The following is a 55,338-nucleotide window of genomic DNA, read 5'->3' on the forward strand; positions in this document are numbered from 1 at the left end:
ATGAGCGCGAATGTGTGTTCCGGCACCGTCTGCATCGCATAGTCGCGAATGTTGCTCACGCTGATGCCGCGCGCCGCACAGGCTTGCAGGTCGACGTTGTCCGTGCCGGTGGCGGCAACCGCGATCATGCGCAACCGCGGGGCCGCCGCGAGCGCCGCGGCCGTAATGGGCGTCTTGTTGGTAATGACGATCTCGGCATCGCCAATGCGTTGCGCGACTTCGGAGGGCGCCGTGCGTTCGAACGTCCGCAGGACATGATCGAACGGGAGGGGGCGTAGCTGCGTTTGCGGTGCAAGCGTGGCGCGGTCGAGGAAGACAATCCGGAGGGGGCGGCGGAGCGGGTCATGGGGAGGCGCGAGAAAAATGAGCGGATCGGAAAAACGCGAAACAAGCGGCGCGCATGGGAAACGGCACACGACGGACGCTGCATTGTGGGACGCGCCACGCCGGTGCGGCTTGCTCATTGCGACACGCCACTTTCCGATGAGGAAATTTGGTGCCTCCGTTTTCGCATCGTGCGTTCTGCGTCATGGCTTGGGGCCGCCCAGCCTTTCCATTTGATCAAGCCAGATTGAGCAACCGTCGATTATCAACGCGCAGGTTCCAGCTCATCATGATGCCCAGAGTCGAAACCACATTCTGGAGACAGCCATGTCACGTCCCCTTACCGGAATCCGCGTTCTGGAGCTCGGGCAGCTCATCGCGGGCCCGTTCGCCGGGAAAATGCTCGCCGAATTCGGTGCCAGCGTCATCAAGGTCGAGCCGCCGGGCAGCGGCGATCCGTTGCGCAAGTGGCGCCTGCTGCACGAAGGCACCTCGGTCTGGTGGGCCGCGCAATCGCGCAACAAGCAGTCGCTCACGCTCGATCTGCGCTCGCCCGAAGGGCAGGACGTGATCCGCCGTCTCGTATCGGAAACGGATGTGCTGATCGAGAATTTTCGTCCCGGCACGCTCGAAGGCTGGGGGCTCGGCTGGGAAGCGCTCAGCGCGATCAATCCGGGGCTCATCATGCTGCGCGTTTCGGGCTACGGACAGACCGGGCCGTATCGCGACCGGCCCGGCTTCGGCGTGGTGGCCGAGGCGATGGGCGGCCTGCGCCATTTGAGCGGCGAGCCAGGGCGTACGCCGGTGCGCGTCGGTATTTCGATCGGCGATTCGCTTTCGGCGCTGCACGGTGTGATCGGCATCCTGCTTGCGCTGCGTCATCGGGAGCAGCACGGCGGCAAGGGCCAGGTCGTGGACGTCGCGCTCTACGAGTCCGTCTTCAACATGATGGAGAGCCTGCTGCCCGAGTATTCAGTGTTCGGTGCGGTGCGTCAGCCGGCCGGCAGCAGCCTGCCCGGCATTGCGCCGAGCAATGCGTACCGCTGCAGCGACGGCAAGTACGCGCTGATCGCGGGCAACGGTGACAGCATCTTCCGCCGCCTGATGGAATTGATCGAGCGTCCGGACCTCGGCAGCGATCCGGCGCTCGCGCAGAACGACGGGCGCGTCGCGCAGGTCGAGCGCATCGACGTGGCGATTGGCGACTGGTGCGCGCGGCACACACTCGACCAGGTGCTCGCCGCGCTCAACGAAGCGCGCATTCCGGCAGGGCGCATCTACGATGTGGCGGACATTGCCGCCGATCCGCACTACCAGGCGCGCGAGATGATCGTCGCGGACACGCTGCCCGACGGCACGCCGGTGAGCGTGCCCGGCATCGTGCCGAAGCTGAACGCCACGCCGGGCGTTATCGAGCACAGCGCGCCCACGCTCGGCGAGCACACGGATGCCGTGCTCGAATCCATCGGCGTGGACGCCGCAACGCGCGACGCATGGCGTGCGCGCGGTGTGATCTGAACGGAGGCGAGTGCAATGACGAACGAGACGAAAAGACTCTACGTGAACGAAGTGGCCACGCGCGACGGTTTCCAGAACGAAGCCGCGTTCATCGATACCGACGACAAGATCGCGCTCATCGATCGACTGAGCGCGTGCGGCTACGCGAAGATCGAGGTGACCTCGTTCACCTCGCCGAAGGCGATACCGGCGCTGCGCGACGCCGAGGCGGTGATGCATGGCATCGCGCGTGCGCCGGGCGTGGTGTATACGGTGCTGGTGCCCAATGTGCGCGGCGCGGAGCGCGCGCTTTCGTGCCACGTGGACGAGGTGAACCTCGTGATGTCGGTGAGCGAAAGCCATAATCGCACGAACCTGCGCATGACCCGCGAGCAATCGTTCGCACAGCTATCCGATGTGATCGAAGCCGTGCGCGGCACTGGCGTGGCCATCAACGTGTCGCTGTCCACGGCGATGGGCTGTCCGATGGAGGGCGACGTGCCCACCGCCACGGTGCTCGAATGGATGCAGCGTTTCGCACAGCGGGGCGTGAACGGCTTTACGCTTTGCGACACGACCGGTATGGCGCATCCGGCTCAGGTGCGTGCGCTGTGCGCGCGTGCGCGCGAAGCGTTCGGCGCGCTGGAACTTACGCTGCATTTCCACAATACGCGCGGCATGGCGCTCGCGAATACGCTCGCGGCGCTCGATGCGGGCATCGTGCGCTTCGACGCCTCGCTCGGTGGCCTGGGCGGTTGCCCCTATGCGCCGGGCGCCACCGGCAATGTCTGTACCGAAGAGCTCGTCCACATGCTCGAACTCGACGGCTACGAAACGGGCGTCGATCTTGCGGCCGTGCTCGAGGCCGCCGCGCGTCTGCCGGTGCTGGTCGGGCACGACGTGCCGAGCCAGATTCTCAAAGCCGGGCGCCGCATGGACCTTCATCCGCTGCCCGCCGGCACGCAGGAACGGCCGGAGCAGCGCGCATTTCTTTAAGGAGCAGAACATGGCACTGATCGATCATCTCGACCATCTGGTGGTGACCTGCGTGGACCCCGAGGCCACGAAGCATTTCTACACCGAGGTGCTGCAGATGCAGTTGGAGACATTCGGCGCGGGGCGGGTCGCGTTTCGCTTCGGCAACCAGAAGATCAATCTGCACGTGCGCGGCGCCGAATTCGAACCGAAAGCCCATGTGCCGGTGCCGGGCGCACTCGATTTGTGCTTCATTGCAGCGGTGCCGCTCGACGACGTGATCGCGCATCTGGGCAAGTTCGGCTGGCCGATTGTCGAAGGGCCGGTCGAGCGCACGGGCGCGACGCAGAAGATCCGCTCGGTCTATGTGCGCGACCCGGATCTGAATCTCATTGAGATCTCGGAGCTGATCTGACGATCCGGCGCGCGGCGTTTCCGATCGGGGAATAACTTTTCCCGTTTTCCTTTCCGGTACGCCGCCGCACCGCGCGGGGCTTGCCGCTTTCGCCATCCGCACAAAGACGCGCCGCGTGCGCGTCTTTTTCATGCTTCGCAGGCCTGCGCTCATTGTGCTGCGCAGCGCAGCGCTCCGCTTCCGCACGCGGCCGGCTACTTTCGCGCGCGTCGCCGATGCCGCACAATGGCCCCTTCAAACTCCCGCCTATCCACCATGGTCAATCCGCTTCATTTCGATCTGCAGTCGCTGCGGGTCTTTCTGCTCGTTGCGGAGCATGGCAGCCTGACCAAAGCGGCCGAGCATGGCCAGCTCACGCTGTCGGCAGTCAGCAAACGCATCGCGGAGCTCGAAAGCGTCACGGACTGCGCGCTTTTCATCCGGCGCGCGCGTGGCGTGGAGCTGACCCCGGCCGGCCTCGCCTTGCTCGATCATGCGACCCGCGTCGTCGATCAGGTCAACCGCATGGCGAACGAAATGGGCGACTACGCCGCCGGCGTGCGCGGGCACGTTCGCATGTGGGCCAATACGTCGGCGATCGTGCAGTTCCTGCCCGTCGATCTCGCCGGCTTTCTCAACGGCCATCCGGGCATCAAGGTCAGTCTCGAAGAACGCCTGAGTCACGAGATTGTGGCCGCGCTCGGCTCGGGCAAGGCCGACATCGGCGTGTTCGCCGACAACGTGCCGGCGCCGGGCATCGAGCGGCGCCTCTACCGGCGCGACGAACTGGTGCTGCTCGTGCCGCAGGGGCATCGCTTCGCGCAGCAGGACGTCATCCGGTTCGCGGATACGCTCGACGAAGACTACGTGGGCCTGAGCGACGGCAGCTCGCTGCTCGCGCGCATGACCGATGCCGCGTTTTCCGTGGAGCGCTCGCTCAAGCTGCGCATCCAGGCGTCGAACTTCGACGGCGTGTGCCGCATGATCGAGGCGGGGCTCGGCATCGGCGTGCTGCCGAGCGATTCGGTCAGCGACGCGCGCGGCAAGATCGGTGTTTCCAAAGTGAAACTAAGCGATGCGTGGGCGACGCGCACGCTCTGGGTCGGCGTGAAGGCGGGCAGTGCGCCGAGCTCCGATATCTTGAGCCTGTTCGATTACATGTCGGAGCGCGGCTGAAATGCGCGAGGGCCGTGGCCGCGCAAGGCGCGGCGCCACGGCCCGTGAAGCATCATGGTGCGCGCATCAGACGGGGTTGATCTCGTCCTGGCTGCGCCGCGTGGTGAGCGGTCCGAGCGTGCGCAGCGTGACGGCGACAATGGCGAGGGCCACCGAGATCACGCCGAACATCGCGAGCGGGCCATGCTGGTTGAGCACGGGCAGCAGAATGAACGGCAGCGCACCGCTCACGAAACGCGAGAGCGAGTAGGTGCTGCCGATGGCCGTCGAGCGCACGCTGGCCGGAAAGATCTCCGCCTGGTAGACGTGGTAGGCGTTGCTGAACACGTTCGACGCGCAGGTGGTCAGGACCCCGAAGCAGATGATCAGGCCGATATGGTTCGAGTAGGCGAAGCCGAGGCCGAACAGCGCGATCGCGACCAGCGAGGCGATCACGAGCGTGCGCCGTTCGATCCAGTTGAGCAGCGGCACGGAGAGCAATGAGCCGATGGGGTAGCCGAGGAACGAGAGCGCGACGAAGAGCGTGCTGCCCGTCACGTCGAAGCCGCGGCTCTTCACCACGACGCCGGCGAGCGTGCCGAAGCCGTAATAGCCGAAGCCCTGGAACAGATGGAAGATCGTGAGCATCAGATAGCGCTTGCCGTACGGCGCGCGGCGCAGCAGCGCGATGCGCTCGCGCAGTTGCAGCGCGTGCTGGTGCTCGCCGGATTCCGCAAAGGCGGCAGGCATCGGCGCGCCCGCGCTTTCGGCGAAGCGGCGCAGCGTGTCGTGCGCTTCCTGCACACGCCCTTGTGCGAGCAGCCAGCGCGGGCTTTCGGGCAGCCGATGCTTGACGGCCAGCACGAAGACGGCGCCCAGGCCGCCGATCGCGAGGATCACGCGCCAGCCCGTGATCGCGCCCACGTGCAGCGGATTGAGCCAGACCGCGAGAAAGCCCACGAGCGGCACGGCCACATACGAAGTGGTATAGGCCCACGCGGCGAGGCGTCCGCGGCGATCCTTCGGCAGGATCTCGGAGAGGTAGCTGTCGGCGACCGGATAGATCGCACCCACGCCTACGCCCGTGAGAAAGCGGCAGGCCACGAGCATGATGGCATTGACCGAGAACGCGCCGACGAGCGAGAACGCGCTGTACCAGACGAGCGTGAGCAGGAACGCGCGGCGTCGCCCGATGCGGTCCGCGAGACTGCCGAGGCAGAGCGAGCCGAAGAACATGCCGATGAACGCCGAAGCGAGCAACAGCTTGAACGCGGTGCTATGGCCGTCGAGGCCATATTCGTTTTGCAGCGCCGAGCCGATCGAGCTGACGAGAAAAATCTCGTACATGTCGAAGAACAGCCCGATGCCCACGACCCACACCACGAAGCGATGCAGCGCGCCGACGGGCATATCGTCCATGAAGCGGCTGAGCGTCGTTGCCTGCTGCGGGCGGTTGAGCGCTTCGCGCCGGGCCGCGCCGGGCGCAGCGGGCGAACTGTCGTGGGCTGCGGACCCGCCCAGATCCAGGGGTTGGCTGTTCATCGTGTCTCCTGTCGGCCGCGCCTCGCGCTTCGGCGCTCGCCGCGGTCCCATGCAAGGCTTGTAGGAATGCCGTGGCTATGCCGACGGTCGATCTCGTCCCGAGCGCCGGGCCGGTGGGGCCGCTGCGCAGAGCGAGGCGCGCCGCATGGATCCGCGAGGATCGGGCGCTGAGGGCAAGTGTGGGAGATTTTCGCGAGCGCGAAAATTGCGGATGCCTCAAGCATGCTTTCCCGGTGAGAAAGGCTGCCTCAGGCGATCCATCAGTCAGCGCGGATTGGGCAATCAACGATTCCGGACACCCGCTATCGCAGACGGGATAAAATCCGCTCGTGTTTGGATTTGATCAGGTGTCTTGGGGCGACGCGCCGCACGGGTCGGTGCTCCGCAACCCCCATGGCGCCGGGTTTATAAGCGTAATAATAAGTTCCACATGTGAAAATCGCTATGGGCTCGGGCGGGTGCGGATGCCAGAATGCGGGCCGCTCCGCAAGGCACAAACTGTCGCCTTTGCGAGTCGCGCACGCACCTGGAGGTCCCCTCATGAAAAACCACGGCCTGTCACGGCGGGGTTTTCTCAAAGCCAGCATGCTGGCGGGCGTGGCGGTATATGTGGCGCCTTTCGGCAGCCGCGCATTCGCTGCCCTGTTCGAAGAAAAACTCCTCACGCCGGTCAAATGGGATGCCGCCAACGGCACGCCCAAATTCCGTATCGATGGCATCGCCAAAGTCACGGGCTCGAAAATCTTCGCGCGCGACGTGCGCGCGTCGGACATGCCCCACTGGCCGCAGCAGCAATCGCACGCGCTCATCCTGCGCGCGACCCAGGCTGATCGCCTTTACGAAGGCTTCGACCTGACGCTGCTCGGCGACGAGCTCAAGCCCGACCGCATCGTCACCGCCGACGACCTCGCTCGCGACGGTATCGCGTTCCCGGCCTTCTACGGTGACGACATGCTGCTGCCCGCAGGCAAGACGCCCGCCTACCTGGGCCACGCCGTCGCGATTCTCATCTATCACGATTTCGCGCGCTTTCGCTTCGCGAAGAATGCGCTCAAGTTCCGCGACGACGTGATCCGCTACGGCGCGGTGACCGGGCCGCTCGAACGCGATCCGTGGGGCACTTTCCGCTTCGTGCGCATGGGCGGCAAGACGCCCTATGACGACGACGTCTATTCGAGCCTCAAGGACGCGCCCATTTTCCCGAGCATGATGCGCAAGCATCAGCCGGTCTGGCCGGACGCCAACGCGCACGGCAAGGTCGACGAGCAGGGCATGGCCTACGCGGCCCAGATCGCCGACGAACTCGATCACCCGTCGGCCGACTGGCTCGTGTTCGACCGCGAGTACAACACGCAGTCCATCGACACCGCCGCGCTCGAACCCGACAACGCGAACGGCTGGTACGACGCCGCCACGCAGTCGCTGCACCTCGTGGTGCCGACGCAGTCGCCGCTCGAAGTCGCGCAATCGGTCGCGGAGATGGTCGCGAAGAGCCACTACCCGGTGAAGCAGCTCTTCCTGCACCCGTGCTACACGGTGGGCTACGGTTCGAAGGATCACTTCAACGTGCCGTATTACGGGCTCGTGGCCGCGATGTATGGCGACGGCCGCCCGGTGCGTTTCGCGAACGACCGCTACGAGCAATTCCAGACCTCGCTGAAACGGCATGCGTTCAAGATGCATTACCGCATCGCCGTCGACCGCAAGACGGGGCTCCTGCAATCGTTCAAGGGCGACTTCGAGGCGAACGGCGGCGGGCGCTGCAACTTCTCGCCTTCGGTGGCGATGGTGGGCGCAACGGCCGCGCAATCGATCTACTACTTCCCGAAGAACGACTTCGCCACGGTGGCGATCGCCTCGCGCGCGATCGACGCGGGCTCGGCGCGCGGCTACGGCACGCTGCAGAGCATGGCCGCGACCGAGATGGCCGTCGACGAAATCGCCGCGCAGCTCGGCGTCGATCCGATCGACTTCCGCCTGAAGAACGCGCTGCGCTCGGGCATGAAGAACACCCAGGGTGCGATTCCCGCGGGCGCGATCCGCGTGGACGACGTGCTCGAACGCGCGAAGGTTCATCCGCTCTGGACGCAGCGCGCGCAGCGCAAGGCCGAGTACGAGGCCGCCCATCCGGGCAAGCGCTACGGCGTGGGCTTCGCCTGCGTGCAGAAGGACTTTGGTACGGGGTCCGAAGCATCGCTCGCGCGGGTCGAGATCGACGAGAACGGCGCCATCACGCTCCATCACACCGGTGCCGAGATCGGCACGGGCATGTCGACCTCGCAGGCCGTGGCCGTGGCGAAGTGGCTCGGCAAGCCCTCGGCGGACATCCGCGTGGCCGTGACCGACTGGCCGGACCTGCCGATGGTCACGAGCGGCGACCCCTACATCATGAGCCAGGCCGATCAGGACAAGTTCAGCGTGAATCCGCGCTGGACGCCCAACATCGCCTCGCCGTCGAGCGCCACGAACTCCGCGTTCTACTTCACGCACAGCACGCGCGAAGCCGCGCGCGCCGTGTTCCGCTATGGCCTGTGGCCGGCGGCCATGTCGATCTGGTCGCAGGGCCCCGGCGGCGGCCAGGCCGCGCCGCTCGTCGTGCGCATCGAAGACGCGCGTTGGGTGGACGGCAAGCTGACCGCGGCGGGCCTCGAACCGCTGCCGCTCGAACGGCTCGCGAAACAGGCGCACGCGATGGGCCTCGCGACCGGCGCGGTCGTGCACGTGTTCAATCGCTGGCAATGGGCCGAAGCCGAATTCGATGTGGGCGGTGCGGTCGAACGGCTGCCCATCGACGGTCTTTCGCTGCGCTACGGCAATGCCAGCGCTAATGCAAATGCCAACGCCAATGCCGCGGACGCCGGCAAGCCCGCGGCTGTTTCGGGCGCGACGGCAGGCCAGAGCACGCCCGCTGCGATGGCGCCCACGACGCTGCCGCTCACCGCGAACGGCTATCGCGTGCTGGACCGCAAGCGCGTGTTCATCCCGCCGATGAGCCGCAACAACGCGGCCGTGACCTACTACAGCGCGGTCGGCACGCTCGTCGAGCTCGCCGTGCACGAGGCCACGGGCAAGGTCGAGCTGCTCACGCACCACTCGATCATGGAGTGCGGCAACCAGATTTCGCCGCAGCTCGTCTCGGGCCAGCTCCAGGGCGGCCTCGCGATGGGCATCGGCCACGCGCTGCACGAATATCTGCCGCTCTATGAAGACGGCCCCGGCAACGGCACCTGGAACTTCAACCGCTACCACGTGCCGCGCGCATCGGACGTCGCGGTCTGGACGCAGACCGGCGAAGTGCTGCCGGCGCTCTCGGAGACCGATCCGCCCAAGGGCATCGCCGAAGTGGTGATGATCCCCGTGGTGGGCGCGCTCGTGAACGGCGTCGCGCACGCCATCGGCCATCGCTTCACCGACTTGCCGGTGACCCCGCAAAAAATCCTGGAGGTGCTCGCATGACGCTCGCCCAATCCGCTGCATCCGCGGCCAGCGCCAGCGCTAGCGCTAGCGCCGCCGCGATGGCTTCGCAGGCCACTGCGCTGGCAGCCTCGCAGTCTGCTGCTGCGTCCGCCACCGATACTGCCTCGCAACCGGCGTCGCAAACGTCGGCGCAACCCGCCGCGCCGGCATCGGCACCCGTCGAGCGCCCGCTCGTGCAATACAGCCCGAAAGCGCTCACGCTCACCATCAACGGCAAGGAAGTCGGCCCGCTGAAGGTGCCCGAAGGCCTCATGATGATCGAGTTCCTGCACGAGTACGCAGGCCTGACCGGCTCGCGCCTCGGCTGCGGGCAGGGCGTCTGCCACGCGTGCGTGGTCATCCTCGACAAGCCGGACGGCACGAGCGAGGAAATGCGCACCTGCATCACCGGCGCGCACTTCTTCAATGGCCGCTCGATCCGCACGATCGAAGGCCACGCGAAGCGCAACGAGGCCGGCGAAGTGGTCGAGCTCTCGCCCATCCAGCAGAAGTTCCTCGATCACTTCAGCTTCCAGTGCGGCTACTGTACGCCGGGCTTCGTCAACGCGGCGACGGTGCTGCTCGAACGCCTCAAGCGCGAGCCCGTTGCGAAGTCTGACGTGGAAAGCACGATCATGGCCGCGCTCGACGGCCACATCTGCCGATGTACGGGCTACGTGCGCTACTACGAGGCCGTGAAGGACGTAGTGATGAGCACGCCTGGACTCGTGAAGGACGCGGCATGAAGCGCGCCCTCCTGACCCGCCTCGCGCACGGCGTGCTGCTGGCCGCCTGTGCGCTCACGCTCGCGGCCTGCGGCCGTGAGGAATCCTCCACATCGGGCGCGGCGTTCACGCCCACGCCCGAGCAGATCGCGCACGGCCGCTATCTGACGCGCGCCGCCGACTGCGCCGCGTGCCACACCGCGAAGGACGGCGCGCCGTTCGCGGGCGGCGCACCGCTCGCTTCGCCGTACGGCACCTTCTACGGTTCGAACATCACGCCCGACAAGGACCACGGCATCGGCAAGTGGAGCGCCGACGACTTCTACGCCGCGCTGCACGACGGCAACGCGCGCGGCAAGCGCCTGTATCCGTCGATGCCGTATACGTCGTACCGGCAGCTTTCGCGCGCCGACACCGACGCGATCTACGCCTACCTGATGACGGTGAAGCCGGTCGCGGTGGACGCCCCGGCGAACGAGCTGAAATTCCCGTACAGCCTGCGCTTTGGCATGGCGCTGTGGGACGTGCTGTTTCTCAAGGATGCGCTGCCCGATGCCTCGGCGGGGCAGTCCGCCGACTGGCAGCGCGGTCGCTATCTCGCGAACGCGCTCGGCCACTGCGCCGAATGCCATACGCCGCGCAATGTGTTCGGCCAGCTCGTCGACGCGAAGCCGCTCTCGGGCGCCGCGCTGGGCCGCGTGGTCGCGCCGGACATCACGCCGGCGGGCCTCGCGGGCCGCGGCTGGACCGCCGCGGACTTGCAGACGTTCTTCAGCGTCGGCATCGCGCCGCAGGGCTCGGCGTTCGGGGAGATGTATCCGGTCGTGCACCTGAGCACGCAGTACCTGAACAAGGACGATGTGCGCGCGCTGTCCGTCTATCTGCTCGGCGACACGCCGCCCGCGCCGCAACCGGTGAAGGCCGTGGCCGCCGACGCGGCGCAGCTCGCGGCGGGCCGCTCGGTGTATATCGCCGTGTGCGCGGGCTGTCACGGGCTGGCGGGCGAGGGCAAGCCGCACGTGGCGGTGCCGATGAACGGCAACTCGACGGTACGCGAGGCCGATCCGCACAATCTGCTCGTGGCGATGCTCGACGGCATCGATACGCAGAAGTTCGCGGGCCTGGAGGATATGCAGGCGATGCCGGCGTTCGCATCGACCCTCAGTGATGACGAGCTTTCGCAACTGGCTAACTACCTGCGTGCTACGTGGGGTGGTCAGAGCGCGAATGTTGCCGCGGCGGATGTCAAGGCGTTGCGCCACGTGGCGCATTGAGTGGTGCAGTAGTGCGTTATGTAGTGCGTTAAGCGCTGCACGCGGTTGTTAGCGAAATGCGGGCCTCGATTTTCGAGGCCCGCATTTTTTTTCCTGTACTCCTGAATAATAGTTTTTGAGGCGGATGGGACGCCGCTCCGTTTAACCTCGTGAGCCTGACTTTCATGGGGGCTATGTATCTCGCCTTCGCACGCCGATACGGGTCCAACTATGAGAAAAATCGCTATCGCAGTCGCCATAATCGCATTGGGCTATTTTTTCTTTACCCATCGAGCAGACTCCCAGGCCTATAGCTGCATTCACAGCACGTCACCGAATGGTCGTTATCTTGCTGAAGAATGCACCCTCGACTGGGATCACGGTGACAACCCCAAGTACGTTGGCCGGCTCTATGACGCCGCCTCGGGCAAGCTGCTCGCGCGACGGACATTGCATACGCCGGTTCCGGGCATCACCTGGGTTAATGATTCCCTGCTGTTTTCGAGCGGCGGCGATGACGAGGACATGGTGCCTTTGCCGCCATCGCTCTACGATCGATTCAACGCCGCTTATTGGCAATTGACACAGTGGTAGATCGAACGGGGCGCCAAAATTCAACCGACCCCACAAAGGAGTAATCTTCGATACGCTACGCGGCACGCGCACGCGTCTCCGCGCACGAAAGCACAACGGATCGCCGACGCAATGACCTGAGGAGCCAAGCCTATGGGAAGCCTTGACGGAAGCATCAATGCAGTCGTGGTGGCGGCAGTCGCCTTCGTGGGCAGTCACTTCATCTTGTCCCATCCGTTGCGCAAACCTCTAGTGAGCGCAATCGGAGAACGCGCGTTTCAGGGCGTCTATTCGCTGGTCTCGTTCGCGACGCTCGGCTGGATGGTCCTCGCCTACCGGCGGGCGCCGCTGACCGAGCCGCTCTGGGCGGTCGGAGACGGCCTCTGGGCGATCGTCACCGTGGTCATGCTGATCGCGTCGATCCTGCTGATGGGCTCCTTGATCCGCAATCCCGCGCTGCCCACGGGCGGGCGCCCCGGAGCGTTTCCGGAGACCGCGCTCGGCGTCTACGCGGTCACGCGTCACCCGATGATGTGGGCCTTCGCGCTCTGGGGCTTGTGTCACATCGCCGTGTATCCGGTCGAGAAGAACATCGTCGTTGCGGCGGCGATGGTCGTGCTCGCGCTCGTCGGCGCCGCCTTGCAGGACCACAAGAAGGAGCGGCTGCAGCCCGAGCAGTGGCCCGCGTGGGAGGCGAAGACGAGCTATCTGCCGTTCGCGGCCATCGCCGCGGGCCGGGCGCGACTGGGCGGCTTCGGCATGCATGCGCTCGCGGGCGGCTTCGTGGTTTGGCTCGTTGCCACCTGGGCGCACCGTCCGCTCACGGGGATGGTCGCCGGCATCTGGCGCTGGCTGTAGCCCGCCGTGGGCCGCGGCCGCGCGAGCGCGTCGCCGATGTTGCACGGAAATTGGTCGGTCACGGTGACAACATCGGCGTGACGGATCACGAAATCGAGTGCGTTCGCCCTGGCTGCTTCCTCAAACGACTTCGCTGAACAGGCGTCCCCAGCCCTTCACGCGGCGGGTGTCGTAGCCGGCGAGCTGCAACGACTTCCAGACCACCGTCGAGATCGTGTCGTAGACGGGAATGCCCGTCTCTTCCTCGAGCGCCGGCACGAGATGCGCGGCCCGGAGGTTGGTGCAGAAGGTCGTGATCGCACGCGGCCCGGCGGCGGCCACTTCGCGCACCATCTCGCGGATCTGCTCGGGCGTGACTTCGGAGAACGCGAAGTTCACCTTCAGGTTCAGGTGCCGCTCGGCGATGCAGTTCAGGCCTTCGCGGCGATAGTTGGCGACGATCTTTTCCTGAACGTCGTCGAGGTAGGGCGTGACGAGGCCGAACGCGTCGGCGCCGGTCTTCTTCAGGATCTCGTTGAGCGCGAGCACGGAGGTCGTGGCCGGGATGCCCGTGGCCTCGGTGATGCGGCGGCACAGACGCTCGTCGGCCTCGAAGCCGAGCCAGCCCGAGGACGTGCCGTTCCAGCCGATGACGTCGACCTTGGCGTCGGCCAGCAGCTCGGCGGCTTGCAGGATTTTCGAGTCGTCGAACTGGCCGAGCGCCTGATTCGAGAGCGAAATCTCCGTGACCGGGAAGCGGGCGAAGTGGGCGGAGACATCGGGCAGGCCCGCGACCATCGCGCTCGTGAGCGGTTCGAGCGCGGTGTTGGACGAAGGCGTGAGCATGCCGAGAAGGGTGCGTTCTTTCATGTCGATCGCTCTTTGAGGAAGGCGGTGTCGAGAGCGTAACGCGAAGTGCCGCGCAGTGCCGGATTGGGGCCCGATGTATGCGCCACTCCCGCCGCGCATCGCTTCCGTCCGCTCGCGGCAGTCCTTGCCTGTACCGCATGAAAATTCGCTGAAAATCAGGGCTTGCGGCCGAATGCTTCGCGCAGCTTCCCCTTAGCCTTTTCCAGCGTTTCCCGCTGCGATTTCGACAGATTCCGGCCCCCGCGATTGATGTAGAAGTTCAGCATCGACATGGCCGACTGAAGCGGCGTGCCCTTGCGCCGCCGACTGCGCAGCGCCGATTCCTTGAGCGATTGCGCAATGGCCGTGGGGCTTCCGTGCGCGAACACGCCCGGGTCCAGCTCCAGCACGTCGCTCGATTCGGTCACCTGCTTAGACCATCGCCGCTTGGTGCCGTTTGAGGATTTTGCGGCGCTTTTTGGGGCTGCCGTATGGGTATGACGCTGACGCGGCGGCCTGCCGCTCTTGCGCCGCGTGGAGGGATGACGGGCTGTATTCATGGCTTGCCTGTGGGTCGCTGACTCGTTTGCTCGATGACCTGATGTTCTTGAGTTCTTGAGCGAGCATGAAGCGGTCCTGCCCGGGGACATGGACGCTTCGAAATCTCATGACCGATGGCGCGCGGCAAACGCGCCGATGCCGCTGTTGCGCACGAGGCGCGCGCAATGGCGTGCGTCGTCAGCTTCGCTTCGAATGCCTCAGGCGCTTGATTACCAGCAGGCATAGCGCCGGCACATGAACGACGCCCATGCCGCACGCAATCACGGCCCATGGCGGCGCTGCCGGGCCGGTCAGCATGGCGCTCACCACACCGAACCCCAAGCCTACGAGCAGCAGCGCAGCATGGGCGATGATCCGTTTCGGCCCTGCGACCGTAAAGCGGGGAATGCTCGCATGGACAAACACGACGATCAATAGCGCGAGGGTGGCGACCAGAGGGGCCATGAGTTTCCTGTGTTTTCCGTGTTGGCGACGACGAGCCGGTGGTCCGGCCGTATGCGTGATTGTGCACGGATCGAGGGCGGGCGGTAATGGCCGGTGCCGCAACGAACGTGCCTCGGCGCGGATCACCTAAACTACAGAACCGGCGCCGACGGGCTTCTCCCGTGCCGCCACCCCGCCATGGCCCATCTCTTCTTCGCGGCTTCGATTCAGCGGCATGTTGCAACGCCCGAGCGCGAGGTCGACGCGCGCACGCTGGGCGAGGCGCTCGCGGCCGTGTTCGATGCGCAGCCGCGGCTGCGCGGCTACATTCTCGACGATCAAGGCGCGCTGCGGCGGCATCTGGCCGTGTTCATCGACGGTCATCCGGTGCGCGACCGGCAGCATCTGTCCGATGCGCTCGGCGAGGCCAGCCGCGTGTATGTCGTTCAGGCGCTATCGGGCGGATGAAGTCCGCACCGTGGAAGGAGAAACCCACATGAGCGATCGATTGCTTGTCGCAACGCGCAAGGGACTGTTCGTACTGCAACACGATGGCAAGGGCGGCTGGACGCCCGGCGCGCCGCATTTCGCGGGCGAGCCGGTCAGCATGGTGCTCTCCGATCCGCGCGACGGGACGCTCTATGCCGCGCTCAATCTCGGCCACTTCGGCGTGAAGCTGCACCGGCTGCGCGCGGGCATGACCGACTGGGAGGAGTGCGCGGTCCCCGTCTACCCTCCGCAGCCGCCCGACGAGACGCGCGCCGGTAACGGCGCGAGCGCGAGTGCAGCAAGTTCAGGTGAGGACGAAGGCGCGGAAACCGACGTGGGCACGGACAACGCGAACGCAGCCGCCCCCGGCCCGCCGTCCCCGCCCTGGACGCTGCAGCAGATCTGGTCGCTCGAAGCGGGCGGCGCGGACGAGCCCGGCGTCCTGTGGGCCGGCACGATCCCCGGCGGCCTGTTCCGCTCCGACGACAGCGCCAGCACCTGGGTGCTCAACCGCGCGCTCTGGGACCGCCCGGAGCGCCGCGAATGGTTCGGCGGCGGCTACGATGCGCCCGGTATTCATTCGGTGATGGTCGATCCGCGCGACAGCCGGCACGTGACGATAGGCATTTCGTGCGGCGGCGTCTGGCAGACCGTCGACGGCGGCGCGACCTGGCGCCTGAGCTCCGAGGGCATGGAAGCCGACTACATGCCGCCCGAGCGGCGCGGCGACGCCAACGTGCAGGACCCGCACCGCGTCGTGCAATGCGCGGCGAATCCCGATGCGCTATGGACGCAGCATCACTGCGCGATCTTCCGCTCGACCGACGGCGCGGCGCGCTGGCAACGCATCGAGGCGCAGCCGTCGAGCTTCGGCTTCGCGGTGGCCGTGCATCCGCGCGAACCCGATACGGCGTGGTTCGTGCCCGCCGTGAAAGACGCCTGCCGGATTCCGGTGGACGGCCAGCTCGTCGTCACGCGTACGCGCGACGGCGGCCGCACGTTCGAGCGTTTCTCGAACGGCTTGCCGCCTGCGCCGGCCTATGACCTCGTATATCGGCATGCGCTCGTCGTGGACGATACGGGCACGCGTCTCGCGATGGGCTCGACCACGGGCGCGCTATGGACTTCCAGCGACGGCGGCGAAAACTGGCGATTGATTTCCGCGCATTTGCCGCCGGTGTATTGCGTGCGGTTCGGATAACTTAGGATCTGGATTCCTGATTGAATCAAAATCCCTGCACGGTGCCGGTATTATGCGCGACCAGCATCACCACACCCAGAATGCAGGCGCCGATCAGCAGCGCGAGTCCCACCGCCACGAACGGCAGAACGCTGAAGTTCACATTGGCGAAGTCGGCGTCGTGCGATGCGCGCTTGCGCACGCCGAAGAAGCTCCACAACACAATGCGTATCATCCGTACGAGTTCCATCCTGTCCTCCGTGCTGTTCGATCGGGCTCGATCTCGTGAACCCATGTTCGGTCTTTCACGAGGCCACGAAAAGAAGCAGTTGCCAACGATTTGACGGATGCAGTCGGGACCTTGCCGCCACAAGCAGGCCGTAAACAAAAATGCCCCGGCACAGGCGTGCCGGGGCGAAGTGCTTGCCACGCTACAGGCAAAAAGAGCCGCAAGCTCTGCGGGTTTAGGTGATGATCCGGGCACTCGCGCAGTGATCCCCGCGCATCCCGGGAGAACGTCCCCGGATTCGATGCGCGCTGGCCCAAATGATCCGCTCCGGCGCAAGCGCCGTACAGAAGCAGTCGGCGAAAAATTGACCGCAGCAGAGCGCTTTTCAAGTCCGGCGAGACAGACGAAAATCGGGCGTTCTGCGGCACCGGCCTGGATGGGGAAGACCGGGAGCCGCGCCCTCATCAGAAGAGAACGCATGACACGCTACGAACGGCTCGCGCAGGGCATGGCCGCGGAGATTCGCTCGGGGAACCTCGCACCGGGCTCGCGCATGCCCTCGCTGCGGCAGATCATTGCCCAGCACGGCGTGAGCCAGTCCACCGCCGCGCGCGCCTACTATCTGCTCGAACAGTGGGGTCTCGACCTCGACGCACTCGGCGAGGCGCTGGAGAAGCATCCCATTCGCGCCTGCTGGTTCATGACGAACTTCCAGAATCCCACGGGCGTGACCTTGTCGGCGCAAAAGAAGCAGGCCCTTGTGGAACTGCTCGCGCGGCACGAGGTCCCGCTCATTGAAGACGATGTCTACGGCGAGCTGCACTACGCGCCCAACTATCCGCCGCCGGCCATGGCGTTCGACAAGCGCGGCCTTGTCATGCACTGCGGGTCGTTTTCGAAGACGCTCGCGCCGGGCTATCGCGTGGGCTGGGCGAGCGCGGGGCGCTTCGCCCAGCGCGTGCAGCGGCTCAAGCTCATGACCACGCTTTCGGCGAGCATTCCCGTGCAGGCCGGCATCGCCGATTATCTGGAGCACGGCGGCTACGAGCGGCACCTGAAGAAGATCCGCCTCGCGATGCAGGCCCAGCGCGAGGCGATGACGGAGGCAATCCGCTGCTGGCTGCCCGAGGGCACGCAGCTCACGCAACCCGAGGGCGGTTATTTTCTGTGGCTCACGTTCCGCGAGCGCATCGACGCGATGGCGCTCCATCGGCTGGCCATCGAGCGCGGCATCAGCGTGGCGCCGGGGCCGCTATTCTCCGCGTCCCATGCGTTCGAAAACTGCATCCGGCTCAATTACGGGCATCCGTGGTCACCGCGTATCGACGAGGCGATCCACACGCTCGGCGAACTGCTCGTGCATCCCGACGTGCGGGCGCGCGACTGAGCACAACGCAACGGAGCGGCAACTGCGCGCCGGACGCGCGCCGTGCGTGCAGTCGATCGTATCGAGGGGAGGTGCCCGGAGCGGCGCAGGGCGCGCCATGATCTCCGGTTTGCGGACTGATCGTCCGTCGCGTGAGGGACCGCCGCTGCGCTCGACGCGAGCCAGGCGTGCCCCTCAAAGGAATGACGCCGGCTTTACGCCTTGACGTTCCAGACCCAGCCCGCGGGGTCGGCGACCTTGCCGCGCTGGATGCCGGTGAGCAGCGTGCGCAGACGGCGCGTCACTTCGCCTTCGCCGCCGTCGCCGATCGAGAACTCGCCGCCCACATGGCGCACGGTGCCGATCGCCGTAACCACGGCCGCCGTGCCGCAGGCGAACGTTTCCTTGATGCGGCCCGAGGCGGCGTCGTCGCGCCACGTGTCGAACGCGACGGGCGATTCGTTGACCGTGAGGCCTTCCTTGCGCGCGAGCTCGATGATCGACGCGCGCGTGATGCCCGGCAGGATCGTGCCGGAGAGCGGCGGCGTGACGAGCGAGCCGTCGTCGAGCACGAAGAACACGTTCATGCCGCCGAGCTCTTCGATCCAGCGGTGCTGCGCCGCGTCGAGGAACACGACCTGGTCGCAGCCGTGCGCCGATGCCTCGGTCTGCGCGATCAGGCTGGCCGCATAATTGCCGCCGCACTTGGCCGCGCCCGTGCCGCCCGGCGCCGCGCGCGTGTACTGGTCCGAGACCCAGACCGTGACCGCCGACTTGCCCGACTTGAAGTAGGGACCGACCGGACAGGCGATCACGCAGAAGATGTACTCGTTCGCGGCCCGCACGCCGAGGAAGCTCTCGTTGGCGAACATGAAGGGGCGCAGGTAGAGGCTGCCGTCGCCGCCCGGCACCCAGGCGCGGTCGATGTCGACGAGCGCTTCCACGGCGCGCAGGAACAGCTCTTCGGGCAGGTCGGCCATCGACATGCGCGCGGCCGAGTTGCGGAAGCGCCTGGCGTTTTCCTGCGGGCGGAACAGCGAGATCTGGCCGTTTTCGCCGCGATAGGCCTTCATGCCCTCGAAAATTTCCTGCGCGTAGTGCAGGACGGCGCAGGCCGGGTCGATCTGGAACGGACGGCGCGCTTCCACCTTGGCGTCATGCCAGCCGGTGCCTTCCGTCCAGCGGATCGTGACCATGTGATCCGTGAAAACGCGCCCGAACACCGGATTGGTCAGCCGCGCGGCGATTTCGTCGGCGGGCGTGGGATTCGGGTGCCGTTCCACGGCGATTTCAAGGGGACGGGGGGTGTTCATGTGCGTCGTCTCTCGCGGTTATTGATCGAAAAAGCCCAGGCCGATGTTCTACCAGATATCGCGAGGTTCGGCGAATATTCGGCGGCCGGGCGGTTCCGTTTCCCCCAAAAAGTCGCGCAATGGCGGGGCCGGCCGCTGCCGCGCGCCGCGCAGCCAGGCCGTGGCCGCACCCGGCGTCGGGCGCGAGACGGGCGTCAGGCGGGCGCCTGCTCCTGCCGCGAGACGCTGGCGGCCACCTTCACGCGGCTCACGTAAGCCAGCGCGGACAAGCTGATCATCGCGGTCGCGATCAGCCAGTAGCTCGGCGCGCTCTTGTCGCCGGTGGCGCTCAGCATCCAGGTGACGATGGCCGGCGTGAAGCCGCCGAACACGGTCACGCCGATGTTGTAGCCGATCGACATGCCCGTCGCGCGCGTCGCGGCCGGAAAAATCTCGGCCATGAGCGCGGGCAGCGCGCCGAAATAGATCGACTTCAGGAGCGCGAGCCACGCGATCAAGACGAAGAGCGGCAGCGCGCTCGCATGGCTCGTCGCCCAGGCGAAGCCGGGATAGGCGCTCGCGAGAAACAGCAGCGCCACGCAGGTCATCTGCGTGCGCCGGCCGATGCGGTCGGACAGATGCCCCGCGAACGGCGTGACGACCGTGAGGATCACGCCGCCGGCCATCGTCGCCGCGAAGCCCGTTGCCGGGGGCAGATGAAGCTCGCGGATCGCGAAGGTCGGAATGTACTGGAGCAGATAGTTGACCGCCGTCGAGACGGTCAAGAGGCCGATGGCCGTGAGCACGAGGCGCTTTTGCTGGCCCAGCACCTCGCGCACGGGCGTTTCGGTGCGCGCGGCGCGCTTGAAGTCCTCGGCGTCCTCGATGAAACGGCGCAGATAGAGGCCCACCGGACCGATCAGCAATCCGAAGAAAAACGGCAGGCGCCAGCCCCAGGCCGCGAGATCGGCGGGCGCCATGAGGCGTGCGAGGCCGTAGCCGAACGAGGCCGCGAGCAGCGTCGCGAGCCCTTGCGTCGCGAACTGCCAGCTCGCGAGAAAGCCGCGCCGGTGCGGGGCGTGCTCGATCAGCATCGCCGTGGACGCGCCGAACTCGCCGCCCGCCGAAAAACCCTGAATGAGGCGCGCCGCGAACACCGCGAGCGGCGCGCTCAGGCCGATGGCCGCGTAGTCGGGAATCAGCGCGATGATCGCCGTGCCCACCATCATGAGGCTCACCGAGGCCATCAGCGCGGCCTTGCGTCCGCGCCGGTCGGCATAGGCGCCGAGCACCGCGCCGCCGATCGGCCGCACGAGATACGAGGCGCCGAAGGTGCCGAACGTGAGCAGCATCGAGACGGTTTCGTTGACGGCCGGAAAAAAGTGCTTGCCGATGTAGACCGCGAAGAACCCGTAAATGGCGATGTCGAACCATTCGAGCGCGTTGCCGGCGGAGGTGGCGATGACGAGCCTGACGAGGCTCACGGGTGGCTTGGCGGACATGGCGGCGGCCCTTATTGGATGACGGCGTCGGAGGCGCGCTGCGCCTGGGCTTGTGCGTGTGCCTGCGCGTGCGTGGCGGCGAGGCGCGCGGCGGCGTCGCCGAGGTCCCACCAGAGCCCGGCCATCACGGCAAGCGCCTCGCGCGCGACGGAGCCGAGCAGATGCTCGTTCGGCGCATGCTGCGCGCAGGCCGGATACGAGTGCGGGACCCAGAGCGTCGGCAGGCCGAGCGTGTACGCGAACACGTCGTTGGGCACGGTGCCGCCGAGGTTCGGCAGCAGCGCCGGTTTCTTGTTTGTCGATGCGCGCAGCGAATCGAGCGCCCAGTGCACCCAGGCGTCGTCGGGGTCGAGGCGCGTGGCCGCGGAAATCTGCGTGACGCGCACCTTCACGTCGTCAAAGCCGAGCCGCGCGAAATGCGCTTCCAGATGCTCGCCGGCGCGCGCGGCGTCCGTGCCCACCACGAAGCGCAGCTGGCAGGTCGCCTTGGCCGTGGGCGGAATCGCGTTGACGGGCGCGTCGGGATTGCCGGCCTTGAACGCGAGCACTTCGAGCGTGTTCCAGGCGATCACGCGCTCGGTGGGCGTGAGGCCGGGCTCGCCCCAGTCCGGGTCGATTCCGGGCGCGTCTTCGTCGCCGCCGAGCACGATGTCGGCAAGCGCTTCGCGCACGCTCGCCGGGATCGGCGGCGGGCGCAGGCCGTCCACGGCGATGGCGCCGTGCCGGTCGACAAGGCTCGCGATCGCGTGCGAGAGCACGACGGCCGGATTGCGCAGCGCGCCGCCCCAGTTCCCGGAGTGATGGGCGCCTTTGCGCAGATCGACGAGCAACTCGAACGTCACGCCGCCGCGCGAGCCGAGGAACAGCGTGGGCCGCTCGGCCAGCACGCGCGGGCCGTCCGAGGCGATGAACACGTCCGCCGCGAGCGCTTCGCGATGCGCTGCGCAAACTTCGTCGAGGCCCGGCGAGCCGATTTCCTCGCCGGTTTCGAAAATCAGCTTCACGTTGTAGCCGAGCCGGCCGCCGCGCGCTTCGAGCACCGCGGCGAGCGCGGCGAAGTTCACGGAGTGCTGGCCCTTGTTGTCGGCGGTGCCGCGGCCGTACCAGCGGTCGCCTTCCACGGTGATCGTCCAGGGCGCAAGGCCCTCGCGCCACTGCTCGTCGTAACCGCGCACGACGTCGCCGTGGCCGTAGGTCAGCACGGTCGGCAGGGCCGGGTCCTCGATGCGCTCGGCGATCAGCAACGGGGCGCGCGCCGTTGCCGGATTCTCGACGATGCGGCTCGTGAAGCCGAGCGGCGCGAGCGCGGGCGCCACCTCGTCGGCGAGATAGGCGCGCAGGGCGTCGGCCTGGGCGGGATTCTGGCTTTCCGTGCGAAAGCCGACGCGGCGCTGAAGATCGGTGAGAAACGCACCGGTGTCGTAGACGCGCAGCGCGCGGTCGATGGCGGTTTGCCGGGACTCGTTCAAAGGGGGCTCCTCTCTTGTCTCGTGTTCGCACCGCTCGTGCTGCAAACGGCAGGCAATGAAACTAGTCTAGGAAGGTCAAAAATTCGCAACAATTTCAAAATTTGCGGATAGCATTGCCGAAATGGCAACGCAGTAAACGCCCTCTGAACGCTCATCGAACCGGACGGATAAGCCGATGCTTCATGGAATCGCCCTGCGCTACTTCGTCGAGGTCGCGCGCACGGGGTCGCTGGCGGCGGCCTCGGAGAACCTGCACGTTGCCGTCTCGGCGATCAGCCGGCAGATCGGCAAGCTCGAGCAGGACGTGGGCACGGCGCTCTTCGAGCGCATGCCGCGCGGCATGGTCCTGACCGAATCGGGCGAGCGGCTTGCCGAGCACGCGCGGCGCGCGCTGCTCGAAGGCGATGCCGTGCTCGCCGAGATCGCCACCGCGAAGGCGCTCGGGCGCGGCATCGTGCGCATCGGCTGCACCGAGGGCTTCACGCGTTCGTTCCTCCCGCACGTGCTCGCGGAGCATCACGCCGCTGCGCCGCAGGTGCATTTCAATCTGCGCTCGGGCACGCCATCGCAGGTCGAGCAGTGGGTGGCCACGGGCGAGGTGGATCTGGGGCTCGCGTTTTCGAGCGGAGACCCCGCGAAGGTTCAGGTGGAATACAGTGCCGAGGCGCCGGTCTGCGCGCTGCTCGCGCCCGGCCATCCGCTGGCGCGCCGCGCGTCGCTCACACTCGCGGATCTGCGCGACTATCCCGTCGCGCTGCTCGCGCGCGGCAATACGGCTCGCCAGCTATTCGACGAATGTTGCGCGCGCAACGGCATCACGCTCGAACCGATTCTCACGAGCAACAATTCGAGCGCCTTGCACGCGTTTGCGTCGCTCGCGGGCGCGATCACGCTGGGCAGCAAGCTCTCGCTTTCGGGCCTCGCGAACGATCTTCCGCTGGTCGCTAAGCGCTTCGACGAGCCCTTGCTCAACCAGCGCAATCTCTGCGTGATGACGATGCGCGAGCGGCGGCTCTCGCGCCCGATCGAGCGCGTGTTGCGGGCCTTGATTGCGGAGATCGAACGCGCGTTGTGAAGGGCGCGCCGATGCTATGCTTGATTCGATTTGCGGCGTGGCTGATGCGTCGCCCAACCTTCGGAGATTGACGACATGACAACAGAAAAAGTGGCAGTGGTGACCGCGGGCGGCAGCGGCATGGGCGCGGCCGCCGCGCGCCGCCTGGCCGCCGACGGCTTCAGGATGGCGATTCTCTCGTCCTCGGGCAAAGGCGAAGCGCTGGCCGCGGAACTCGGCGGCGTGGGCGTGACGGGCTCGAATCAGTCGAACGAGGACCTGCAGAAACTCGTCGACCTGACGATGTCACGCTGGGGCCGCATCGACGTGCTCGTGAACAGCGCGGGCCACGGTCCGCGCGGCCCGCTGCTCGATATCTCCGACGAGGACTGGCACCGGGGCATGGACACCTACCTGATGAACGTGATTCGCCCGACGCGCCTCGTGGCGCCCATCATGCAGAAGCAGCAGGGCGGCGTCGTCATCAATATTTCCACCGCGTGGGCTTTCGAGCCGAGCGAGATGTTCCCCACTTCGACCGTGTTCCGCGCCGGTTTGGCCTCGTACACTAAGCTCTTCGCGGACAGCCAGGCCAAACACAATATTCGCATGAACAACGTGTTGCCTGGCTGGATCGACAGCCTTCCCGCGCTGGAGGAGCGCCGCGAAAGCGTCCCGCTCCAGCGTTACGGAACGAGCGAGGAAATCGCGGCGACCATCGCGTTTCTTGCGTCCGATGGCGCGGCTTATATCACGGGCCAGAATATTCGCGTCGATGGTGGCGTGACGAGATCGGTTTGAGTCTGCGAGGCGGGGGAGTTGGCGAATACGCGAAAATCCCACATTGCGAAACGATGTCGCGTATCCCAGAAAAATCTGTCGCGACGCAGCATACCGACGTTGCATATCATTGAATGCGGTTGCACATCGCGAAACAAGAAGCGTATGTGACTGAATTTAATGGAATTTTTTGATTCCATCGGGCAGCGTATCCAAGACCACGGCCATCACGTATCTCGATACTCTCTTCCCATGGGGAACACCTACGCAGGTTCACAACGCGTACACGTTCCGAAATTTTCTAAACCATGGGAGAGACGAAATGTTGCACGTTTATATCGAGCCGGTGCCGAAAGGCCAGTGGGGGCCAATCGACGGATATCGCATTGAAACCGAGGATGGAACGAAGCTCTCGGGCGAGTTGCTGCGTTCCGAGCAACTGGCGGTGAGCGAGGCAAGGTTGCATGGCTATGTGCCGTTGCTTGCGACGGTGCGCATCCCGGACAAGGCCGTCGCCGAGCATTGGAAACCCGCCGATAAGGCGCTCATGGCGGTTTGATTTTCGATGTGGTCCGATGTGGTCAATAAAGAGCTCCGCGCGCTTCCCGCCTGCACGGGCGCGAAGCGCGCTCAATGAACCGAGTGGACTGAGCGGTTATTCTTGTCTTCCGGCTGCCACAGGAGGCATGGATGGAAGACACATGGCAATTCCAGGTGAGAATCGTCGTCGCGCCCGAACTGGCCGACGCGCTGCGCTCGCGCGGGCCCCATGAGGGGCGCGATTTGCTCGAAGCGGTTTTACGTCAGCGAAATGCCTCGTTGAAATGCCAGTTCGATGCCTTCGCCGATTATGTCGAAGAGGCGGCGCGCGTGGGCCCGGACAGGTATCCGCTTTATCAGTGGACCAAAGATACGATCGGCAACCCCGAGAAAAAGGCGAAGTACCTGAAGTCGTTTGCGGTGTACGTGAGCGGTGCGGAGGTCTACGACAAGGAAACCGCCGACTGGTTGTACACGCAACTTTCCGCCCTCGCTAGCAAGGCGGCCATCGAGAGCGTGAGCCGCTTCGATACGAACCCGGCCAACAATCCCCAGCCGCCTGAGAGAAAGTAAGCGCAAGTAAGCGCGACCGCCTCTCATCCCATCCCGCAGCGATGCCGCAGTGCGCCGCTATCGATACGGCACAGCCCGGTTCTGAGCGGCGCGGCCGCTCAATGCGACATGAGCACCGGCAGCGTCATCGTGAGCAGGATCGTGCGCGTCGCGCCGCCCAGGACCATCTCCTGGAGCCGCGCGTGGCCATAGGCGCCCATCACGAGCAGGTCGAAATTGCCGTCGGCGGCGTAGCTGAGCAGGGCTTCGCCCGTGGTGTCGGGGGCGCCCCGGTCGAAGCGCGCGATGTCGACGGAGGTCGCGCCCTGGCGCGCGAGCATGGCCGCCAGATCCGTACACGAGGCCTGCGAGGCGGCGGACTCGAACGGGCCCGACGTGGTCGCGATGGTCACGTGCGCCGCGCGCGTGATGAAGGGCATCGCGTCGTGAACCGCGCGCGCCGCTTCGCGGCTGCTGTTCCACGCAATGAGCACGCGCTCGCCAACGGTTTCGAAATAGCCGGTGTAGGGCATCACGAGCACGGGGCCGCCCGCGCCCATCACGATCGTCTCGGCGAAGCGATCGGCGATATAAGCCTCGGGATCGTCCAGATCGGTCTGCCCGACGATGGTGAGATCGGAAGCCCGGCTGCGCTGCGTGACGGCGGCAATCGGGTCGCCCTCGGCGGCGATCCACGCGCCTTCGATCTGGGCGCGCGCCAGCTCCGCATGGAATAGCCGCTCGATGGCGCCGCGCTGTTCCGCGCGGAGCTTGCGGTGCGCTTCGTAATAGTCGACGGTGCCCGCCATCACGTAAAACTCGCGCGGGTTAGGCTCGAAGGTGGCGAACAGACCGTCCAGATGCGCGCCGCTGGTGCGGGCGAGCTTCAGGGCGAGCGAAAGCCGCGCGTTGGCGCGCGCGCTCGTGTCCAGATGGACCGTCAAGGTCTTGTAGGTCATGGCAGGGCTCCGGCGAGGTGAGGAGAGCGATCGCGGCCTGGCCCGACGTGAGCACACGTGAACACACGTGTGCAACGCGGGCGGCGCGGTGATTCGAGTCTAGGAATGGGCGCCGTTTCGCCGTTGATTTAAATCAAGCGTCGCTTCGCAAGGACCGGACGCGCCGGGCTGCGGCGGGCGAGGGACGGCATTGAGCCAGATCAATCGCGAAACGCCGTGCGCTCATAGAGTGGATACGGAGCGTGCCGCAGGACGGCGGAGCACGAGACGGAGAACAGCCATGACACTCAAAGGGACAGTCGACGCCGGCACATGGATCGTGGAAGCGGTCACGGCGCCCGCGCCGCAAGGCGGTTTTGTCTGCCATATCAGCATCGTGCAGGGCGAGCCCGAACAGCCGTTCGGCCATGCGTTTGCCCATCATCGAACCTTCGACACGGAGGCCGCCGCCGTGCTGGACGGCCTGCGCGAAGGCATGTTGTGGATCGACCTGAAGAGCTGGCACGCCTTCCACGTATAGGGCCGGCGTCGTACCGGGCCGATGGTGGAGCTGATCCGGCGCGCCAGTGGGCCGGTGCGCGCACGCCAAAAACAACACGAGGCACGGAGGCCGCGGCGATGGGACTGGGAATGCAGATTGTCTATATGGGCTTTGCGGGGTCGGCGGCCATCGAGGCGGAGGCCGGCGTCCAGCTATTGCGTCTCGAACGCTTTAGCGCTCTGCTGCGGTCCTGCCATCTGGCGATCGAGTCGCTGCACGATGCCCAGCAGCATCAGGCCTACGACGTGCGCCTCGACCTGCTCTACGCGTCGGACGGGCTCAGGCCCGTCGTCCATTGCACCGGCGACGATCCGATCGCCGCCCTGCGCGAGGCCTTCGATGCCGCCGAGTACGAGCTGAAGCGCGCGGACGCTTCGAGCGGCTTTGCAGCGGACGGCCGTATCCGGCGCGACCATTGAAGCGATGACGATCTGCCTGGCGCGGCGCGCACGGCTCAGGGTTCGTCCGCGTCGTCGAGCAGCTTGTGGCGCAGCGCGTAGCGCACGAGCGCGGCTTCGTGCGGCATCTGCATTTTTTCGAGGATGCGCACCTTGTAGGTGCTCACGGTCTTGCTGCTCACGCAAAGCGCCTGCGCGATCTCGCTGATGGTCTGCCCGGCGGCGAGGCGCCGGAACACGTCGAATTCGCGGTCGGAGAGCCGCTGGTGCGGCAGCGTGTCGGCGGGCTCGTTCAGGCTCTGCGCGAAGCGCTCGGCCATGGCCATGCTCACGTAGACGCCGCCCGTGGCCACCTTCGTCACCGCGTTTACGAGCTCCGCGCTGGCGCTCTCCTTGGTGAGATAGCCCGAGGCCCCGGCCTTGAATGCGCGCACCGCGTATTGCTGCTCGGCATGCATGGTCAGCACGAGAATGCGCAGCGCGGGCTTCTCTTCCTTGATCTGCCGGATGAGATCGACGCCGCTGCGTCCCGGCATCGAAAGATCGAGCACCAGCACCTGGGCCTCGCGCTCGCGGGCGAGCGCGAGCGTGGTGGCGCCGTCGCAGCCTTCGCCCACGATTTCGAAGTCGCGCGCGTCCTCGAGGATGCGGCGCAGACCGTCACGCACGAGCGTGTGGTCGTCGGCGAGGATCACCTTGATCATGAAGCGGTCTCCTCGGGGAGCAGGGCGTCGAGCTCGAACGTGACCGAAAGGGCAAAGCCTTCACCGGGTGCCGTGTCGATTTCCACCGTGCCGTTGAACATGTGCGCGCGCTCGCGAATGCCAAGCAATCCGAACGATTTGTCATGGCGGGTGCGCTCGGGCGCGTGGCCGGCTTCGGCGTCGGTGCCTCGGCCATTGTCGACGATGCGCAGCGTGCAGTGGCGTCCGTCGACTTCGAGCGTGAGCACCACGAGACTCGCTTCGGCGTGGCGCGCGACGTTGGTGAGCGTTTCCTGGACGATGCGAAAGAGCGTGGTGGCCGCGGCGCCCGAAAACGCCGTGTTGCCGGTGTGGATGTGCCGCTGGACGGTGATGCCGTAGCGGCTCGTGAAGTCGTTCGCGAGCCATTCGATCGCGGGCACGAGCCCGAGGTCGTCGAGCATCACGGGGCGCAGGTCGGCCGCGATGCGCCGCACGGCCCTCACGGTCGAGTCGATCAGCTTGCTCATGCCCGCGAGGCGCGCGGCGACTTCGTTGTCGAGCGCGCCGCCGAGCCGGTGCTCCAGCGAGGAAAGATCGATTTTGAGCGCCGTGAGCTGCTGGCCCAGATCGTCGTGGAGCTCGCGCGCGATGCGCGTTTTTTCGGCCTCGCGCACGTTCTGCAGATTGGCCGAGAGCTCGCGCAGTTCCTCGCGCGAGCGCTTGAGCGAGTTCTCGGCGCGCAGCCGCTCCGTGATGTCGCGCAGCATGACCGTGTAGAGCTTGCCCGAGACGTCGCGGACCTGCGAGATCGACGCTTCGATGGGAAACTCCTCGCCGTTGGCGCGCAGGCCATGGAGCACGCGCTGCTGGCGGCCCATCTGGCGCTCGGTGACGCCGGTGGCGCCGAACTGGTCGACGTGCTGCTCGTGGGCCGCGCGAAAGCGCGCGGGAATAAAGCGCGAGAGCGGCGAGCCGATTGCCTCCATGGCGGAGAGCCCGAACACGAACTCGGCGGCCGGATTGAAGATGACCACGCGCTGCGTCTCGTCGACGGTGATGATGGCTTCCATCGACGAACGGATGATGCCCATCATGCGCGCCTCGTTCAGGCGGGCGTCGCCGTCGGCCGGCTCGGGCGCGAGCGCGGCCTGGGAGCGCGCGAGCCGGTGCGCGAGCCAGGCGCACAGCGCGGCGGCGAGAGCGCCCGCGAGCAGGATGGCCGCCGCGCAGGTGGCCGCGCCCGTGACGAGCGGGCTGCCGTCGGTGCTCGCGTCGAGCGTGAGCGTGGCGCCGCCGAACGCGAGGGTGTCGAGGTGCGCGAAGCGCTTGCCGGGCGTGACTTCGGCGGCTTCGGTCGGGGCGCTGCGATAAAGCTCGACCGATGGCCGCCCGGCATGCACGGCGAGCGTGAGGTCGGGTTGCGCGGCGAGGATCGGCCCGAAAAGCCGTTGCGGGTCGAGCAGGGCCACGGCGAATCCCGATGGCGGGCGCTGCCCGACGCCTGCCGCCGGAGCGGCTGTCGCTGATGCCGCCGATGTCGTCGGTGCCCCATATGCGGGCAGATAGAGCATCAGTTGCGGCGGCCCGTTGTCCGAGGCCGGTTCCGCGGCAAGGCCCGCATGGCCGGTCTGCGTGGCGTAGCGGCGCGCGGCCGCGTCGTCGGCGGTGTGGCCGAAGGCGCTGCTGGGCGCCGTGGCGGTGAGTCCGGCCCATAGCGCGGTGCCGCCGGGCTGCGCGGACTGGCCGTTTTGCAGGCCGGCGGGCAGCGCGAAATAGCCGAGTGCGACGACCGAACTGCGCGCATTCTCCAGATCGACGCCCGCGACGTAGCGCTGCCAGCCTTCGGGATCGGTGGCGCTCGCTTGCGCGAGCCGCGTGCGGGCGCCGCGCAGTATCGCTTCGTCGACGATGAGCGCCTGCTCGACAGTCTCGCGCAGCGCCGACGCGCGGCGCGCAAAGCGTTGCTCGGCGGCGCTTTGCCATTGCTGCGCGACGAAGGCCGCGCCGGCGCCCGCGAGCGCGAAAGCGACGACGAACGCGAGCGCGGCCGCCATACCCGGCTGGCCGAGGCGCGCGAACCGCGCGTGCCTCGCGCCTTGCTGCGGATTGGGCGGATTGGCCGGATTGGCCGGATTGGCGCCGGTGCTCATGACAACGGCCCGGGACTGAACGCTTGCGCAGCGGATGCGTGAACCATGCTCTCTTGGGGTAGCGACTGCGTTGGAGAGAACCCGGCGCGCGAGGCCGCACGGGTTGCTTGCCCCAATTTTAAATTCGGCGCGAACGGCCGTCTTGAAAATCTTTCGCCCTGTGTAAGGACACCGATGAGCACGCAGGTGCTTGCGGCCGGCTTGCGGCCGGCGCGGCAAGGCCACCGCGTCGGCCCGGCGGCGCTCCCGCAAGCCGGCTCAGCTCGCGGGTCCCGCGGCGCCGGCGGACTCGCAGGGCGGGCACGGCGACTCGCGCACGGGGTCCTCGGGAAGCTCGACCGTCTGCCCTTGCTCGGGCACGCTGCAGTCCCAGTGCAGCGTTTCCTCGATGCGCCGGCGTAGCGCATCGGCCGCGGCGGGCTCGCCATGCGTCACGAACGTGCGCACGGGCGCGCACGTCATGGCGGCCAGCCAGCGCAGCGTCTCCCGATAGTCCGAATGGGCCGAGAGCGCGGAAATCGACGCCACCTCGGCGCGCACGCGCACATAGTCGCCGTGCAGCTTGATCGTCGGCGCATGCGCTTCGAGCGCCGCGCCGCGCGTGCCCGGCGCCTGGTAGCCCACGAGCGCGATCGTGTTGCGCGGGTCGGGCGCATAGAGGCTCAGATGATGGAGCACGCGTCCGCCCGTGGCCATGCCGCTGCCCGCGATGATGACCATCGGCCCGTTGCGCGAGGCGATGGCCTTCGAGTCGTCGACGGTGCGCGTCATGAACGCCGCGTGGTCGATCGCGTGGAGCTGCGAGACCGTGAGCCGGTGCTCGCGCATGTGGCGGCGGTAGAGGTCGGTCACGCTGATCGCCATCGGGCTGTCGAGGTAGACCGGAACGTTGGCCATGCGCCCGGACTCCTTCAGGCGGGCGATGTGGTAGAGCACTTCCTGCGCGCGCCCCACGGCGAAGCAGGGCATCACCACGAGGCCGCCGCGCGCGAACGTGCGCGCGAACACGGCGGCGAGTTCGTCCTCCGGATTGACGGCCGCGTGCAGCCGGTCGCCATAGGTCGATTCGACCACGAGGTAGTCGGCATGGACCGGTGGCAAGGGCGCGCGCGTAATGGGGTCGTCGGGGCGCCCGAGGTCGCCCGAGAACGCGATCACCGTGTGGCCGCTGCACAGCACGACGGTCGCGGCGCCGAGGATGTGCCCCGCGGGCAGGAACCGGAAGACGAGCTGCTCGCCGAGCGAGACCGGCGTATCGAAATCGCGCGGCCCGATGAGCCGCAGCGCGGCTTCGGCGTCTTCGAGCGTGTAGAGCGGCAGGGCCGGGTGGTGCTTCGAGTAGCCGTGCCGGTTCGCGAACGCGGCGTCTTCTTCCTGCAGCCGGGCGCTGTCGCGCAGCATCACTTCGCAGAGGTCGGCCGTGCCCGGCGTGCAATAGACCGGGCCGCGATAGCCGTTTCTGGCCAGCACCGGCAGGTAGCCGCAGTGGTCGATGTGCGCATGCGTGAGGATCACGGCGTCGAGCGTATCGGCGGCAAAGGGCAGCGGCGCCCAGTTGCGCAAGCGCAGGTTCTTGGTGCCCTGGAACAAGCCGCAATCGATCAGCACGCGCTTGCCTTGCGCCTCCAGCAAATAGCGCGAACCTGTGACCGTTTGCGCCGCCCCCAGAAAGGTTAGCTTCATCATGTCTCCTCGCCGTGCGCCGCCAAGGCGCGCCTGCTACGCATTGGAGCGCGCTTTGGCGCCCGGCAATTGACCTGCGTCAGACGCGCGGGGCATTGGCGCGCGACGGCTTGGTGTTGAGCCAGATCAAACGGGCGAGGGTGGACGGTTTCTACATTGGGGCGTGCGGCTCGCTGTCGCGAGCGCGTTTTTCGATTGGGGATCGTTGCGATGTCTCACGGTTCGGGTATCGGCCGGGCTCGGGTCCTGACCTGGATCCTGGCGCTGGTTCCGGTTCTGCTCACAGTGCTGCTCATGGCAATGCTGGCGCTCATGCTTGCAGCCTGCGCGACCGATGCGGGCCGCAGCGCCTTCCGTCACACCGAGACCGAACTGGAGGCCGCGCGCGAGCAGGCGGCGATCGAGTGCGCGACGCCCGGCGACTGCGCGCTGGCCTGGGAGCGCGCGCGGGCGTTCGTGCAACTGCCGGGCTGGATGTACCGCGACTGCTCCGCCCAGTTGCGCGAGGCGCAGCTCGAATTCGCGCGCGAGGTCGGCGGCGTGAGATAAGGGCGTGAGACAGGGACGCGAGACGGGGGCGCGAGACAGCGGCGCGGCCTAGACGGCGAGAATCTCCATCGCCTGGCGCTTGAGGTCGAGAAACACCGGCTCGAGCATCATTTCCCAATGGCGGGGCCGCGGCAGGTCGATGTTGCTCACGAGCGCGATGCGCCCCGGATGCGTGCTCATGACCACGAGCCGCTCGCCCAGCAGGATCGCTTCGTCGATATCGTGCGTGATGAACACCACGGTCGCATGAATGCGCTCCCACAGATTGAGCAGGAACTGCTGCATCACACGGCGCGTCTGCGCATCGAGCGCGCCGAACGGCTCGTCCATCAGCAGCACGCGCGGCTGCATCACGAGCGCGCGCGCGATGGCCACGCGCTGCTGCATGCCGCCCGAAAGCTCATAGGGCTTGTGCGATTCGAAGCCCGTGAGGCCGATGATGCCGATCAACTGGTCCACGAGGTCCCAGTCGATCTTGCGGGGCGCGCGCATTTTCAGGCCGAACGCGATGTTATCGCGCAGCGAGAGCCACGGGTAAAGCCCCGGCTGCTGGAACACCACGACGCGGTCGGGGCCCGGCTTCGTGATCGGCTTGCCGTCGAGCACGAGCCGGCCCGCGCTCGCGGGCGTGAGGCCGGCCAGCATGTTCAGCAGCGTGGACTTGCCGCAACCCGAGGCGCCAAGGATCGTCACGAAGGTGCTGTCCTCGATCGTCAGCGAGACATTCTCGAGGACGTGCAGGTTGCCGTAGTTCTTGCTGACGTTGTCGATGGCGATGGTCATGGATGGCGTCGCGTCATTTCGCCTGCAGCGCTCTCGCCGCATAGCTCGAATCCACGGCGGGCGTGAAGCTCGCCGGCACGTCGGTGATGCGGCCGATGCTCTTCAGCACGCGCGCCGTGTTCACGAGCGTTTTGGTCGTGGCCGACGTCGCGATGCCCGCGCCCGTGCCCAGCACGCGCGGCGTGAGCTGGTCCTGCGCCGAATAGTATTCATAGCCGGCCAGCTCCGCCTTGGCCACCGGCAGCGTCACGCCCGCTTCCTTGGCCATGACGGCGAGCGCCTTGTCCGGATTCGCCTTCGTATAGGCCACGCCCTGATCGAGCGCGCGCACGAAGGCCGCGGCGATGTCGGGGTGATCCTTGGTCCACTGGGTGTTGGCGATGCAGACGTTATACGAGGAGGCGTCGGGCGGCAGATCGGCATCGGTCTTCAGGACCTTCGCGCCGAGCCCCTGCAAGGCGTCGAACACGGGGTCCCAGACGATGGCCGCGTCGATGCTGCCCGTGGTCCAGGCCACGTGCATTTCGGGCGGCGACATGTTGAGCTGGCGCACCGAGTCCATCGGCACGTGGGCCGCGTCGAGGAACGTCGCGAGCTCGAACGACGCCTGCGATCCCACCACGATGGCGATCGTCTTGCCCTTGAGGTCGGCGACCGTGTTGATGCCCTTGCCGGGCCGCACGACGATGCCGGCGTCGCGCGTATAGCGCTCCTGATTGAAGATGATCGCGAGCGGCAAGCCTTGCGAGACGCCCGTGACGAACGGCGGGACGCCGATCCCGCACATGAACTGGAGGCTGTTGGAGGCGAGCGCGCTCATGGCGGCCGGGCCCGAGTCGAAGTACTTGAGCGTGACGTGGCCGGGAATGTTCTTCTGGAACAGCCCGAGTCCCTGCGTGACCATGTACGGGTCCGCGCCGCCGTTTTCATAGCCAATCACGACATCGGTCTGGGCCATGGCCGGCGCCGCGCAGGCGAGGCCGAGCGCCACGGCGAGCGGCGCTATCCAGCGCGATCTTTGCGTTGTTCTCATGATGTTCTCCGTTGAGCTGCCGGTACGGCGCAGGGTTTCGTCACGCATGGCCGCGCCACGGCACGGCGCGCTTTTCGATCAGGCGGATCACCATCTCCATGCCGTAGCCGAGGATGCCGATCACGATAATGCCGACGATCACGAACGCGACTTGCAGGGCTTGCCCCGCGTACTGCACGAGCCAGCCGAGGCCGACGTCGGCGGCGATCAGCTCGGCGGCGACGAGACAGGTCCACGCCACGCCGATGCCCACGCGCATGGCCGTGAAGATTTCCGGCAGCACGGAAGGCAGGATGACGTAGCGGAAGATTTGCGTTTCCGAGGCGCCGAGCGTGCGCGCGACCGAGAGCCTCAGATCCGGCGTGCCTTTGACGCCCGAGATCGTGCCGATGATGATGACGGGCAGCGTGCCCACGAGGATCAGCAGCACCTTGGGCAGCTCGCCGATGCCGAACCACACCACGAGCAACGGAATGTAGGCGAGCGGTGGCACGGGCCGGATGAACTGCATGAACGGGTCGATGATCTTGAAGACGAGCGCGCTGCGCGCCATCGCGAGACCGATGGGCACGCCGAGCAGCACGGCGCCCACGAAGCCGATGACGATGCGCACGAAGCTGATCCAGATATCGGCGAGCAGCCCGTGGCCGCCATAGCCCTGGGTCAGCAGCAGCACGAGCGCTTTCCAGACCGCGACCGGCGAGGGCAGGGCGATGGGCGGGAAGATGTGCAGCACGGAAACGATTTGCCAGAGCGCGATGGCGGCGACCAGCGCGAGCAGCGTGGCTGCGCGATGCAGATGGCCGCCGACGCGGCGGCCCATGGAAGCGCGTTCCTCCATGGCTACCGCCTGGGCGAGCGGCGGGGGCGTGGGCACGGTCGCGACCGGCGAGCCATCCGTACCGCGCTGCGGATCGTTCGCGGTGGCGCGTGGCTCCTGCGGCACTTCCGGGGGCACCGGCATGCGGAACTCCTTGCTCTTTAACAGGCGGCCCGGACCTGCGAATCGGTGGATTTGCTGCGTTGTCCCCGAATCCATGCGCACCGTGACGGCCGGAGCGGCCGCGGCGCCTTCGCGCCTCGCGTGCATGCAATGATCAGTTGTTCTTGCTAATTTTTTCGAGTGGCCGCGCGGCTCGAAATGCTGAATTAACCGGCTAATTTTTCACTTTTATGAAAGCCTATGATATCGAGCCAGAAATTCAAGGGTGTTAACCCGACAGATGCGCCGACAGATGCGCCGACAGATGCGCCGACAGATGCGCCGACAGATGCGCCGACCGATGCGCCGACACGAGCGGACGCCCGCACAAGCGCCGCTCATTCCCTTGAGGGACGTCGCACATACGTCGGCGGCAGCGACACCTCGTCCAAAGCTTCGTGAAAGCTCTCGCGCAGCGCACGCGCGGCCGGGCTCAGCGAGCGCCCCGTCAATTCGACGAAGCCCACCGCCCGCTCGACGCGCGGCGTCTCGAGCGGAATGAAGCGCAGCGTCTCGCGATGGCGCTGCTGTGCGAGATAGGGCAGCACCGTGAGCCCGACGCCGCCTTCGACGGCCGAAAGCAAGGTCGTCGTATTGGCGATGAAAATTTCGTCCTGTCCGTCCGCGGCGCGCCGCACCGGCTCCGGCAGCGCGCTCAGCGTGCCGTTGCCGATCAGCCGGTAGCCCGATAGATCCTTCCATTCGACGCGGCGCTGCCTGAAGAGCGCATGGCCCGCGTTCACGACCACGCACATCACGTCGGCGAGCAGCGGCGTGAAGCTGAGCTCGGAATCGTCCTTGGGCTCGCCGGCGATGCCGAAATCGATCGCCCCCGAGCGCACCCGGTCGTGGATATAGGCGGCCGTGCCGTCTTCCGCATGCAGGCGAATGCCGGGATGGCGCGGCGAGAACCGGCTGATCGCGCGCGGCAGGATCTCGTGCGCGATCGACGGCACCGCGGCCACGCGCACGCGGCCGCCGCGCACCTGCGCCACGTCGATGGCCGAGGCGATGGCGCGCTCGTAATGCTCGACGAGCTTGCGCGCCTCGCCATAGAGCATCGCGCCGAACGGCGTGGGCGAGGCGTGGCTGCCTTTCTCGAACAGCGGCGCGCCCAGCGCGCTTTCGAGTTCCTTGATCGACAGCGAAAGCGCCGGCTGGCTGCGGAACACGGCCTTCGCGGCGGCCTTGAAGCCGCCGTGCTCGACCACGGCCACGAAATGGCGTAGCTGCGCGATCTTCACGTCGGGGAGACGGTCCATGGTCGGATAAGAAGAATAAATAATTCGATGAGAAAAATTGGTTTTGGTTATTTTAGCGCGCTTTCTAGAATCGCTCTCACGTCAATCGCGTTGAGATCGCCCATGAATCCCCCGACCTTTTTGAACTGGATCGACGGCCGCTGGCAGGCCGGCGAGACCTTCATCGACAACCGCAACCCGTCCGATAGCGACGACCTGATCGGCCGCTACGCGCAGGCCACCCACGCCCAGGTGCAGCAGGCCATCGACGCCGCGCGCCGCGCGCAACCGCTATGGGCCGCCACGGGCCTCGAACAGCGCCACGACGCGCTGCGAGCGATCGGCGACGAGCTGATCGCGCGCCGCGACGAGCTGGGCCGGCAACTCGCGCGCGAGGAGGGCAAGACCCTCGCGGAAGGCGTCGGCGAAGTCGGGCGCGCGGGCCAGTTCTTCCATTACTTCGCGGCCGAAGTGTTGCGGCAGCTCGGCGGCAACGCCGATTCCGTACGCCCCGGCATCGAGATCGACTTCCGGCGCGAGCCGCTCGGCGTGGTCGGCATCGTCACGCCGTGGAACTTCCCGATGGCGACCGCGAGCTGGAAGATCGCGCCGGCGCTCGCGTTCGGCAACGCGGTGCTGTTCAAGCCGGCCAACCTCACGCCGGCCAGCGCATGGGCGCTCGCCGAGATCATCAGCCGGCAGGCGCTGCCGCCCGGCACGTTCAATCTGCTGATGGGGCCCGGCGAGGCCGTTGGCCATCAGCTCGCGACCTCGCCGGGCATCGACGGCATTTCGTTTACGGGCTCGCTCGAAACCGGCCGCCGCCTCGCGGCCACGGCGGCGCCGAACCTCATCAAGCTGCAGATGGAGATGGGCAGCAAGAACGCGTTCGTCGTGCTCGATGACGCCGATCTCGATCTCGCGGTCGAGTGCGCGTTTCAGGGCGCTTATTCGGGCACGGGGCAGAAGTGCACCGCGTCGTCGCGCCTCGTCGTCACGCCTGGCATTCATGCGGCGTTCGTCGAACGCCTCGCCGAGCGGCTGCGCACTGTGCGCGTGGGCCGTGCGCTCGACGAAGGTGTGCAGATGGGCCCCGTGATCGACGGGCGCCAACTCGAAGCGAATCTGCGCTACGTCGCGCTCGGCCAGCGCGAGGGCGCGCGGCTCGTGTGCGGCGGCGAGGCGCTCGCGCGCCCCGAACGCGCATGGTGCATGTCGCCCGCGCTGTTCGACGGCGGCCGCAACGACATGCAGATCAATCGCGACGAAATCTTCGGCCCGATCGCCTGCGTGATTCCCGTGCGCGACTACGACGAGGCGCTGGCCGTCGCGAACGACACCGCGTTCGGCCTCACGGCCGGCATCGTGACGCAGTCGCTGCGCCACGCGACGCATTTCCGCCGCCACGCCCAGGCCGGCTGCGTGATGGTCAACCTGCCGACGGCCGGCACCGACTATCACGTGCCGTTTGGCGGGCGCAAGGCATCGAGCTACGGTCCGCGCGAGCAGGGCCCGCACGCGGCCGAGTTCTATACCACGCTGAAGACCGCCTACACGCGGGCATAAGGAAAGCCGGAGAGTGACCGATATGAACTTGCATGACTCGCTCGTCGTCATCGACGGCACGCAGTATTCGAACTGGGACCGCGGCATCTTCGAGCAGATGCGCGACGGCGGCGTCGCCGCTGTCAACGCGACGATCGTCTACTGGGAGAACGCGCGCGAAACGCTCACGCGCATCGCCGAATGGAACGCGCGCTTCGAGCGCCATGCCGATCTCGTGGTGCGTGCGCGCACGATGGACGACGTGCTCGCGGCGAAGCAGGCCGGCAAGGTCGCGATTTTATACGGACTACAAAATTGTTCGCCGATCGAGGACGACATCGGGCTCATTGAGGTGTTTCGCGACCTCGGCGTGCGCACGATGCAGCTCACCTATAACAACCAGAGTCTGCTCGCCGCGGGCTGCTACGAGTCGTCCGATAGCGGCGTCACGCGTTTCGGCCGCGCGGCCATCGAGGAGATGAACCGCGTCGGCATGGTCATCGACATGTCGCATAGCGCCGAGCGCTCGACGCTCGAAGCGATCGCACTCTCGTCGCGGCCGATTGTGATCAGCCACGCGAATCCGTCGTTCTTTCACGAGGCGAAGCGCAACAAGTCGGACGCGGTGCTGCGCGCGCTCGGCGAGCGCGGCGGCCTGGTTGGCTTCAGCCTCTATCCGTTTCATCTGAAGAACGGCAGCCGCTGCACGCCCGGCGAGTTCACCGACATGGTCGCGCGCACCGTGGACCTCATCGGCATCGAGCACGTGGGTATCGGCAGCGACCTGTGCCAGGGGCAGCCGTATCGCGTGCTCGAGTGGATGCGCAATGGCCGCTGGAGCAAGCAGACCGATTACGGCGAGGGCAGTGCCGACAACGCGGCATGGCCCGAGCCCGTGAGCTGGTTCGGCTCGAACGCCGACTTTCCGAACCTCACCGCGGCGCTCGTGCGCGCGGGCTTTGCCGATACGGAGGTCGCGCAAATCATGGGCGGCAACTGGATGCGGATCCTGCGCGATGCGGAACAGCGTCGCCAGGGCGCGCCGGACTAATATTCATTACTGGAGGAGACATGGAAATACCGACCTCGCCGGACTTCGCGGCGGCGGGCCCGCAGCCGGCCCATCACAAGGGCCGCATCGACTGGCCCATCTTCGCCATCAGCGGCGGCTTCTTCGTGCTGTTTCTCGGCGCCGCGCTCGTCAACCTGCCCTGGCTCTCGGCCGCCGTGGATACCGCGTTCGGCTGGGCCACGCGCGGCTTCGGGCTGTACTGGCAACTGCTCATGCTCGCGACCTTCGTGGTCAGTCTCGGCATTGCGTTCTCGAAGCTCGGGCGCGTGAAGCTCGGCGGCCGCGCCGCCGTGCCCTCGAATTCGACCTTCAACTGGGTGGTCATCATCATGTGCGCGCTGCTGGCCGGCGGCGGCGCGTTCTGGGCCGCCGCCGAACCGCTCATGCACTTCATGAGTCCGCCGCCGTTCTTCGGCGCGGCGCCGCGCAGCGAGGCGGCCGGCGTTGCCGCGCTCGCGCAATCGTTTCTGCACTGGGGCTTTCTCGCGTGGGCCGTGCTGGGCAGCCTGCTGACCATCGTGTTCATGCACCTGCATTTCGACAAGGGTCTGCCGCTCGCGCCGCGCACGCTGCTGTATCCGCTGTTCGGCAAGCGCGCGCTCCAGGGCCCGATCGCGGCGCTCGCCGACGCGACCTCGATCATCGCGGTGGCGGCCGGGACTATCGGCCCGATCGGCTTTCTCGGCCTGCAGATCGCCTATGTGCTGCATTCGGTCTGGCACGTGCCCGATACGATCGCGACCCAGGCGCTCGTCATTCTGGCCGTGACCGCGATCTTCACGACCGCGTGCATCGCGGGCCTCGAAGGGCTGCGCTTCGTCTGCAAGATCCACGTCTGGCTCATGCTGGGCCTTGCCGCCTACCTCTATGTCTGCGGGCCCACGAGCTTCCTGAGCAGCGTGTTCTTCAAGGCCTTCGCGACGCACCTCGTGGACTTCGTGCAAACGGCGATGTATCGCGGCGACAGCAAGTGGCTCAACGCGTGGACGCTGTTCTACTGGGGCTGGTTCATCGGCTACGCGCCGATCATGGCGATCTACGTGGCGAAGGTCTCGCGCGGTCGCACGATCCGCGAGCTCGTGGTGCTGCTCTCGATCGCCGCGCCGCTGATCACGATGCTGTGGTTCACGCTCGTCGGCGGTGCCGGCATCGGCATCGAACTGGCCTCGCCGGGCAAGGTGGTTTCGCACGGCACGCTGCCCGAGGCGCTGCTGCTCGGCGTCGCCCAGGCCATGCCGCTGCGCAACCTGATATCGGCGCTGTTCCTGTTCCTCAGCTTCTTTTCGGTCGTGACGAACGGCGGCTCGATGGCCTATACGATCGCAATGGCGATGAGCGGAGACCGGGGCGGCGAGCCGCGCGCGTGGCTCAAGATTTTCTGGGCCGTGGGCATGGGACTCGTGGGCGCGGTGCTGATCACGATGGGCGCGGGCGGGATTAGCGCGCTGCAATCGTTCATCGTCATCACTGCGGTGCCAGTGTCGATCCTGATCCTGCCTTCGCTGTGGGACGCGGTGCGGATCGCGCGCACGATGGCCGTCGAACAGGGAGTGAAATAATGACCATCGCAATACTTGATCAGGATACCGAAGATATTTCGTTGGGCGCGCAGCGCACGGCCGGTGCCGAAGCGAGTCTCGCGATGCGCAGCCCCGCGCTCACCAATCGCACCGAACGGCTGGGCGCCATGCACGGCACGCGGCTCAGTTTCGTTCGCGCGCTCGTCAGGCGCATGGCGCACGACAACTGGCGCATCCGCGTCACGCAGATGGACCTCGACGACCACGGCTATGGCACCTGCGTCTATACGATCGAAGCCTATGGCGAGCGTTACAGCCAGGTGATCTTCTCGCAGCACCTCGACGACGCCGATCGCACCGACCGCGTGATCGCCGAGCGCTGGGACATCACCTCCGCGCTCGTATGTGGCGTGCCCGAGGCCGCCGATCTCGCGGCGCTGAAGGCCAACGTGCCGCTTCAGGAAGCGGGCCGGCTGCATGCGCACGATCTCGTGCTGTGCCGCGCGAACAAGAGCGTGCGCAACTTCGACGCCGTCGTGAATTGCCTCGCCGAAGGGCGGCAGCCGGATCCGGCCGCGTTCGAGCGCGTCGGCTACCTGATCCGCACGACGGCCGTGTACGGCAACGGCAAGTTCGGTATTGCCGATTACACGCGCCTCGTCGACAGCCGCGCGTTCCGCTCGGGCTTTTCGGCGCAGATGTGCGCGGTATTCGTGCTGCGCGACTTCAGCGTGCGCCTTGCCGAGCACGTGGCGGCAAGGCGCAACCCGCGCGCGGCCGTCAAGCTCGCGCGCAGCTACCGGCGCTATCTCGGTGTCGGCAACGCGACCGGGCTCGGCATGGCGCCGTTCCTCGTGCGCCATCCGGTCCTGCTCGACCAGTGGATACGCTCGCGTGAGACCGCGCTCGCGCGCGTGCTGGCGGTCGAGTCCGTCGATGCGGCCACGCTCGCGCGTGCGCGCATGCTGCTCGCGCGCGCCGGACGCCATATCGCGCAGGTCCATACGGATCACCCGCGCGAGGCCGCGCGCAACGCGCAACTGCTCGCCGAGCTGCCGCGTCTCGAACGCGAACTGCAGCACGAAGCGGCGGGCGCGCAGCCGCTGCGCTGGGGCGCGCTGCTTGAGTGGGCGACCGAGCAGCTATCGTGTGCCGCGCAGGAAGTGCTCGTGGCGGTGCTGCTCGAACTGTATCCGGAGCGCGTGGATTCGATTGACTGCGGCGCACCGGTCGACGATACGCTGCGGCTCGATCCCGACATGCGCGTGAGTGCGCTGCGCACGCTCGTGGAGCACGACTATCGCTGGGCGTTGACGCAGCCACCGGCGCAGCGCGACGACGACCACTTCTTCTGGTATCGCTCCGCCGAAAAGGAGGAGCCGCGTCTCGGCATTCGCGCCGAGGAGCCGGGCGCCGCGCGCGAGCTGCCGCTCGACATCGCACGCCAGATCATTAAGTTGCACGCGCAACTAGATGAGGCGCCCGATGATGCGAGCGTCGCAGAATTCGTGGCCGCGCATCCCGAGTTCCGCGCGATCGTGCGGCGCGTGCAGTCGCTCGCGGGGCGTCCCTATGGCGAGATCCGCGAGAACCTGCTCGCGGAGGACATGCTGCCGATCGACCTGATGCGCGCGAAGCTCGCCATGTTCGGCGCGAGCAAGTTCGATCCGAAATCGAACCTCTGGGTGCGCGTCACGCTGTTCCAGGGCGCGCCGACACTCGACGATCTCGCACCGGACATGATCGACGACTGGCTGTTTCCGTGCGTGCCGGACAGCAACGAAAGAGGGAGTGCACAAGCATGAAGATGGCCATGAACGAACTGGTCTCGCTCAGTCGCGCCGCGCTGGAGGGCAGCGGATGGGCGCAGGGCGATTACGAGGACGCGGCGGACGCGGCCGTGTGGCTGCAGGCGCTCGGGTTCGATGGCCTGGGCGCGCTGGACGGCTTGCTCGGCGCCGAGCCCGGCGAGCGGGTTTCGATCGAAGGCGCCGCGCCGGGCGCAATGCGTGACCAGCGCTGCGCGGGACTCGCGGACTGCGTGCTCGCGTTCGAGCTCGCATGGGCCGAGGCGACGCGGGACGGCATCGGCGTCGTGCGCGTTTCGCAGGCCCTCGCGCCGCGCCTCGCACTGTACGGCCTGAAGACGATGAGCGCGCGCGGGAGGCATTTCGATCTCGCATGGCGCGACGCCAGCGGGCGTCATTATGCGAGCGCGTCCGGACAGGTGGCATGGCCCGACTATCTGGGCTGCGATCCTGGGGGCGCGCGGGTTGCGGGGGAGCCCTGCGAGCTGGTCGTCTGCTGCCGCGCGAATGCGGCACTGCGCGCGCCGATCGAGATCGCGCCGGCGCTTATGGGCGCCGCCGACGCGGCCGAACTCGAAGCGCGCTATTACGAATCGATCTGGCGCGGTCTCGATGTGGATGCTTCGCAGACCTCACGACTGGCCGAGTGGAAGGAACGTGTGCTGGTCGCGGCGACCGAGGCGTCGCGCGAGCATGGCGCAGGAGGAACCGACGATGGATTTTGAGCAAGACACGGTGGCGCCACAACCGGTCGCGGCCATCCCCACGGGCCTGCCGCAAAGCCGCACGCCGCTGTTCGAATGGGCGGTGACGGCGAACGGCATGCTGTACACGGCGCAGATTCCCGTTGGCGCCGATGGGGCGGTCGTGCGCGGCGGCATCGAAGCCCAGGCGCAGCAGGTGTTCGCGAATCTGTTCCAGACGCTCGCGGCGGCTGGGGCATCGGCGGGGGATGTCGCGCAGGTGCTGATCTACGTGACGGATCGCGCGTGGCTGCCGGTCGTCAATGCGGCGTGGCTGCGCCACTTTGCGGCGCCTTTTCCGAATCGCGCTTCGTTCGTCATTGCGGGGCTCGCGCGCGAGGAGATGCTGGTCGAGATCGTCGCTTATGCGTGCATGCCGGCGCGCGAGGTAGAGGCGCGCTGAGGTGGATGGAAGAAGGGCGATTCGCTCGCAGGCAGGGATCGCCCTCGCTACCTATGGCTACCGCATTGTCAATGCGCGGTCCGGTCTTTGTGGCTCGAAACGAACTGGCTGAAGCGTGCCGACTTCAGCTCGTCGAACACTTCGTGAGGCGTGCCCTCGACGTCGACTTGCCCTTGATGCAGGAACATCACGCGGTTGGAAACATGGCGCGCGAAGCCCATTTCGTGCGTCACCACCAGCATGGTTCGGCCTTCTTCCGCTAGCGTTCTCATCACGCGCAATACCTCGCCCACGAGTTCGGGGTCGAGCGCCGAAGTCGGCTCGTCAAACAGCATGACCTTCGGGCGCATGGCAAGCGCACGCGCGATGGCCACGCGTTGCTGCTGGCCGCCCGACAGGTGCGCGGGATAGTGCGCGCGCTTTTCGGCGAGGCCGACTTTCGCCAGCAACGCCTCGGCTTCCTCGATGGCCTCGGCGCGGCTGCGCTTCTGTACTCGCACGGGACCTTCGATCAGGTTCTCGAGCACGGTCATATGCGACCACAGATTGAAGTTCTGGAATACCATGCCGATCTGCGAGCGAACGCGATCGACCTGCTGGCGATTTCCCGCATGCAATCTACCGTCGCGCCGGCGCACGAGCGCGAGCTGCTCGCCGGCGAGCGCAATCGCGCCATCGTCGGGCGTTTCGAGCAGATTCATGCAGCGCAGCAGCGTGCTTTTTCCCGACCCGCTCGCGCCCAGGATGGAGATCACGTCGCCTTCATGCGCATCAAGAGAAATGCCATTGAGGACACGATGTTTGCCGAACGATTTATGAATGTTGTTGACCGACAAGGCAATGGGGAGCGGTTGGCTCATGAATATCTCCGAAGAATAATCGTGGGTCAGGAGGCGACGCGATGCGGGTCGGCAACGGCCGGTCCGGCATTTGCACCCGTTGCCTGGGAGAACGATCGATCGGGCGCGGCTCGAAGATGGCGCGACAGACGCGATTCGAGCAAACCGAAAATGCGGACGATGATGAAGTTCAGGAGCAGGTAGATGAGCGCTGCGCACAGAAAGACTTCGCTGGTGCGGTAGGTCTTCTGGATGATTTGCTGCGCGACGCCCGTGACCTCCCATACCGTGACGAGACTGGCGAGCGCTGTCGACTTCACTTGAAGTACCGCTTCGGTCGTATAGGCGGGCAGGCACTGGCGCAGCGCGATGGGGCCGATGATCCGGCGCAGCAGCGTGAAGCCCGACATGCCGATCGAGTAGCCGGCTTCGATCTGTCCGGACGGAATGGCCAGCAGTCCGCCCCGGATGATCTCGGCGGTGTAGCCGGCCGTGCACAAGGCCAGAGACAGCACCGCGCACATATACGGTTCGCGCAGGAGCGGCCAGAGAAAGCTCTGCCGGATGACGCCGAACTGGGCGAGTCCGTAATAGACCAGAAACAGTTGAATCAAAATCGGGGTTCCGCGGAATACGAGGATATACGCGCGGGCCAGCCGGTTCGGCAGCCAGTGCGGGGAGACGCGCATCGCGACGATCACGAGCGACAGCGTACCGCCGAGCGCAATGGAGCAGAAGAACAGACCCAGTGTGACGGGAACGGCGGCGAGCAGGCGAGTCAAGGTGTCGAACAGAAAATCGAATTCGGAATGCATGGTGGAGCGCCCTCGTCAATGGTGTGCGAAATGGGTGCGAAAGCTTCGCCCGACGCGCGCCTCGGCATGGTTGAAGACCCGGTTCGAGATCATCGTCATCAGCAGATAGAGCGTCCCGCCCACGATGAAGAACAGGAAATACTGATGCGTCGAGCCGGCGGCGACCTGACTCGCGCGCAACAGCTCCGCAAGACCCGTTACGGAAATGAGCGCGGAATCTTTCAGGCTCAACTGCCAGACGTTGCCGATGCCGGGCAGCGCGAAGCGAAGCACTTGCGGAATCAGGATTCGTCGCATCATCAATGACGTCGACATGCCGACCGCGCGCGCCGCCTCGAGCTCGCCGCGCGAGACGGCAAGCACCGCCGCGCGATAGACCTCGGCCTGGTAGGCGCCCGAAATCATGCCGACGGCCAGCGCGCCGATCAGGAAAGGCGGAACGCCGATAAAGCCTTGCGCACCGAACCATTGGCCCAGGGTCGAGACGAACGTCGATCCGCCGAAATAGAACAGATAGATGACGAGGAGCTCGGGAACGCCACGGAACACGGTCGTGTAGAGGTCCCCGGCGACGCGCAAGATATGCACTCCCGATAATTTGGCCGATGCGACGAGCGCGCCTATCAATGCGCCAATGAGGAGTGCTGCCAAAGTGACGGCAAGCGTCATTGCTGCCGCAAGCAAGAGTACGCCGCCCCAGCCTTCCGAACTGAAGCCAAGTAATTCAAGTATGGACATGCATGGTGCTCCGGTTGAATTGTCTATACAAGACTGCACATTTCAGAATTGCGGTGCAAGCCATTTCGATGGAAATGTGCGTGGCCGCCGGGAAATCCCTGGCGTCCGATAATCGTGTCACGAAAAAAACCGCTTTGCGTTTAGAAAAATTGAGGCGTTGCATTAGATTAAATCGCTTGATCGGTGTTTATCTCCGTTCCTATTCTGTCCACCATCCGACAACGAACTACACATGGAAGAGGTGGCAATGTATTTGCGGAACGCTTGGTACGTGGCAGCCTGGAGCGATGAGATCGGCGATCGTCCGGTGGGACGTGTCATTCTCGGCGAGCCGGTCGTGTTTTATCGCAACGCGGATCGCATGGTCGTCGCGCTCGAGGACGCATGTCCTCATCGGAAGCTGCCGCTCTCGATGGGCGAGGTGGTGGGAGACCAGTTGCGCTGCGGCTACCACGGGCTGGAATTCGGCTCGGATGGCACGTGCACGCGCGCGCCGGGTCTTTCGCGCACGCCGCCCAATGCGTGCGTGAAGCCTTATCCCGTTGCCGAACGTTACGGCCTGGTCTGGATCTGGATGGGACCCGCCGAGCTGGCCGATCCGGACGCGATCATTGCGGTTGCGCATTACGACGACCCGGCGTGGGGCATCAATCGCGGGCCGGCCATGGACGTGAACTGCAGCTATCTGTACATGACCGATAATCTGCTCGATCCGTCGCACGTCACCTACGTCCACAAAACCTCGCTCGGCAATGTCGCGACGGCCGACGTGCCGGTCAGAATGTCGGTCGTGGAAAACGGTGTGCTCGCGTCGCGCTGGATGCTCGATTGCGAACTCGCACCATTCTTCATTCCCTATGTGAATTTCAGCGGTCGCGCCGATCGTCTCCAGCATTACGAGGTGCGCTATCCGTCTCACGCGATCATTCGCGACATCATTGCGCCGGCGAATTCAGGCGCGCCGCAGGGAACGTTGCATCCCAGTGCATTCCTGCTGGATTCATACAATTTCGTGACACCGGTTACCGGCAATACCTGCCGATATTTCTGGTTTCAGGTTCGTAATTTCCGCCCCGATTGCACGGCGACCAGTCGCGCATTGACCCAAGATTTCATCGCCGCGTTCAAGGAAGATCTCGTCGTGCTGGCCGCGGTCGATCGGGGCATGGAGAACAAGCGCACGCCGAATACGGATATCGAAACCGACGCCGCCCCGCTGCGCTTTCGCAGAGTGCTGAAAAAAATGATCGATGCGGAGCAGGCCATGCAACCTGCGCTGTCATGAAGCGGGCGGAGTGTGAGGGCATGAGCGCTTTGACCGAAACGATCGATGTCGTTGTCAATGAGGCGGCCGGCGGAACGCATGACACGCGCGTATTGCAGTTGGCCCGTGAAGACGGCACACCGCTGCCCGCTTATCGGCCAGGCGCGCATCTCGATGTCTATCTACCGAATGGTCTCGTGCGCCAATACTCGCTTTGCGGCCCGAACGCGCAGGCGTCCGATTACCGGCTTGCGGTCAAGCGTTCGAGCGAGTCGCGGGGCGGCTCCGAATGGCTCTTCAACCACGCAGGCAACGGCACGCAGTTGCGCATCGGTATGCCGAGGCACGCTTTCGGCGTGGACGAGACGGCGAAGCATCACATTCTGGTCGCCGGGGGAATCGGCGTCACGCCGATTCTCTCGATGGCTTATGCATTACAGGCCGCGGGCAAGTCCTACCAGTTCGAATATTTCGTGCGCAGCGACGCCGATGCGGTTTTCCGCGCCGAGATCATGGGCTCGTCCTTGGCGGGACAAACGCGTATCTATCCCGCGCTTGCTCCGGATGCGGTACGCGAGCGCATAACGGACCTGCTGTCTGCATCGAAAGCGCAGTCGCACCTCTATGTGTGCGGTCCCGCTGCGCTGATGCAGATGACGGCCGAACTGGCTCGCGGCGCACTGGGAGACGGCAATGTTCACATGGAAGCGTTTGGGCCGCTGGCGGTCGCCAATGCCGACGAGCGCGAATTTACCGTCAAGCTGAACACGCGCGGCGGCGTGGTGACGGTCCCGCCGGGCAAGTCCGTATTGGCATGTCTTCGCGACGCCGGGCACGAGATCGAGTCGTCGTGCGAGGTGGGCGTGTGCGGAACCTGCATGATGCGCGTAGTGGAAGGGGAGCCCGATCATCGAGACAGCTATTTGACCGACGACGAACGCGTCGCGGGAACGTACTTTATTCCCTGCGTTTCGCGCTCGAAGTCGCCGGTGCTCGTGCTTGCCAGTGATACTTGACGATGACCATTCAGGCGTTTCAGTTCGACAACAATGGAGGAGATATGCATAAACGCATCAAGCAACGAGGCGTTGTGAAAGCGATAGCCGGTGCGGCAATCGCATTCGCGAGTCTTTTGGCCATCATGCCCGCCCAGGCGGCGCAAGGGAAAACGGTGAATATCGCCCTCGAGGGCAGTTACGAGCCTTGGAACCTGACGCGGCCCGACGGTTCGCTCGACGGTTTCGAACCGGAATTGGCACAGAATCTTTGTCAGCGCATGCACGTGCAGTGCAAGCTCGTCGCCCAGGATTGGGACGGGTTGATCCCGGGTCTGAACGCCGGCAAATTCGACGTGATCATGGACGCCCTGTCCATCAGCGACGAGCGCAAGAAGGCCATCGCATTCTCGCGGCCTTATGCGAATACGCCGGCGGTATTCGTTTCCGCGTGCCCCGGCATACTCTCGAAGACGCCGTCCAATGGGGCGCTTCTGAAATTGTCCGGAAATCCGGCGCAGGACAGGCCGACGGTCGATCTGTTGCGCAAGAGCCTTAAAGGCAAGACGATCGGCATTGTTACGGGTTCGGTCTATAGCAACTTCGTCAATGACAATTTCAAGGACATTGCGACCATTCGGGAATATAAGAACGCGCCGGATCACGATATCGATTTGACCTCGGGGCGCATCGACGTTGCGTTCGACGACGCGGCCTACTATGCTTCCGCACTGTCGAAACCGGGGAATTCGTCGCTGTGTCTGACCGGCCCCAAAATCGGCGGCGCAATCTGGGGCGACGGCGAAGCGCTCGGTTTGCGCAAAAGCGACAACGACCTGAAGACGATGTTCGATCGGGCTATTACCGAGGCGCTTGCGGATGGAACGGTCAAGCGCTTGAGCGAGAAGTGGTTCAAGACTGACGTTACGCCTTGAGCCATCGCCACATTAACTTGCAGTAGTCTCCGGATTGCCGTCGTTCCAACATGGACGACGGCTTTTTTGCGTGCCGGTCTGGAATGGGTTATATAAAGGATAGCGAACTAAATGAAATCGGTGCGGGAGGTTGCATCCGGCAATGCCCTATGGACGCTTTTCCCGCACCATCGTAGTAGCGCTATCGCAGTGTCGTTGTCATCGCAGGTTACGCGTGGAGCGTGCCCGCAATGCTTTCCGCGACGCCCGTGAGCTCGCCCTCAGCCACGAGCCGATGAATGGCGACCATGTCGGGATAGAAATAGCGATCGTCGTCGACCTTCGCGGCCACCTGCCTGATGCGGGCATAGACCGCAGCAGTGGCGGGAGACGCATCGGCCGGATCGAAGAATTCCAGCGCCTGGGCGGCCGTCATCAATTCGATCGCGAGCACGTGTTGCAGCTTCTGCGAGACCGCGTAGGCCTTGCGCGCGGCGAGATACGCGAAGCTCACCGGGTCTTCCTGATTGCCGCTCGTGGAGACGCTGTCGACCGTGGCCGGATGGGAGAGGGCGCGCATTTCGCCGAGCAGGCCGGCCGCCGTGTATTGCGTGATCATGTAGCCGCTATTCAGACCCGGACGGGCGACGAGAAATGCCGGCAGCTCGCTGAAGTGCGGGTTGACCATGCGATCGGTGCGGCGCTCGGAGATCTTGGCGAGGTTGGTCATGGCGATGCAGAGCAGGTCGCTCGCGATGCCCACGAAGGTGCCGTCGAAGTTCGCGCCCGAAATCGCGAGACCTTCTCCGTCGCCCGGATGGATCACGGGGTTGTCGCCCGATGAGCGGACCTCATTGAGAATCGAAGCGCGCGCATCGTCGATCGCGCGTTTGGACGCACCGTGGACCTGCGCCATTGCCCGGAGACTATACGCATCCTGCAGGCGATAATCGACGAAGCGCTCGGCCAGTGCGCTACCCGCGAGCAGGCGCCGCAGATTGTCCGCCGCGTGAGCCTGGTCCGGGTGCTGCTTGATCGCGTGATAGCGCTCGTCGAGCGAGCGCGTGGTGCCTTTGAGCGGCTGCAGGGACAGGGCAGCGGCAATATCCGCGACCCGGGAAGCGTCGAGCGCGTTGTGGAGCGCCAGCATCGCGATGGCCGTGACCGACGTGGTCCCGTTGACGAGAGCGAGCCCCTCCTTGCAGCGCAACGTGTGGGGCTCGAGCCCCGCACCCCGGAGCGCATCCAGACCGCTCATGCGCTCGCCGCGCCAGGTGGCCTCGCCTTCGCCGATCAGCACGAGCGCCATATGCGCCTCGGGGCCGAGATAGCCGACTGAGCCGTCTCCCGGCGCGACCGGCGTGATGTCGTGGTTCAGCAGGTCGGCAACGAGTTGCAGTAACTCTAGCGTGACGCCGGAATAGCCTTTGCCCAGACTATTGAGGACCATTAACTGATTCGCACGAACCACTTCGCGCGGCAGCGGCTCTCCAACCGAAACCGCGTGCGAACGGACGATGTTGCACTGGAGCTGCTCCGCTTCCTCGGGGCGCACGAGGCGGGTTGAGTTGTCGCCGAATCCCGTCGTCACGCCGTAGACGAGGCGATTCTCTTCAAGAAAGCGTTCGACCAGCGCGCGCGAGCGGCGCACGCGTTCGCAATACGCGGGCGAAAAGTGCACCCGCGCGCCGTACTTTGCGACAGCGATGAATTGGTCAAGCGAAATATCGTCGTCGCCTAGCAGCACTTCTGTAATCTGCTGCGCACGAACGCGAAATTCGGTACGAGGGGTATTCATGTCGTTGCGTCGATCCTGTGGGAAGCGGGTTGTGAGCGCCAAGCGCCGATACCTGCAACGACAGGCATTGCAGGGGCACTTGAACCACGTTCGAGAATAGGAGGACGCAATGAGGCCGACAAACCATTTAATTTGTCGGCCGCTTATAGTTTATCTAAAACGACGATAAAAGACCGGTGGCGAAAGATCAGCCGAACGCCGAATCGATCTCGCGATTCGTTTGCTCGGCCTCGGCGATCAGCCAGTCGATGAACGGCCGCGAACCGGGCGTGTCGAGCGCGCCCGGTTGCCATACCAGATAGTACGGGCGCGGCATGGGCAGCGATATGCGGAATGGCGCGATCAGCCGGCCGTGATTGATCTCGTCGATCGCAAACAATCCCTGCCCAAGCGAAATGCCCCGGCTGCGCGTCGCCGCGTCAATGGCCATCGACGACAGCGAATAGGTGAGCGGCGCAAGCGTATCGGGAACCGGAACGCCGGCGGCGTTCAGCCAGTCGGCCCAGGTGGGCGGCGAGAGATCGGCCCAGCCCCATTCGACGTGAACGAGCGGGTAGTTCAAAAGATCCGCAGGCTGACTGAGCGGCCGATCCGGCGTTGGGAGCGACGGCGCGCAAACCGGGGCCACGCGGTCGGTGAACAGCTGCCGGTGCGGCGTGCCGTCGGTGGGCGGTGTGCCATAGGTCATACGGATATCCGCGCGGTTTTCTCCACGCCTTGGCTCGCGGTCGATTGCCTCGACGTGGATGCGGACATCGGGCGACAGCGCGTGCCACTGGTCCAGCCGCGCGGCCAGCCAATGCGTCGCGACCGATGGAAAGGTGCTGAGAGTCAGGTGCGGGCCATGGCGCGCGGCGACGAGAGCAGCATGGGCATTGTGGAAGCACTCGAAGCCCTGCGCGACATGCTGATGGTAGAGCTGACCCAGCTCCGTGGGGCGCAAGCCCGTGCTCTCCCGAACGAAGAGCGCTACGCCGAGCGTATCTTCGAGCAGCCGGATCTGCTGGCTGACCGCCCCGGGCGTCACGTGCAGCGCCTCGGCGGCAGCGACCACATTGCCGTTGCGAACCACCGCATCGAATGCCTGCAACGCGCGTAACGGGGGCAGGCGGTTCATTTCGAATTCCGTATGGAGTGCATATCGTCGGATCGTATCGACGCTTGAAGCCGCGCCAGTAGCCACTTTTTGAAAATCTTGAGTCTCGGGTTGAGGTCCTCGCCCTTGTGGTAAAGAAGGTGATACCCGTGGTGGATGGCGCATGTGTGCGGGATGGCCTGCACCAGGCGGCCGTCGCGGAAATCCTGCTGAAACAGGAACAAGGGCACCAATCCGAAGCCGAGACCCGACATGGCGGCTTCGCGCATCATCAGCATCTGCAAAAAGCGCGGGGATTTGCCGAGGCTCGGCATCCGCAGCCCGTAGTGCTCGAAATAGTTCTGCCACGGTTCTTCGCGCGCGCCGGCCACGCTCAGCAACGGAGCCGTGAGCAGATCGGCGGGTTCATGCACGTTGGCCTGTTGCTTCATGCACGGCGAGCACACCACACCGGCCACGGTCGTGTCGAGCAGACAGATCGAATCGTAGCCGGGCCACGGAGGCGAGCCATAACGGATGCGGGCATGGACGGGCGCGTCGTAGTCCAGTTCCTTGAGTTCCTCGGCGAGGACGTCCACTTGGATATCGGGGTACCGCGCGCGGAATTCGCTGATGTTCTGGACCAGCCAGAGTGTGAAGCCGACGTTGACGGAAAGGATCAGCGTCGACTGGTCCGCGCTCTCTTTTAGCCGGCTGCCTGCCTCGGCAATCTGGTTCAGCCCCGCCGTGATCTGTTCGTGATAAGTCCTGCCGACCGGGGTCAGGGAAATCCAGCGGCCATTGCGTTCGAACAGGCGAACTTCGAGTTGCTCCTCGAGTGTCTGGATCATGCGGCTGATCGCGCCCTGGGTCACATGGAGCTCGGCGGCCGCTGCGGTAAAGCTTTGCAGGCGGGCAGCGACCTCGAAATATCTGACCGCTGTGAGGGAGGGCAGGCGCTTCATTCGGACGATCTTGCATGAGTTCAGCTCATTCTAGCGCACGAGGAATCGTTTTAGATCCGGTACTTACCCCACCTACACTGGGCTCATTCGAACTACCTGTCCGGAGACGACATGAGCGCAGTGATCGAAACCCAACCCTTCACGGCCACCGATGGCAAAGCGTATCGCCAGCGCGCGCTGAAAGCGGGCGAGGCCTTCCTGAAGGCGGTCGACGCCATCGTTGCGGTGCTGCGCGCGGGTCGCGAGCAGTCCGAGCGCGAGTGTCGCGTGCCCGCTGCCAGCGTCGAGGCGATGCTCGAAGCCGGCGTGTTCCGCAGCCTCACGCCGCTGCAATACCCTGCCGGTCCAGGTGATCGCCGCCGTGGATGCGCCCAATATGTTCCTCAGCAACGCCCATGCGATCGCCAGCATCGCGCCGAACGCGCGGCTCGTGGAAATCAAGGGCTGTGACCACTGGGCGCCGTATGAACAGCCGGAGAGATTCAATCAGGAGAGCATTGCATTTCTTCAGGACGCCTGAGTGCTCGCGTCGATAGAACCCGCGCTGGTGCGATAACGGATCACCGTTCGCGCCGCTCGCGCAGAAAATTCAGCGGCGCATTGGCAGGACTTCCGTGCTGCGCCTCGTCGTCGAGGCTGCCTTGCCGTATCAGGTCGACTAGCAGATCTGCCAGCAGACTCGCGCTCGGCGTGAGCGTGCGATCCTTCATCTTGACGAGCGCCCATTCGCCAAAGCGATTGCTGTTCATCCTCAGGTTGAGCTTGACGAGCCCGGTCCCGCCAAGGCGTTCGTTCATCATGAGATTGCTGGTCGCGAGGATGATGTTGCTGCCCGGCATGATGCGGTTGAGCAGATAGATGTCGTCGGATTCGATTGTCGCGGCGAAAGTCTGGTCGCGCTCCAGTCCCATGCTCTGCTTGAGTTCGAAAAACATCCGCGGCGGCAGCTTGACGGTGGCGAATGTGTACGGCAGCAGCTCGCGCGCATCGATCTCGCGCATCGGATCCTGCGCGACGAGCGGATGTGCGGGGCAGCAGCACATCGCGATCGTCACGCCGCCGAGCGGCACGATATCGAACGACGCATCGTTTTCCAGGTTGCGGATATCGGCGGTGAAAAAATCGATCTCGCCTGACCGGAGCGCCGTCATCAGATTCGCCCAATGATCGATGCGCAGATTCATCGACACCGATGGATAGCGCCGATGAAACTGCCGGATGCCTTCATCCAGAAAGCAGGCGGCCGGAAACGGTCCCGATCCCACCGCGACGCTGCCCAGCTCGCCCGTCTTCAGATATTCGATGTTCTTGCGAAAGCTGGTGGCCTCGGACATCAGATGCCGCGCGAGCAGCAAGACATGCTGACCGGTCGGTGCGATCTGCACCTTGGCCGTCGAGCGCTCGAATATCTGGATGCCCAGTTCCTGTTCCAGTGCCGCAATGCTCTTGCTCAGCGCCGATTGCGAGAGGTGAACGAGCTTGGCCGCCTTGTTGAAATTCAGCGTGTCGGCAAGCGCCAGGACGTGCGAAATCTGCTTCAGGTTCATGGTCAGGCAGCGCCTCCCCTTGATGAATTTTTCGACTTAGCGGGCCGTTTTTTTCTCATTTTACATATCACCATCGGCCGAAGCATAGTTGTCTGACCGATCTGTGAAGCCTGCCAGCCCCGCAGATCGCCCTCACGAGCGACGATGGAGATCGACGATGACGGAGCGTCCGGCCTATGCCACAGCCAGCGGATGGAACGCGATCGCACGCAACCGGATAGCGGTGCAGGCGGCGTCGCGGGTGCCGCGGCACGCGGACTATGTGGTGGTCGGTGCGGGCTTCGCCGGGCTCGCGGTCGCGCACGCACTGGCCCGGCGCCACGCCGATCGCCGCGTCGTGCTGCTCGATGCGGGGCAGCCCGGCGCCAACAGCTCAGGGCGCAACTCGGGGTTCATGATCGATCTGCCGTACGCGCGGATCTCGGCCGGCGACGCCGCGCGCCACGCGTGGCAGACGCGGCTGCTCGGCTTCGGCCGCGAGGCCCTCGCGCGCATCGTGACGACGCAGGCAATCGATTGCGACTGGCGCGAGACCGGTCATTACAAGGTGGCCACTACCGCCGGCGGGCGCGACAAGCTCGATGCGCTCGCCATGACGCTCGACGCGCGTCGCGTCGAATACCGCGCGCTCGACGCCGATGCGATCCGTCGCGAGCTGGGCACTTTGCACTATCGCGCCGCGCTCTGGCTGCGCAACTGCACGCTGGTGCAGCCCGCCGAACTGGTGCACGGCCTGATCGCGAGTCTGCCGGCGAACGTCGAGATCCGCTTCGGCACGCCCGTCAAAAAGCTCGCTCGCGCCGCTACCTGGACGCTCGATACGCCACACGGCGAGATCAGTAGTCCGTGCGTGGCGCTATGCGTGAACACGGCGCTGCCTCGCTTCGGCTACGCGAGGTATCGGCAGCTCGCCGTGTACACGTATGCCGGTCTCACGCGGCGGCTCACCGATGCCGAGTTCGCCTCGCTCGGCGAGCCCGACGACTGGGGCGCCACGCCGGTCGAGCGGCTCGAAGCGACGAGCCGCAAGGTGAACGGCAATCGTCTGCTGTTCCGGCAAGGCTTTTCGTACGAAACGGAACTCGATCCCGCGAACGTGCGGCCAATGCTCACCGCCGGCCTGCGTGCCCGCTATCCGTTTCTCGGCGACAACGCGTTCGAGTACGTGTGGGGCGGCGCGGTCAGCATGACGCGCAACGACGCGCCGGTGCTCGACCGGCCCGCCGCCGGTCTGTACACGCTGTCCGGCTGCAACGCGTCCGGCATTCTCAAGAT

At 65.8% G+C, this 55,338-nt stretch carries 54 protein-coding genes and 1 pseudogene (2 of these 55 cut by a window edge); 31 read left to right on the forward strand and 24 right to left on the reverse strand.

The window, feature by feature from the left end; translation table 11 throughout:
• On the reverse strand, nt 1–464 hold the 5' portion of the coding sequence (locus tag U5775_RS09350) for a D-2-hydroxyacid dehydrogenase (RefSeq protein WP_322057847.1). It extends 670 nt beyond the left edge of the window; only the first 464 of its 1,134 coding nucleotides appear in the window; the start codon lies at nt 462–464; its stop codon lies off the left edge, out of view.
• A gap of 187 nt (nt 465–651) precedes the next feature.
• Between U5775_RS09350 and U5775_RS09355 the strand changes: the two genes are divergently transcribed.
• From U5775_RS09355 to U5775_RS09370, 4 genes are all read left to right on the forward strand, one after another.
• Nucleotides 652–1,842, forward strand: coding sequence for a CoA transferase (locus U5775_RS09355; RefSeq protein ID WP_322057848.1), 1,191 nt, complete (start codon nt 652–654; stop codon nt 1,840–1,842).
• Between the two features lie 15 nt (nt 1,843–1,857).
• Nucleotides 1,858–2,817 carry a hydroxymethylglutaryl-CoA lyase gene (locus U5775_RS09360; RefSeq protein ID WP_322057849.1) on the forward strand — a complete coding sequence of 320 codons (960 nt, stop codon included), beginning with the start codon at nt 1,858–1,860 and terminating at the stop codon, nt 2,815–2,817.
• Between the two features lie 10 nt (nt 2,818–2,827).
• Nucleotides 2,828–3,211, forward strand: coding sequence for a VOC family protein (locus tag U5775_RS09365; protein WP_322057850.1), 384 nt, complete (start codon nt 2,828–2,830; stop codon nt 3,209–3,211).
• Nucleotides 3,212–3,466: 255 nt separating this feature from the next.
• Nucleotides 3,467–4,366, forward strand: a complete 900-nt coding sequence (locus U5775_RS09370; protein ID WP_322057851.1) for a LysR family transcriptional regulator — start codon at nt 3,467–3,469, stop codon at nt 4,364–4,366.
• Nucleotides 4,367–4,432: 66 nt separating this feature from the next.
• Here U5775_RS09370 and U5775_RS09375 read toward each other — a convergent pair whose 3' ends face one another.
• On the reverse strand, nt 4,433–5,887 hold the full coding sequence (locus tag U5775_RS09375; protein ID WP_322057852.1) for an MFS transporter: 1,455 nt from the start codon (nt 5,885–5,887) through the stop codon (nt 4,433–4,435).
• 540 nt (nt 5,888–6,427) lie between these two features.
• Between U5775_RS09375 and U5775_RS09380 the strand changes: the two genes are divergently transcribed.
• From U5775_RS09380 to U5775_RS09400, 5 genes are all read left to right on the forward strand, one after another.
• A complete protein-coding gene (locus U5775_RS09380; protein WP_322057853.1) occupies nt 6,428–9,343 on the forward strand; it encodes a xanthine dehydrogenase family protein molybdopterin-binding subunit in 2,916 nt (971 codons plus the stop codon).
• On the forward strand, nt 9,340–10,089 hold the full coding sequence (locus U5775_RS09385; RefSeq protein ID WP_322057854.1) for a (2Fe-2S)-binding protein: 750 nt from the start codon (nt 9,340–9,342) through the stop codon (nt 10,087–10,089). Before U5775_RS09380 ends, U5775_RS09385 begins: the two co-directional genes overlap by 4 nt.
• Nucleotides 10,086–11,342 carry a cytochrome c gene (locus tag U5775_RS09390; protein ID WP_322057855.1) on the forward strand — a complete coding sequence of 419 codons (1,257 nt, stop codon included), beginning with the start codon at nt 10,086–10,088 and terminating at the stop codon, nt 11,340–11,342. Before U5775_RS09385 ends, U5775_RS09390 begins: the two co-directional genes overlap by 4 nt.
• 210 nt (nt 11,343–11,552) lie before the next feature.
• Nucleotides 11,553–11,915 carry a hypothetical protein gene (locus U5775_RS09395; protein WP_322057856.1) on the forward strand — a complete coding sequence of 121 codons (363 nt, stop codon included), beginning with the start codon at nt 11,553–11,555 and terminating at the stop codon, nt 11,913–11,915.
• A gap of 132 nt (nt 11,916–12,047) precedes the next feature.
• Entirely contained in the window at nt 12,048–12,752 is a 705-nt protein-coding gene (locus U5775_RS09400; protein WP_322057857.1) for an NnrU family protein, read from the forward strand.
• A 120-nt stretch (nt 12,753–12,872) separates the two neighbouring features.
• On the opposite strand, the gene U5775_RS09405 is transcribed toward U5775_RS09400, so the two are convergent.
• From U5775_RS09405 to U5775_RS09415, 3 genes are all read right to left on the reverse strand, one after another.
• Entirely contained in the window at nt 12,873–13,601 is a 729-nt protein-coding gene (locus U5775_RS09405; protein ID WP_322057858.1) for an aspartate/glutamate racemase family protein, read from the reverse strand.
• Between the two features lie 155 nt (nt 13,602–13,756).
• Complete coding sequence (locus U5775_RS09410; protein ID WP_322057945.1) at nt 13,757–14,140, reverse strand: DUF3175 domain-containing protein; 384 nt, start codon at nt 14,138–14,140, stop codon at nt 13,757–13,759.
• Nucleotides 14,141–14,318: 178 nt separating this feature from the next.
• Nucleotides 14,319–14,585: a hypothetical protein gene (locus U5775_RS09415; protein WP_322057859.1), complete on the reverse strand. Its 267-nt coding sequence runs from the start codon at nt 14,583–14,585 to the stop codon at nt 14,319–14,321.
• A 177-nt stretch (nt 14,586–14,762) separates the two neighbouring features.
• On the opposite strand from U5775_RS09415, the gene U5775_RS09420 reads away from it, so the two are divergent.
• Both U5775_RS09420 and U5775_RS09425 read left to right on the forward strand, forming a co-directional pair.
• Nucleotides 14,763–15,032 (forward strand): MoaD/ThiS family protein, encoded by a 270-nt coding sequence (locus U5775_RS09420; protein WP_322057860.1) that lies wholly within the window; start codon nt 14,763–14,765, stop codon nt 15,030–15,032.
• 28 nt (nt 15,033–15,060) lie between these two features.
• Complete coding sequence (locus U5775_RS09425; RefSeq protein WP_322057861.1) at nt 15,061–16,254, forward strand: exo-alpha-sialidase; 1,194 nt, start codon at nt 15,061–15,063, stop codon at nt 16,252–16,254.
• Between the two features lie 25 nt (nt 16,255–16,279).
• Here U5775_RS09425 and U5775_RS09430 read toward each other — a convergent pair whose 3' ends face one another.
• Nucleotides 16,280–16,483: a DUF2970 domain-containing protein gene (locus tag U5775_RS09430; RefSeq protein WP_322057862.1), complete on the reverse strand. Its 204-nt coding sequence runs from the start codon at nt 16,481–16,483 to the stop codon at nt 16,280–16,282.
• Between the two features lie 457 nt (nt 16,484–16,940).
• Here U5775_RS09430 and U5775_RS09435 point away from each other — a divergent pair, with 457 nt between their 5' ends.
• On the forward strand, nt 16,941–17,849 hold the full coding sequence (locus tag U5775_RS09435; RefSeq protein WP_322057863.1) for a PLP-dependent aminotransferase family protein: 909 nt from the start codon (nt 16,941–16,943) through the stop codon (nt 17,847–17,849).
• Between the two features lie 194 nt (nt 17,850–18,043).
• Here the strand turns inward: U5775_RS09435 and U5775_RS09440 are convergent, their stop codons facing one another.
• The 3 genes from U5775_RS09440 to U5775_RS09450 all read right to left on the reverse strand — a co-directional run bounded on the left by U5775_RS09440 (nt 18,044) and on the right by U5775_RS09450 (nt 22,091).
• Nucleotides 18,044–19,141: a branched-chain amino acid aminotransferase gene (locus tag U5775_RS09440; RefSeq protein WP_322057864.1), complete on the reverse strand. Its 1,098-nt coding sequence runs from the start codon at nt 19,139–19,141 to the stop codon at nt 18,044–18,046.
• A gap of 194 nt (nt 19,142–19,335) precedes the next feature.
• The gene (locus U5775_RS09445) at nt 19,336–20,622 is read right to left on the reverse strand and encodes an MFS transporter (RefSeq protein ID WP_322057865.1); all 1,287 of its coding nucleotides are present in this window, start codon (nt 20,620–20,622) and stop codon (nt 19,336–19,338) included.
• Nucleotides 20,623–20,633: 11 nt separating this feature from the next.
• Nucleotides 20,634–22,091, reverse strand: a complete 1,458-nt coding sequence (locus tag U5775_RS09450) for a M20 family metallopeptidase (RefSeq protein WP_322057866.1) — start codon at nt 22,089–22,091, stop codon at nt 20,634–20,636.
• Between the two features lie 175 nt (nt 22,092–22,266).
• Here U5775_RS09450 and U5775_RS09455 point away from each other — a divergent pair, with 175 nt between their 5' ends.
• From U5775_RS09455 to U5775_RS09470, 4 genes are all read left to right on the forward strand, one after another.
• The gene (locus U5775_RS09455; protein ID WP_322057867.1) at nt 22,267–23,166 is read left to right on the forward strand and encodes a LysR family transcriptional regulator; all 900 of its coding nucleotides are present in this window, start codon (nt 22,267–22,269) and stop codon (nt 23,164–23,166) included.
• Nucleotides 23,167–23,241: 75 nt separating this feature from the next.
• Nucleotides 23,242–23,946: an SDR family oxidoreductase gene (locus U5775_RS09460; RefSeq protein WP_322057868.1), complete on the forward strand. Its 705-nt coding sequence runs from the start codon at nt 23,242–23,244 to the stop codon at nt 23,944–23,946.
• 301 nt (nt 23,947–24,247) lie between these two features.
• A complete protein-coding gene (locus U5775_RS09465) occupies nt 24,248–24,484 on the forward strand; it encodes a hypothetical protein (protein WP_322057869.1) in 237 nt (78 codons plus the stop codon).
• A gap of 131 nt (nt 24,485–24,615) precedes the next feature.
• Nucleotides 24,616–25,038, forward strand: coding sequence for a hypothetical protein (locus U5775_RS09470; protein WP_322057870.1), 423 nt, complete (start codon nt 24,616–24,618; stop codon nt 25,036–25,038).
• A 98-nt stretch (nt 25,039–25,136) separates the two neighbouring features.
• On the opposite strand, the gene U5775_RS09475 is transcribed toward U5775_RS09470, so the two are convergent.
• Nucleotides 25,137–25,976, reverse strand: coding sequence for a universal stress protein (locus U5775_RS09475; protein ID WP_322057871.1), 840 nt, complete (start codon nt 25,974–25,976; stop codon nt 25,137–25,139).
• Between the two features lie 280 nt (nt 25,977–26,256).
• Here U5775_RS09475 and U5775_RS09480 point away from each other — a divergent pair, with 280 nt between their 5' ends.
• Nucleotides 26,257–26,496, forward strand: coding sequence for a UDP-glucose 4-epimerase (locus U5775_RS09480; protein ID WP_322057872.1), 240 nt, complete (start codon nt 26,257–26,259; stop codon nt 26,494–26,496).
• Nucleotides 26,497–26,594: 98 nt separating this feature from the next.
• Entirely contained in the window at nt 26,595–26,936 is a 342-nt protein-coding gene (locus tag U5775_RS09485; protein ID WP_322057873.1) for a hypothetical protein, read from the forward strand.
• A 35-nt stretch (nt 26,937–26,971) separates the two neighbouring features.
• Here U5775_RS09485 and U5775_RS09490 read toward each other — a convergent pair whose 3' ends face one another.
• The 3 genes from U5775_RS09490 to U5775_RS09500 all read right to left on the reverse strand — a co-directional run bounded on the left by U5775_RS09490 (nt 26,972) and on the right by U5775_RS09500 (nt 31,434).
• Nucleotides 26,972–27,619, reverse strand: a complete 648-nt coding sequence (locus tag U5775_RS09490; protein ID WP_322057874.1) for a response regulator transcription factor — start codon at nt 27,617–27,619, stop codon at nt 26,972–26,974.
• On the reverse strand, nt 27,616–29,751 hold the full coding sequence (locus U5775_RS09495; protein ID WP_322057875.1) for a PAS domain-containing sensor histidine kinase: 2,136 nt from the start codon (nt 29,749–29,751) through the stop codon (nt 27,616–27,618). The genes U5775_RS09490 and U5775_RS09495 overlap by 4 nt, the downstream gene beginning before the upstream one ends.
• A gap of 258 nt (nt 29,752–30,009) precedes the next feature.
• Nucleotides 30,010–31,434, reverse strand: a complete 1,425-nt coding sequence (locus U5775_RS09500) for an MBL fold metallo-hydrolase (RefSeq protein WP_322057946.1) — start codon at nt 31,432–31,434, stop codon at nt 30,010–30,012.
• Between the two features lie 210 nt (nt 31,435–31,644).
• On the opposite strand from U5775_RS09500, the gene U5775_RS09505 reads away from it, so the two are divergent.
• Nucleotides 31,645–31,983: a hypothetical protein gene (locus U5775_RS09505; RefSeq protein WP_322057876.1), complete on the forward strand. Its 339-nt coding sequence runs from the start codon at nt 31,645–31,647 to the stop codon at nt 31,981–31,983.
• 48 nt (nt 31,984–32,031) lie between these two features.
• Here U5775_RS09505 and U5775_RS09510 read toward each other — a convergent pair whose 3' ends face one another.
• From U5775_RS09510 to U5775_RS09525, 4 genes are all read right to left on the reverse strand, one after another.
• Nucleotides 32,032–32,766, reverse strand: a complete 735-nt coding sequence (locus tag U5775_RS09510) for an ABC transporter ATP-binding protein (protein ID WP_322057877.1) — start codon at nt 32,764–32,766, stop codon at nt 32,032–32,034.
• A gap of 13 nt (nt 32,767–32,779) precedes the next feature.
• Nucleotides 32,780–33,799, reverse strand: a complete 1,020-nt coding sequence (locus tag U5775_RS09515; protein ID WP_322057878.1) for an ABC transporter substrate-binding protein — start codon at nt 33,797–33,799, stop codon at nt 32,780–32,782.
• Nucleotides 33,800–33,839: 40 nt separating this feature from the next.
• Nucleotides 33,840–34,763, reverse strand: coding sequence for an ABC transporter permease (locus U5775_RS09520; protein ID WP_322057879.1), 924 nt, complete (start codon nt 34,761–34,763; stop codon nt 33,840–33,842).
• A 356-nt stretch (nt 34,764–35,119) separates the two neighbouring features.
• Nucleotides 35,120–36,043, reverse strand: coding sequence for a LysR family transcriptional regulator (locus U5775_RS09525; protein WP_322057880.1), 924 nt, complete (start codon nt 36,041–36,043; stop codon nt 35,120–35,122).
• 102 nt (nt 36,044–36,145) lie between these two features.
• On the opposite strand from U5775_RS09525, the gene U5775_RS09530 reads away from it, so the two are divergent.
• Genes U5775_RS09530 through U5775_RS09555 form a run of 6 tightly spaced genes read left to right on the forward strand, consistent with a single transcriptional unit; the run spans nt 36,146 to nt 43,113 of the window.
• On the forward strand, nt 36,146–37,588 hold the full coding sequence (locus U5775_RS09530) for an aldehyde dehydrogenase family protein (protein ID WP_322057881.1): 1,443 nt from the start codon (nt 36,146–36,148) through the stop codon (nt 37,586–37,588).
• A 22-nt stretch (nt 37,589–37,610) separates the two neighbouring features.
• Nucleotides 37,611–38,618 (forward strand): dipeptidase, encoded by a 1,008-nt coding sequence (locus U5775_RS09535; RefSeq protein ID WP_322057882.1) that lies wholly within the window; start codon nt 37,611–37,613, stop codon nt 38,616–38,618.
• Nucleotides 38,619–38,638: 20 nt separating this feature from the next.
• Nucleotides 38,639–40,198 (forward strand): BCCT family transporter, encoded by a 1,560-nt coding sequence (locus tag U5775_RS09540; RefSeq protein WP_322057883.1) that lies wholly within the window; start codon nt 38,639–38,641, stop codon nt 40,196–40,198.
• Nucleotides 40,198–41,964 carry a hypothetical protein gene (locus U5775_RS09545; protein ID WP_322057884.1) on the forward strand — a complete coding sequence of 589 codons (1,767 nt, stop codon included), beginning with the start codon at nt 40,198–40,200 and terminating at the stop codon, nt 41,962–41,964. Before U5775_RS09540 ends, U5775_RS09545 begins: the two co-directional genes overlap by 1 nt.
• A complete protein-coding gene (locus U5775_RS09550) occupies nt 41,961–42,692 on the forward strand; it encodes a DUF3726 domain-containing protein (RefSeq protein ID WP_322057885.1) in 732 nt (243 codons plus the stop codon). The genes U5775_RS09545 and U5775_RS09550 overlap by 4 nt, the downstream gene beginning before the upstream one ends.
• Nucleotides 42,682–43,113, forward strand: a complete 432-nt coding sequence (locus U5775_RS09555) for a RidA family protein (RefSeq protein ID WP_322057886.1) — start codon at nt 42,682–42,684, stop codon at nt 43,111–43,113. The genes U5775_RS09550 and U5775_RS09555 overlap by 11 nt, the downstream gene beginning before the upstream one ends.
• A 68-nt stretch (nt 43,114–43,181) precedes the next feature.
• On the opposite strand, the gene U5775_RS09560 is transcribed toward U5775_RS09555, so the two are convergent.
• From U5775_RS09560 to U5775_RS09570, 3 genes are read right to left on the reverse strand one after another with little or no spacing between them, the layout of a single operon-like run.
• On the reverse strand, nt 43,182–43,973 hold the full coding sequence (locus U5775_RS09560; protein WP_322057887.1) for an ABC transporter ATP-binding protein: 792 nt from the start codon (nt 43,971–43,973) through the stop codon (nt 43,182–43,184).
• A gap of 26 nt (nt 43,974–43,999) precedes the next feature.
• Entirely contained in the window at nt 44,000–44,767 is a 768-nt protein-coding gene (locus tag U5775_RS09565; protein WP_322057888.1) for an ABC transporter permease, read from the reverse strand.
• A gap of 15 nt (nt 44,768–44,782) precedes the next feature.
• Nucleotides 44,783–45,505, reverse strand: coding sequence for an ABC transporter permease subunit (locus tag U5775_RS09570; protein WP_322057889.1), 723 nt, complete (start codon nt 45,503–45,505; stop codon nt 44,783–44,785).
• Between the two features lie 247 nt (nt 45,506–45,752).
• On the opposite strand from U5775_RS09570, the pseudogene U5775_RS09575 reads away from it, so the two are divergent.
• From U5775_RS09575 to U5775_RS09590, 4 genes and pseudogenes are all read left to right on the forward strand, one after another.
• Nucleotides 45,753–46,001 (forward strand): annotated as a pseudogene (locus U5775_RS09575) (Rieske 2Fe-2S domain-containing protein); the annotation flags it as partial.
• A gap of 30 nt (nt 46,002–46,031) precedes the next feature.
• Nucleotides 46,032–46,790, forward strand: coding sequence for an aromatic ring-hydroxylating dioxygenase subunit alpha (locus U5775_RS09580; RefSeq protein WP_322057947.1), 759 nt, complete (start codon nt 46,032–46,034; stop codon nt 46,788–46,790).
• Nucleotides 46,791–46,810: 20 nt separating this feature from the next.
• Entirely contained in the window at nt 46,811–47,785 is a 975-nt protein-coding gene (locus U5775_RS09585; RefSeq protein WP_322057890.1) for a PDR/VanB family oxidoreductase, read from the forward strand.
• Nucleotides 47,786–47,829: 44 nt separating this feature from the next.
• Nucleotides 47,830–48,699, forward strand: coding sequence for a transporter substrate-binding domain-containing protein (locus U5775_RS09590; protein ID WP_322057948.1), 870 nt, complete (start codon nt 47,830–47,832; stop codon nt 48,697–48,699).
• A 208-nt stretch (nt 48,700–48,907) separates the two neighbouring features.
• Here U5775_RS09590 and hutH read toward each other — a convergent pair whose 3' ends face one another.
• The 3 genes from hutH to U5775_RS09605 form a co-directional block, all read right to left on the reverse strand.
• Complete coding sequence (hutH, locus tag U5775_RS09595; RefSeq protein WP_322057891.1) at nt 48,908–50,476, reverse strand: histidine ammonia-lyase; 1,569 nt, start codon at nt 50,474–50,476, stop codon at nt 48,908–48,910.
• Between the two features lie 187 nt (nt 50,477–50,663).
• Complete coding sequence (locus U5775_RS09600) at nt 50,664–51,593, reverse strand: LysR substrate-binding domain-containing protein (RefSeq protein WP_322057892.1); 930 nt, start codon at nt 51,591–51,593, stop codon at nt 50,664–50,666.
• Nucleotides 51,590–52,516: a LysR substrate-binding domain-containing protein gene (locus U5775_RS09605; protein WP_322057893.1), complete on the reverse strand. Its 927-nt coding sequence runs from the start codon at nt 52,514–52,516 to the stop codon at nt 51,590–51,592. The genes U5775_RS09600 and U5775_RS09605 overlap by 4 nt, the downstream gene beginning before the upstream one ends.
• Before the next feature lie 111 nt (nt 52,517–52,627).
• Here U5775_RS09605 and U5775_RS09610 point away from each other — a divergent pair, with 111 nt between their 5' ends.
• On the forward strand, nt 52,628–52,966 hold the full coding sequence (locus tag U5775_RS09610) for a hypothetical protein (RefSeq protein WP_322057894.1): 339 nt from the start codon (nt 52,628–52,630) through the stop codon (nt 52,964–52,966).
• A 110-nt stretch (nt 52,967–53,076) separates the two neighbouring features.
• Here U5775_RS09610 and U5775_RS09615 read toward each other — a convergent pair whose 3' ends face one another.
• Nucleotides 53,077–54,063 carry a LysR family transcriptional regulator gene (locus U5775_RS09615; RefSeq protein WP_322057895.1) on the reverse strand — a complete coding sequence of 329 codons (987 nt, stop codon included), beginning with the start codon at nt 54,061–54,063 and terminating at the stop codon, nt 53,077–53,079.
• Between the two features lie 157 nt (nt 54,064–54,220).
• On the opposite strand from U5775_RS09615, the gene U5775_RS09620 reads away from it, so the two are divergent.
• Nucleotides 54,221–55,338, forward strand: partial view of an FAD-binding oxidoreductase gene (locus U5775_RS09620; RefSeq protein ID WP_322057896.1) — the 5' portion only. Its footprint extends 178 nt past the window's final position; 1,118 of the gene's 1,296 nt are visible here — the first part of the coding sequence; it begins with the start codon at nt 54,221–54,223; its stop codon lies beyond the right edge, outside the window.

The sequence above is a fragment of the Paraburkholderia sp. J63 genome (genome assembly GCF_905220245.1).
GTDB lineage: Bacteria > Pseudomonadota > Gammaproteobacteria > Burkholderiales > Burkholderiaceae > Paraburkholderia.

Bases quoted from the DNA above. Each gene is read 5' to 3' on its own strand.
- U5775_RS09355 (WP_322057848.1), top strand. From the start codon at position 652: ATGTCACGTCCCCTTACCGGAATCCGCGTTCTGGAGCTCGGGCAGCTC.
- U5775_RS09360 (WP_322057849.1), top strand. From the start codon at position 1,858: ATGACGAACGAGACGAAAAGACTCTACGTGAACGAAGTGGCCACGCGC.
- U5775_RS09365 (WP_322057850.1), top strand. From the start codon at position 2,828: ATGGCACTGATCGATCATCTCGACCATCTGGTGGTGACCTGCGTGGAC.
- U5775_RS09370 (WP_322057851.1), top strand. From the start codon at position 3,467: ATGGTCAATCCGCTTCATTTCGATCTGCAGTCGCTGCGGGTCTTTCTG.
- U5775_RS09375 (WP_322057852.1), bottom strand. From the start codon at position 5,887: ATGAACAGCCAACCCCTGGATCTGGGCGGGTCCGCAGCCCACGACAGT.
- U5775_RS09380 (WP_322057853.1), top strand. From the start codon at position 6,428: ATGAAAAACCACGGCCTGTCACGGCGGGGTTTTCTCAAAGCCAGCATG.
- U5775_RS09385 (WP_322057854.1), top strand. From the start codon at position 9,340: ATGACGCTCGCCCAATCCGCTGCATCCGCGGCCAGCGCCAGCGCTAGC.
- U5775_RS09390 (WP_322057855.1), top strand. From the start codon at position 10,086: ATGAAGCGCGCCCTCCTGACCCGCCTCGCGCACGGCGTGCTGCTGGCC.
- U5775_RS09395 (WP_322057856.1), top strand. From the start codon at position 11,553: ATGAGAAAAATCGCTATCGCAGTCGCCATAATCGCATTGGGCTATTTT.
- U5775_RS09400 (WP_322057857.1), top strand. From the start codon at position 12,048: ATGGGAAGCCTTGACGGAAGCATCAATGCAGTCGTGGTGGCGGCAGTC.
- U5775_RS09405 (WP_322057858.1), bottom strand. From the start codon at position 13,601: ATGAAAGAACGCACCCTTCTCGGCATGCTCACGCCTTCGTCCAACACC.
- U5775_RS09410 (WP_322057945.1), bottom strand. From the start codon at position 14,140: ATGAATACAGCCCGTCATCCCTCCACGCGGCGCAAGAGCGGCAGGCCG.
- U5775_RS09415 (WP_322057859.1), bottom strand. From the start codon at position 14,585: ATGGCCCCTCTGGTCGCCACCCTCGCGCTATTGATCGTCGTGTTTGTC.
- U5775_RS09420 (WP_322057860.1), top strand. From the start codon at position 14,763: ATGGCCCATCTCTTCTTCGCGGCTTCGATTCAGCGGCATGTTGCAACG.
- U5775_RS09425 (WP_322057861.1), top strand. From the start codon at position 15,061: ATGAGCGATCGATTGCTTGTCGCAACGCGCAAGGGACTGTTCGTACTG.
- U5775_RS09430 (WP_322057862.1), bottom strand. From the start codon at position 16,483: ATGGAACTCGTACGGATGATACGCATTGTGTTGTGGAGCTTCTTCGGC.
- U5775_RS09435 (WP_322057863.1), top strand. From the start codon at position 16,941: ATGACACGCTACGAACGGCTCGCGCAGGGCATGGCCGCGGAGATTCGC.
- U5775_RS09440 (WP_322057864.1), bottom strand. From the start codon at position 19,141: ATGAACACCCCCCGTCCCCTTGAAATCGCCGTGGAACGGCACCCGAAT.
- U5775_RS09445 (WP_322057865.1), bottom strand. From the start codon at position 20,622: ATGTCCGCCAAGCCACCCGTGAGCCTCGTCAGGCTCGTCATCGCCACC.
- U5775_RS09455 (WP_322057867.1), top strand. From the start codon at position 22,267: ATGCTTCATGGAATCGCCCTGCGCTACTTCGTCGAGGTCGCGCGCACG.
- U5775_RS09460 (WP_322057868.1), top strand. From the start codon at position 23,242: ATGACAACAGAAAAAGTGGCAGTGGTGACCGCGGGCGGCAGCGGCATG.
- U5775_RS09465 (WP_322057869.1), top strand. From the start codon at position 24,248: ATGTTGCACGTTTATATCGAGCCGGTGCCGAAAGGCCAGTGGGGGCCA.
- U5775_RS09470 (WP_322057870.1), top strand. From the start codon at position 24,616: ATGGAAGACACATGGCAATTCCAGGTGAGAATCGTCGTCGCGCCCGAA.
- U5775_RS09475 (WP_322057871.1), bottom strand. From the start codon at position 25,976: ATGACCTACAAGACCTTGACGGTCCATCTGGACACGAGCGCGCGCGCC.
- U5775_RS09480 (WP_322057872.1), top strand. From the start codon at position 26,257: ATGACACTCAAAGGGACAGTCGACGCCGGCACATGGATCGTGGAAGCG.
- U5775_RS09485 (WP_322057873.1), top strand. From the start codon at position 26,595: ATGGGACTGGGAATGCAGATTGTCTATATGGGCTTTGCGGGGTCGGCG.
- U5775_RS09490 (WP_322057874.1), bottom strand. From the start codon at position 27,619: ATGATCAAGGTGATCCTCGCCGACGACCACACGCTCGTGCGTGACGGT.
- U5775_RS09495 (WP_322057875.1), bottom strand. From the start codon at position 29,751: ATGAGCACCGGCGCCAATCCGGCCAATCCGGCCAATCCGCCCAATCCG.
- U5775_RS09500 (WP_322057946.1), bottom strand. From the start codon at position 31,434: ATGAAGCTAACCTTTCTGGGGGCGGCGCAAACGGTCACAGGTTCGCGC.
- U5775_RS09505 (WP_322057876.1), top strand. From the start codon at position 31,645: ATGTCTCACGGTTCGGGTATCGGCCGGGCTCGGGTCCTGACCTGGATC.
- U5775_RS09510 (WP_322057877.1), bottom strand. From the start codon at position 32,766: ATGACCATCGCCATCGACAACGTCAGCAAGAACTACGGCAACCTGCAC.
- U5775_RS09515 (WP_322057878.1), bottom strand. From the start codon at position 33,799: ATGAGAACAACGCAAAGATCGCGCTGGATAGCGCCGCTCGCCGTGGCG.
- U5775_RS09520 (WP_322057879.1), bottom strand. From the start codon at position 34,763: ATGCCGGTGCCCCCGGAAGTGCCGCAGGAGCCACGCGCCACCGCGAAC.
- U5775_RS09525 (WP_322057880.1), bottom strand. From the start codon at position 36,043: ATGGACCGTCTCCCCGACGTGAAGATCGCGCAGCTACGCCATTTCGTG.
- U5775_RS09530 (WP_322057881.1), top strand. From the start codon at position 36,146: ATGAATCCCCCGACCTTTTTGAACTGGATCGACGGCCGCTGGCAGGCC.
- U5775_RS09535 (WP_322057882.1), top strand. From the start codon at position 37,611: ATGAACTTGCATGACTCGCTCGTCGTCATCGACGGCACGCAGTATTCG.
- U5775_RS09540 (WP_322057883.1), top strand. From the start codon at position 38,639: ATGGAAATACCGACCTCGCCGGACTTCGCGGCGGCGGGCCCGCAGCCG.
- U5775_RS09545 (WP_322057884.1), top strand. From the start codon at position 40,198: ATGACCATCGCAATACTTGATCAGGATACCGAAGATATTTCGTTGGGC.
- U5775_RS09550 (WP_322057885.1), top strand. From the start codon at position 41,961: ATGAAGATGGCCATGAACGAACTGGTCTCGCTCAGTCGCGCCGCGCTG.
- U5775_RS09555 (WP_322057886.1), top strand. From the start codon at position 42,682: ATGGATTTTGAGCAAGACACGGTGGCGCCACAACCGGTCGCGGCCATC.
- U5775_RS09560 (WP_322057887.1), bottom strand. From the start codon at position 43,973: ATGAGCCAACCGCTCCCCATTGCCTTGTCGGTCAACAACATTCATAAA.
- U5775_RS09565 (WP_322057888.1), bottom strand. From the start codon at position 44,767: ATGCATTCCGAATTCGATTTTCTGTTCGACACCTTGACTCGCCTGCTC.
- U5775_RS09570 (WP_322057889.1), bottom strand. From the start codon at position 45,505: ATGTCCATACTTGAATTACTTGGCTTCAGTTCGGAAGGCTGGGGCGGC.
- U5775_RS09585 (WP_322057890.1), top strand. From the start codon at position 46,811: ATGAGCGCTTTGACCGAAACGATCGATGTCGTTGTCAATGAGGCGGCC.
- U5775_RS09590 (WP_322057948.1), top strand. From the start codon at position 47,830: ATGCATAAACGCATCAAGCAACGAGGCGTTGTGAAAGCGATAGCCGGT.
- hutH (WP_322057891.1), bottom strand. From the start codon at position 50,476: ATGAATACCCCTCGTACCGAATTTCGCGTTCGTGCGCAGCAGATTACA.
- U5775_RS09600 (WP_322057892.1), bottom strand. From the start codon at position 51,593: ATGAACCGCCTGCCCCCGTTACGCGCGTTGCAGGCATTCGATGCGGTG.
- U5775_RS09605 (WP_322057893.1), bottom strand. From the start codon at position 52,516: ATGAAGCGCCTGCCCTCCCTCACAGCGGTCAGATATTTCGAGGTCGCT.
- U5775_RS09610 (WP_322057894.1), top strand. From the start codon at position 52,628: ATGAGCGCAGTGATCGAAACCCAACCCTTCACGGCCACCGATGGCAAA.
- U5775_RS09615 (WP_322057895.1), bottom strand. From the start codon at position 54,063: ATGAACCTGAAGCAGATTTCGCACGTCCTGGCGCTTGCCGACACGCTG.